The sequence below is a fragment of the Micromonospora sp. NPDC049366 genome, from assembly GCF_044466625.1.
Classification (GTDB): Bacteria; Actinomycetota; Actinomycetes; order Mycobacteriales; family Micromonosporaceae; genus Micromonospora.
Map to the genome: position 1 here is coordinate 1 of NZ_JBITMV010000015.1, position 54968 is coordinate 54968.

60 protein-coding genes (1 of these 60 running past the window's edge) are annotated in these 54968 nt (G+C 71.9%); 30 read left to right on the top strand and 30 right to left on the bottom strand.

The annotated features are described in order from the left end of the window. Nucleotides 1-100 precede the first annotated feature (100 nt). The 5 genes from rfbD to ACIBTV_RS21090 are packed head-to-tail and all read left to right on the top strand — an operon-like array spanning nt 101 to nt 4373. Nucleotides 101-982: a dTDP-4-dehydrorhamnose reductase gene (gene rfbD, locus ACIBTV_RS21070; RefSeq protein ID WP_396707251.1), complete on the top strand. Its 882-nt coding sequence runs from the start codon at nt 101-103 to the stop codon at nt 980-982. Then, on the top strand, nt 979-1350 hold the full coding sequence (locus ACIBTV_RS21075; protein WP_396707253.1) for a DUF2304 domain-containing protein: 372 nt from the start codon (nt 979-981) through the stop codon (nt 1348-1350). Before rfbD ends, ACIBTV_RS21075 begins: the two co-directional genes overlap by 4 nt. Continuing rightward, complete coding sequence (locus ACIBTV_RS21080; protein WP_396707255.1) at nt 1343-2044, top strand: glycosyltransferase family 2 protein; 702 nt, start codon at nt 1343-1345, stop codon at nt 2042-2044. Before ACIBTV_RS21075 ends, ACIBTV_RS21080 begins: the two co-directional genes overlap by 8 nt. After that, entirely contained in the window at nt 2041-3348 is a 1308-nt protein-coding gene (locus ACIBTV_RS21085; RefSeq protein WP_396707257.1) for a polysaccharide biosynthesis protein, read from the top strand. The genes ACIBTV_RS21080 and ACIBTV_RS21085 overlap by 4 nt, the downstream gene beginning before the upstream one ends. Next, nucleotides 3345-4373, top strand: a complete 1029-nt coding sequence (locus ACIBTV_RS21090; protein WP_396707259.1) for a glycosyltransferase family 2 protein — start codon at nt 3345-3347, stop codon at nt 4371-4373. Before ACIBTV_RS21085 ends, ACIBTV_RS21090 begins: the two co-directional genes overlap by 4 nt. Nucleotides 4374-4491: 118 nt before the next feature. Here ACIBTV_RS21090 and prcA read toward each other — a convergent pair whose 3' ends face one another. The 7 genes from prcA to arc all read right to left on the bottom strand — a co-directional run bounded on the left by prcA (nt 4492) and on the right by arc (nt 12478). Next, nucleotides 4492-5322, bottom strand: a complete 831-nt coding sequence (gene prcA / locus ACIBTV_RS21095; protein WP_396707261.1) for a proteasome subunit alpha — start codon at nt 5320-5322, stop codon at nt 4492-4494. 51 nt (nt 5323-5373) lie between these two features. Next, nucleotides 5374-6213 carry a proteasome subunit beta gene (prcB, locus tag ACIBTV_RS21100; RefSeq protein ID WP_396707263.1) on the bottom strand — a complete coding sequence of 280 codons (840 nt, stop codon included), beginning with the start codon at nt 6211-6213 and terminating at the stop codon, nt 5374-5376. Further along, complete coding sequence (locus tag ACIBTV_RS21105) at nt 6132-6371, bottom strand: endonuclease VII domain-containing protein (protein WP_396707265.1); 240 nt, start codon at nt 6369-6371, stop codon at nt 6132-6134. The genes prcB and ACIBTV_RS21105 overlap by 82 nt, the downstream gene beginning before the upstream one ends. 204 nt (nt 6372-6575) lie before the next feature. Beyond that, nucleotides 6576-6791 (bottom strand): ubiquitin-like protein Pup, encoded by a 216-nt coding sequence (locus ACIBTV_RS21110; RefSeq protein WP_067366797.1) that lies wholly within the window; start codon nt 6789-6791, stop codon nt 6576-6578. Between the two features lie 104 nt (nt 6792-6895). Further along, nucleotides 6896-8413: a depupylase/deamidase Dop gene (gene dop, locus ACIBTV_RS21115; protein ID WP_396707267.1), complete on the bottom strand. Its 1518-nt coding sequence runs from the start codon at nt 8411-8413 to the stop codon at nt 6896-6898. Nucleotides 8414-8519: 106 nt separating this feature from the next. Beyond that, on the bottom strand, nt 8520-10487 hold the full coding sequence (locus ACIBTV_RS21120; protein WP_396707269.1) for a hypothetical protein: 1968 nt from the start codon (nt 10485-10487) through the stop codon (nt 8520-8522). A gap of 209 nt (nt 10488-10696) precedes the next feature. Next, nucleotides 10697-12478 (bottom strand): proteasome ATPase, encoded by a 1782-nt coding sequence (gene arc / locus ACIBTV_RS21125; protein WP_396707271.1) that lies wholly within the window; start codon nt 12476-12478, stop codon nt 10697-10699. Between the two features lie 178 nt (nt 12479-12656). Between arc and ACIBTV_RS21130 the strand changes: the two genes are divergently transcribed. Continuing rightward, nucleotides 12657-12953 carry a ferredoxin gene (locus ACIBTV_RS21130; protein WP_396707610.1) on the top strand — a complete coding sequence of 99 codons (297 nt, stop codon included), beginning with the start codon at nt 12657-12659 and terminating at the stop codon, nt 12951-12953. 136 nt (nt 12954-13089) lie between these two features. On the opposite strand, the gene ACIBTV_RS21135 is transcribed toward ACIBTV_RS21130, so the two are convergent. The 3 genes from ACIBTV_RS21135 to ACIBTV_RS21145 all read right to left on the bottom strand — a co-directional run bounded on the left by ACIBTV_RS21135 (nt 13090) and on the right by ACIBTV_RS21145 (nt 15803). Then, nucleotides 13090-13662, bottom strand: a complete 573-nt coding sequence (locus tag ACIBTV_RS21135) for a hypothetical protein (protein WP_396707273.1) — start codon at nt 13660-13662, stop codon at nt 13090-13092. An 81-nt stretch (nt 13663-13743) separates the two neighbouring features. Further along, nucleotides 13744-14748 (bottom strand): tRNA (adenine-N1)-methyltransferase, encoded by a 1005-nt coding sequence (locus ACIBTV_RS21140; RefSeq protein WP_396707275.1) that lies wholly within the window; start codon nt 14746-14748, stop codon nt 13744-13746. Further along, complete coding sequence (locus tag ACIBTV_RS21145; protein ID WP_396707612.1) at nt 14745-15803, bottom strand: site-2 protease family protein; 1059 nt, start codon at nt 15801-15803, stop codon at nt 14745-14747. The genes ACIBTV_RS21140 and ACIBTV_RS21145 overlap by 4 nt, the downstream gene beginning before the upstream one ends. Nucleotides 15804-15984: 181 nt before the next feature. On the opposite strand from ACIBTV_RS21145, the gene ACIBTV_RS21150 reads away from it, so the two are divergent. The 5 genes from ACIBTV_RS21150 (at nt 15985) to ACIBTV_RS21170 (ending at nt 22558) form a co-directional block, all read left to right on the top strand. Next, nucleotides 15985-16911, top strand: a complete 927-nt coding sequence (locus ACIBTV_RS21150) for a RecB family exonuclease (protein ID WP_396707277.1) — start codon at nt 15985-15987, stop codon at nt 16909-16911. A gap of 78 nt (nt 16912-16989) precedes the next feature. Next, a complete protein-coding gene (locus ACIBTV_RS21155; protein ID WP_396707279.1) occupies nt 16990-18210 on the top strand; it encodes a sensor histidine kinase in 1221 nt (406 codons plus the stop codon). Next, nucleotides 18207-18887, top strand: coding sequence for a response regulator (locus ACIBTV_RS21160; protein ID WP_396707281.1), 681 nt, complete (start codon nt 18207-18209; stop codon nt 18885-18887). The genes ACIBTV_RS21155 and ACIBTV_RS21160 overlap by 4 nt, the downstream gene beginning before the upstream one ends. Before the next feature lie 351 nt (nt 18888-19238). Then, nucleotides 19239-20006, top strand: a complete 768-nt coding sequence (locus tag ACIBTV_RS21165; protein WP_396707283.1) for an ABC transporter ATP-binding protein — start codon at nt 19239-19241, stop codon at nt 20004-20006. Further along, complete coding sequence (locus ACIBTV_RS21170; RefSeq protein ID WP_396707285.1) at nt 20006-22558, top strand: ABC transporter permease; 2553 nt, start codon at nt 20006-20008, stop codon at nt 22556-22558. Before ACIBTV_RS21165 ends, ACIBTV_RS21170 begins: the two co-directional genes overlap by 1 nt. 54 nt (nt 22559-22612) lie before the next feature. On the opposite strand, the gene ACIBTV_RS21175 is transcribed toward ACIBTV_RS21170, so the two are convergent. The 3 genes from ACIBTV_RS21175 to ACIBTV_RS21185 all read right to left on the bottom strand — a co-directional run bounded on the left by ACIBTV_RS21175 (nt 22613) and on the right by ACIBTV_RS21185 (nt 24449). Further along, nucleotides 22613-23266 (bottom strand): HAD family hydrolase, encoded by a 654-nt coding sequence (locus tag ACIBTV_RS21175; RefSeq protein ID WP_396707614.1) that lies wholly within the window; start codon nt 23264-23266, stop codon nt 22613-22615. A gap of 119 nt (nt 23267-23385) precedes the next feature. Beyond that, entirely contained in the window at nt 23386-24120 is a 735-nt protein-coding gene (locus ACIBTV_RS21180; RefSeq protein WP_396707287.1) for a neutral zinc metallopeptidase, read from the bottom strand. Nucleotides 24121-24239: 119 nt separating this feature from the next. Next, entirely contained in the window at nt 24240-24449 is a 210-nt protein-coding gene (locus tag ACIBTV_RS21185; protein WP_396707289.1) for a hypothetical protein, read from the bottom strand. Between the two features lie 58 nt (nt 24450-24507). Between ACIBTV_RS21185 and ACIBTV_RS21190 the strand changes: the two genes are divergently transcribed. After that, nucleotides 24508-25317, top strand: coding sequence for a class I SAM-dependent methyltransferase (locus ACIBTV_RS21190; protein ID WP_396707290.1), 810 nt, complete (start codon nt 24508-24510; stop codon nt 25315-25317). A 13-nt stretch (nt 25318-25330) separates the two neighbouring features. On the opposite strand, the gene ACIBTV_RS21195 is transcribed toward ACIBTV_RS21190, so the two are convergent. Further along, on the bottom strand, nt 25331-25570 hold the full coding sequence (locus ACIBTV_RS21195) for a winged helix-turn-helix domain-containing protein (protein WP_396707292.1): 240 nt from the start codon (nt 25568-25570) through the stop codon (nt 25331-25333). A gap of 212 nt (nt 25571-25782) precedes the next feature. On the opposite strand from ACIBTV_RS21195, the gene ACIBTV_RS21200 reads away from it, so the two are divergent. From ACIBTV_RS21200 to ACIBTV_RS21210, 3 genes are all read left to right on the top strand, one after another. Continuing rightward, the gene (locus ACIBTV_RS21200) at nt 25783-26052 is read left to right on the top strand and encodes a DivIVA domain-containing protein (RefSeq protein WP_396707294.1); all 270 of its coding nucleotides are present in this window, start codon (nt 25783-25785) and stop codon (nt 26050-26052) included. A gap of 93 nt (nt 26053-26145) precedes the next feature. Next, nucleotides 26146-26586, top strand: coding sequence for a YciI family protein (locus ACIBTV_RS21205; RefSeq protein WP_396707296.1), 441 nt, complete (start codon nt 26146-26148; stop codon nt 26584-26586). 2 nt (nt 26587-26588) lie between these two features. Further along, complete coding sequence (locus tag ACIBTV_RS21210) at nt 26589-27827, top strand: RNA polymerase sigma factor (protein WP_396707298.1); 1239 nt, start codon at nt 26589-26591, stop codon at nt 27825-27827. A 65-nt stretch (nt 27828-27892) separates the two neighbouring features. Here ACIBTV_RS21210 and ACIBTV_RS21215 read toward each other — a convergent pair whose 3' ends face one another. From ACIBTV_RS21215 to ACIBTV_RS21225, 3 genes are all read right to left on the bottom strand, one after another. Then, the gene (locus tag ACIBTV_RS21215; protein ID WP_396707299.1) at nt 27893-28993 is read right to left on the bottom strand and encodes a calcium:proton antiporter; all 1101 of its coding nucleotides are present in this window, start codon (nt 28991-28993) and stop codon (nt 27893-27895) included. A gap of 130 nt (nt 28994-29123) precedes the next feature. Next, entirely contained in the window at nt 29124-31979 is a 2856-nt protein-coding gene (locus ACIBTV_RS21220) for a glycosyl hydrolase (RefSeq protein WP_396707301.1), read from the bottom strand. A gap of 437 nt (nt 31980-32416) precedes the next feature. After that, nucleotides 32417-32719, bottom strand: a complete 303-nt coding sequence (locus tag ACIBTV_RS21225) for a tetratricopeptide repeat protein (protein ID WP_396707303.1) — start codon at nt 32717-32719, stop codon at nt 32417-32419. A gap of 19 nt (nt 32720-32738) precedes the next feature. Between ACIBTV_RS21225 and ACIBTV_RS21230 the strand changes: the two genes are divergently transcribed. The 4 genes from ACIBTV_RS21230 (at nt 32739) to ACIBTV_RS21245 (ending at nt 35441) form a co-directional block, all read left to right on the top strand. Continuing rightward, complete coding sequence (locus ACIBTV_RS21230; protein WP_396707305.1) at nt 32739-33041, top strand: hypothetical protein; 303 nt, start codon at nt 32739-32741, stop codon at nt 33039-33041. Beyond that, nucleotides 33038-33586, top strand: a complete 549-nt coding sequence (locus ACIBTV_RS21235) for a hypothetical protein (RefSeq protein ID WP_396707307.1) — start codon at nt 33038-33040, stop codon at nt 33584-33586. Before ACIBTV_RS21230 ends, ACIBTV_RS21235 begins: the two co-directional genes overlap by 4 nt. Nucleotides 33587-33832: 246 nt before the next feature. Continuing rightward, nucleotides 33833-34537: a DUF4386 domain-containing protein gene (locus tag ACIBTV_RS21240; RefSeq protein WP_396707309.1), complete on the top strand. Its 705-nt coding sequence runs from the start codon at nt 33833-33835 to the stop codon at nt 34535-34537. A gap of 121 nt (nt 34538-34658) precedes the next feature. Continuing rightward, the gene (locus tag ACIBTV_RS21245) at nt 34659-35441 is read left to right on the top strand and encodes a methyltransferase domain-containing protein (protein ID WP_396707311.1); all 783 of its coding nucleotides are present in this window, start codon (nt 34659-34661) and stop codon (nt 35439-35441) included. Nucleotides 35442-35489: 48 nt separating this feature from the next. Here the strand turns inward: ACIBTV_RS21245 and ACIBTV_RS21250 are convergent, their stop codons facing one another. After that, a complete protein-coding gene (locus ACIBTV_RS21250; RefSeq protein ID WP_396707313.1) occupies nt 35490-36038 on the bottom strand; it encodes a nucleotidyltransferase family protein in 549 nt (182 codons plus the stop codon). Between the two features lie 559 nt (nt 36039-36597). On the opposite strand from ACIBTV_RS21250, the gene ACIBTV_RS21255 reads away from it, so the two are divergent. The 7 genes from ACIBTV_RS21255 (at nt 36598) to ACIBTV_RS21285 (ending at nt 41004) form a co-directional block, all read left to right on the top strand. Beyond that, nucleotides 36598-37089 (top strand): DUF6907 domain-containing protein, encoded by a 492-nt coding sequence (locus ACIBTV_RS21255; protein WP_396707315.1) that lies wholly within the window; start codon nt 36598-36600, stop codon nt 37087-37089. Next, nucleotides 37086-37271: a hypothetical protein gene (locus ACIBTV_RS21260; RefSeq protein WP_396707316.1), complete on the top strand. Its 186-nt coding sequence runs from the start codon at nt 37086-37088 to the stop codon at nt 37269-37271. The genes ACIBTV_RS21255 and ACIBTV_RS21260 overlap by 4 nt, the downstream gene beginning before the upstream one ends. After that, nucleotides 37271-38221, top strand: a complete 951-nt coding sequence (locus tag ACIBTV_RS21265; RefSeq protein WP_396707318.1) for a hypothetical protein — start codon at nt 37271-37273, stop codon at nt 38219-38221. Before ACIBTV_RS21260 ends, ACIBTV_RS21265 begins: the two co-directional genes overlap by 1 nt. Before the next feature lie 3 nt (nt 38222-38224). Beyond that, a complete protein-coding gene (locus ACIBTV_RS21270) occupies nt 38225-38404 on the top strand; it encodes a hypothetical protein (protein ID WP_396707320.1) in 180 nt (59 codons plus the stop codon). Next, the gene (locus tag ACIBTV_RS21275; RefSeq protein ID WP_396707321.1) at nt 38404-38595 is read left to right on the top strand and encodes a hypothetical protein; all 192 of its coding nucleotides are present in this window, start codon (nt 38404-38406) and stop codon (nt 38593-38595) included. Before ACIBTV_RS21270 ends, ACIBTV_RS21275 begins: the two co-directional genes overlap by 1 nt. Before the next feature lie 2 nt (nt 38596-38597). Then, nucleotides 38598-40622 carry a cell division protein FtsK gene (locus tag ACIBTV_RS21280; RefSeq protein ID WP_396707323.1) on the top strand — a complete coding sequence of 675 codons (2025 nt, stop codon included), beginning with the start codon at nt 38598-38600 and terminating at the stop codon, nt 40620-40622. 145 nt (nt 40623-40767) lie between these two features. Beyond that, the gene (locus tag ACIBTV_RS21285) at nt 40768-41004 is read left to right on the top strand and encodes a hypothetical protein (protein WP_396707325.1); all 237 of its coding nucleotides are present in this window, start codon (nt 40768-40770) and stop codon (nt 41002-41004) included. 154 nt (nt 41005-41158) lie between these two features. On the opposite strand, the gene ACIBTV_RS21290 is transcribed toward ACIBTV_RS21285, so the two are convergent. The 8 genes from ACIBTV_RS21290 to ACIBTV_RS21325 form a co-directional block, all read right to left on the bottom strand. Further along, nucleotides 41159-41437, bottom strand: a complete 279-nt coding sequence (locus ACIBTV_RS21290; RefSeq protein WP_396707327.1) for an HNH endonuclease — start codon at nt 41435-41437, stop codon at nt 41159-41161. Between the two features lie 110 nt (nt 41438-41547). Then, entirely contained in the window at nt 41548-42333 is a 786-nt protein-coding gene (locus tag ACIBTV_RS21295; RefSeq protein WP_396707329.1) for a hypothetical protein, read from the bottom strand. A gap of 31 nt (nt 42334-42364) precedes the next feature. Next, nucleotides 42365-42601, bottom strand: a complete 237-nt coding sequence (locus ACIBTV_RS21300) for a hypothetical protein (protein ID WP_396707331.1) — start codon at nt 42599-42601, stop codon at nt 42365-42367. A 145-nt stretch (nt 42602-42746) separates the two neighbouring features. Beyond that, complete coding sequence (locus tag ACIBTV_RS21305) at nt 42747-42953, bottom strand: hypothetical protein (RefSeq protein ID WP_396707332.1); 207 nt, start codon at nt 42951-42953, stop codon at nt 42747-42749. Continuing rightward, on the bottom strand, nt 42953-43159 hold the full coding sequence (locus tag ACIBTV_RS21310; RefSeq protein WP_396707334.1) for a hypothetical protein: 207 nt from the start codon (nt 43157-43159) through the stop codon (nt 42953-42955). Before ACIBTV_RS21310 ends, ACIBTV_RS21305 begins: the two co-directional genes overlap by 1 nt. Further along, the gene (locus ACIBTV_RS21315; protein ID WP_396707336.1) at nt 43156-44694 is read right to left on the bottom strand and encodes a YfjI family protein; all 1539 of its coding nucleotides are present in this window, start codon (nt 44692-44694) and stop codon (nt 43156-43158) included. Before ACIBTV_RS21315 ends, ACIBTV_RS21310 begins: the two co-directional genes overlap by 4 nt. Further along, on the bottom strand, nt 44691-44978 hold the full coding sequence (locus ACIBTV_RS21320) for a hypothetical protein (protein WP_396707338.1): 288 nt from the start codon (nt 44976-44978) through the stop codon (nt 44691-44693). The genes ACIBTV_RS21315 and ACIBTV_RS21320 overlap by 4 nt, the downstream gene beginning before the upstream one ends. A gap of 1 nt (nt 44979) precedes the next feature. Next, nucleotides 44980-45168, bottom strand: coding sequence for a helix-turn-helix transcriptional regulator (locus tag ACIBTV_RS21325; protein ID WP_396707340.1), 189 nt, complete (start codon nt 45166-45168; stop codon nt 44980-44982). An 89-nt stretch (nt 45169-45257) separates the two neighbouring features. Between ACIBTV_RS21325 and ACIBTV_RS21330 the strand changes: the two genes are divergently transcribed. After that, the gene (locus ACIBTV_RS21330) at nt 45258-45707 is read left to right on the top strand and encodes a helix-turn-helix domain-containing protein (RefSeq protein WP_396707342.1); all 450 of its coding nucleotides are present in this window, start codon (nt 45258-45260) and stop codon (nt 45705-45707) included. Further along, on the top strand, nt 45694-46806 hold the full coding sequence (locus ACIBTV_RS21335) for a tyrosine-type recombinase/integrase (protein ID WP_396707344.1): 1113 nt from the start codon (nt 45694-45696) through the stop codon (nt 46804-46806). Before ACIBTV_RS21330 ends, ACIBTV_RS21335 begins: the two co-directional genes overlap by 14 nt. A 43-nt stretch (nt 46807-46849) precedes the next feature. Here the strand turns inward: ACIBTV_RS21335 and metH are convergent, their stop codons facing one another. Further along, nucleotides 46850-50365 (bottom strand): methionine synthase, encoded by a 3516-nt coding sequence (metH, locus tag ACIBTV_RS21340; RefSeq protein WP_396707346.1) that lies wholly within the window; start codon nt 50363-50365, stop codon nt 46850-46852. Nucleotides 50366-50626: 261 nt separating this feature from the next. Between metH and ACIBTV_RS21345 the strand changes: the two genes are divergently transcribed. Together ACIBTV_RS21345 and ACIBTV_RS21350 are read left to right on the top strand one after the other, a co-directional pair. Next, the gene (locus ACIBTV_RS21345; protein WP_396707348.1) at nt 50627-51496 is read left to right on the top strand and encodes a PAC2 family protein; all 870 of its coding nucleotides are present in this window, start codon (nt 50627-50629) and stop codon (nt 51494-51496) included. A 134-nt stretch (nt 51497-51630) separates the two neighbouring features. Beyond that, entirely contained in the window at nt 51631-52422 is a 792-nt protein-coding gene (locus ACIBTV_RS21350; protein WP_396707350.1) for a GntR family transcriptional regulator, read from the top strand. Nucleotides 52423-52456: 34 nt separating this feature from the next. Here the strand turns inward: ACIBTV_RS21350 and ACIBTV_RS21355 are convergent, their stop codons facing one another. The 3 genes from ACIBTV_RS21355 to ACIBTV_RS21365 form a co-directional block, all read right to left on the bottom strand. Then, entirely contained in the window at nt 52457-53383 is a 927-nt protein-coding gene (locus ACIBTV_RS21355) for a 2-hydroxyacid dehydrogenase (RefSeq protein WP_396707352.1), read from the bottom strand. Nucleotides 53384-53492: 109 nt separating this feature from the next. Then, nucleotides 53493-54731, bottom strand: coding sequence for a cysteine--1-D-myo-inosityl 2-amino-2-deoxy-alpha-D-glucopyranoside ligase (gene mshC, locus ACIBTV_RS21360; protein WP_396707354.1), 1239 nt, complete (start codon nt 54729-54731; stop codon nt 53493-53495). A gap of 91 nt (nt 54732-54822) precedes the next feature. Further along, a protein-coding gene (locus tag ACIBTV_RS21365; RefSeq protein ID WP_396707356.1) for an SCO1664 family protein crosses the window boundary here: on the bottom strand, nt 54823-54968 show its end. The gene runs 673 nt beyond the window's last position; the window shows 146 of its 819 coding nt (coding positions 674-819); the start codon falls outside the window, past its right edge — the gene reads right to left on this strand; it ends in the stop codon at nt 54823-54825.

Sequence of the window (54968 nt, forward strand, 5' to 3'; positions counted from 1 at the left end):
ACACCCCCAGCATCGACCTCGACCACGGCCTGGCCGAGACCGTCGCCTGGTACCGCGACAACCGGACCTGGTGGGAGCCCCTCAAGCCCAACGCGACCGCATGACGCGGCTGCTCGTCACCGGCGCCGCCGGCATGCTCGGGCGTGACCTGCTCGACGTGCTCGGCGGACGGCCCGACCTGAAGGTGACCGCGGCCACCCGCGCCGACCTCGACATCACCGACGCCACCGCCGTCCAGGCCGCCGTGGCGGGACACGACGTGGTGATCAACTGCGCGGCGTGGACCGACGTCGACGGCGCCGAGACCCACGAGGACGCCGCCACCGCCGTCAACGGACACGCCGTGGCGCACCTCGCCCGGGCCTGCGCCGACACCGGCGCCCGGCTCATCCAGGTCTCCACCGACTACGTCTTCCCCGGCGACGCCGACCACCCGTACCCGGAGGAGGCGCCGACCGCGCCGATCAACGCGTACGGCCGCGGCAAGCTCGTCGGCGAGCAGGCCGTCACCCGGCTGCTCCCCGACACCGGCTACGTCGTCCGTACCGCATGGCTCTACGGCGCGCACGGGCCGAACTTCGTCGCGACCATGCTCCGGCTCGCCGAGCAGCGTGATCACCTCGACGTCGTCGACGACCAGCAGGGGCAGCCCACCTGGTCGTACGCCCTGGCCACCCGCCTGGTCGAGCTCGCCGACGCGGCTCTCGCCGGCCGCGCCCCGGCCGGCGTCTACCACGGCACCTGCGCCGGCCGCACCACCTGGTACGGCCTGGCCCGCGCGGCCTTCGCGCTGCGCGGTCTCGACCCGGACCGGATCCGACCCACGACCAGTGACCGGTTTCCGCGTCCCGCACCACGACCGGCGTACAGTGTGCTAGGGCACCACCGTTGGACCGCTGCGGGCCTGACACCGTTGCCGGACTGGCACGACACCCTCCGTGCCGCGTTCGCATCCTCCGCTCCCCCGTGGAAGGTCTCATGAAGCTCACCCTCGTCACCGGTCTGACCGGTCTGATACTGCTCGGCACGATCATCGAGCTGCTGCGTCGCCGGCAGCTCCGCGAGAAGTACGGCATGCTGTGGCTCGGCGTGCTGGTGATCGTCATCCCGCTGTCGCTGTTCCCCCGACTGCTCGACAGCGTCGCCGGCCTCCTGGGCGTCGCCTCCGGCGTCAGCCTCGTCCTCTTCCTCGGCATCGTCTTCCTGCTGCTGGTGTGCGTGCACCTGAGCTGGGAGGTCAGCGCCCTGGAGGAGGAGACCCGCACCCTCGCCGAAGACTTCGCCCTGCTCCGCGCCGAGATCGACGCCGAGCGTGCCGCCCGGAACGAACTGGTGTCTCACGATGGTTAACGGCAAGCGTGTCCTGATCATCATCCCGGCCCTCAACGAGTCGGGATCCATCGGCGACGTGGTCAACGAGGTCCGCGGCGAGCTGCCCGGCGTCACCGTGCTCGTGGTCGACGACGGCTCCAGCGACCGCACCGCCGACGTCGCGGCCGCCGCCGGAGCCCGGGTCGCCAAGCTGCCCTACAACCTCGGCGTGGGCGGCGCCATGCGGCTCGGCTACCGGTACGCCTGGGAGCACGACTTCGACGTCGCCATCCAGATCGACGCCGACGGTCAGCACGACCCCCGCTACGTGCCCAAGCTCGTCGACCTGCTCGACGACAACGACCTGGTGATCGGCGCCCGGTTCGCCGGCGAGGGTGACTACAGCGTCCGCGGCCCCCGCCGCTGGGCCATGGTGATGCTCTCCGCGGTGCTCTCCCGGGTCGCCCGCACCAAGCTCACCGACACCACCTCCGGCTTCCGGGCCGCCAACCGCCGCGTCATCGAGATGTTCGCCCGGTGGTACCCGGTGGAGTACCTCGGCGACACGGTCGAGACCCTCGTGCACACCGCCCGCCGCGGCTACCGGATCCGGCAGGTCCCGGTCGCGATGCGTAAGCGCATGGCCGGCACGCCGAGCCACTCCCCTGCCAAGGCGATGATCTACCTGGGCCGGGCCTTCGCCGTCCTCACCCTCGCGCTCATCCGCCGGTGATCCGCCGTCTGCTGAACCTGGTCCCGCCCGGCACCATCGCCATCGGTGCCGGGCTGGGCCTGCTCGGGCTCGCCTCCTACGTCCACCTCGCGGTGGCCGGGCACAGCCTCGACAAGGCCGACTACTCGTCGCTCTCCGTGCTCTGGTCGATCGTCTTCACCCTCGGCATCGGCGTGTTCATGCCGGTCGAGCAGGAGGTCGCCCGGATCGTGGCCGGTCGGCGCACCCAGGGGCTACCGCCGGGTCCCGTGCTCGCCCGCGGCGCCGCCGTCGCCGCCGGGGTCCTCGTCGTCATGGTGGTCATCGTCCTCGCCGGCTACCGGGTCCTGGCCGACCGGCTCTTCGACGGCGACGGCGCGATGGTCTGGGTGCTCGTCGGGTCCCTCGCCGCCATGGCCGTCGCCTACACCACCCGCGGCGTCCTCTCCGGCCTCCAACTCTTCCCCTGGTACGGCGGCCAGCTCGGCGTCGACGGCGGACTGCGCATCGCGTTCGTCGCCCTCCTCGGCCTGGCCGGTGTCACCGAACCCGTCTGGTACGGCGCCGTGCTCGTCGCCGCGCCCCTGATCGGCGTCCTGGCGACCCTGCCGCCGGTGCTCCGCGCGATCGGCGGCGGCCTGCCCGTCGCCTGGCCGGCCCTGCTGCGCGGGCTGGGCCTGCTCACCGCCTCCAGCCTGCTCTCCCAGGTCGTCGTGAACGTCGGCGTGATCAACGCGCGGGTCCTCGCCCCGTCGGACGTGGCCACCGCCGGCGCGCTGCTCTCCGCGCTCGTCCTGGTCCGGATCCCGCTGTTCGTGTTCGCCTCGCTCCAGGCGTCGCTGCTGCCCGGGCTCGCCACCTCCGCCACCACCGGCAACCACGCCGCCTTCCACGGCCTGCTGCGCCGGGCCCTGGGTGTGGTCAGCGCCCTCGGTCTGCTCGGCGCGGTCGGCGCCGTCCTGCTCGGCCCCTGGCTCGTCGGCGCGCTCTTCGACGCGCCCGGCGTGCTCGACCGCGGCGACTTCGCCTGGCTCTCCGTCGCCACCCTCGCCTACTTGTGGGCGATGGTGCTCGGCCAGGCCCTGCTCGCGCTCGACCGGCACCGCGCCCAGGCCGTCGCGTGGACCCTCGGCGTGGCCGCGCTGGTCATCGCCACCCTCGCCCCGCTCTCCGTCGCGCTGCGGGTGGAGCTCGGCTACACCGTCGGCTCCGTCGTGGTCGCCGCCGTCATGGCCCTGTTCCTGCGCGGCGCCACCCGCACCACGCCCCCCGCCGCGCCGGCCCCCGCGGCCGCCACGACCCCCGTATCCGGAGGCGTCCGATGAACCGACCCCAGGTCAGCGCGGTGATGCTCGCGTACGGCGCCGAGCCGTACCTGGTCGACGCCGCCCGAGCCGTCCTGGACAGCACCGACGTCGACATCGAGCTGATCGTCGTCGACAACGGCTGCACCAGCGACAGCATCGACGTCGTCAAGGGCCTCGACGGCGTACGGGTCGTGCGGCCCGAGGAGAACACCGGCTACTCCGGCGGCTGCCGCGTCGGCGCCGCCGAGGCCGGCGGCGAATGGCTCGCCTTCGTCAACTCGGACGCCATCGTCGCGCCGGACGCGCTCGCGAAGACCGTCGAGGTGGCCGCCGAGCCGGGCGTCGGGGCCGCGATGGCCTCCATCCGGCTCGCCGACACCCCCGAGCTCATCAACACCTCCGGCAACCCGCTGCACTTCACCGGCCTGTCCTGGGCCGGCGGCAACGGTGAACCGGCGACCGCGCACGCCCGACGCACCACCGTCCCGTCGCTGAGCGGATGCTGCTTCGTCATCAGCCGCCGACGCTGGCAGGAGCTCGACGGTTTCGCCGCCGAGTACTTCGCCTACCACGAGGACACCGAGCTGAGCCTGCGGCTCTGGCAGCGCGGGCTGCGCCTGGAGTACGTCCCCGACGCCGTCGTCCGGCACCACTACGAGTTCTCCCGCAACGACCTGAAGCTCTACCTCGTCGAACGGAACCGGCTGGTCACCCTGCTCACCGCGTACGAGACGCGCACCCTCGTCGTCCTCGCGCCGGTCCTGCTGCTGACCGAGGCCGCCATGGTCGCGGCGGCGCTCGCCGGCGGCTGGCCGAAGCAGAAGGTGCGCGGCTGGGGCTGGATCTGGCGCAACCGGGCCTGGCTGCGCAGCCGCCGGCGCCAGTTGCAGGCCGAGCGCACCGTCCCCGACGGTGTCGTCGCCGAGCTGATGACCGCCCGGGTCGCCCCGTCGAACGTCGACGCGCCGCCCGGCATGGGCGTGTTCAACGCGATCGCCGCCGCCTACTGGGCCCTGGCCAAGCCGCTGCTGCGCCGCCGCTGACGGCGCCCGGGTAGCCACGGCGCTCGGGGAAGCCAACGCCGGGCCGTCGCGCTGCCCCACGAACGCGACGGCCGGGGCCTGGTGTCACCACCGGGCCCCGGCCGAGCGCCACAGCCACCTACTGCTCGGGCGTGTTCCCCGGCTTGTCCTCGAGGTCGGCCGAGCCCGCCGAGGTGGTGGGCTTCTGCGCCTCCTCCGTCGGCGTCGCCGGCGTCTCCGGGGTGGCCGCGGCGGACTCCGCCTTCGCGCCGTCCCCGTCGAGCAGCGCGGTCAACGCCGCGCCGGTGATCCGGCGGAACGTCCGACCGACCCGACGGCGGTCGAGGACCGCCACCTCCAGCTGGTTGGCGGCGATGGTGCGGGCGGCGCCGCCCTCCCCGCCGACGCTGCCCAGCGCCCGTACGGCCACCTTCACCGCCTCGGCCAGCGTCATGTCCGCCCGGTGCTCCGACTTGAGCACGCCGGTGATCGCCTCGGCCTGACCGCCCATGGCCATCCGGCCCGGCTCGTCGTTCACCGAGCCGTCGTACGTGAGCCGGTAGAGCTCGTCGGCGTCGGCCGTCGCACCGACCTCGGCCACGCAGATCTCCACCTCGAACGGCTTCGACTGCTCCGTGAAGATGGCGCCCAGGGTCTGCGCGAACGCGTTCGCGAGCGCCCGACCGGTCACATCCCGCCGGTCGTAGCTCAACCCGTTCAGGTCGGCCATCCGGACGCCGGCCCGGCGCAGGTTTTCGAACTCGTTGTAGCGGCCGACGGCGGCGAAGCCGATCCGGTCGTAGATCTCACTGACCTTGTGCAGGGCGCTGGAGAGGTTCTCGGCGACGAAGAGCACCCCGTCGGCGTAGCTCAGGACCACCGCGCTGCGCCCCCGGGCGATGCCCTTGCGGGCCAGCTCGGAGCGGTCGCGCATGATCTGCTCGGGCGAGGCGTAGAACTGCATAGCCACGGCGGCTGGTTCTCCTTAGCGCTGTGCGGACGACTGCTGACTGTGGACGGCTCAGCCGCCCGGGTTCTCCATGCGGCCGGAGACCACGCTCTCGGCGATCGCCGCGGTCTCGGCGTCGCTGAGCCGGTGGGTGCCCTCCGCGGTCGCCGTCATCACGACCGGGTAGATGCGGCGGGTCAGGTCGGGCCCGCCGGTGGCCGTGTCGTCGTCAGCGGCGTCGTAGAGGGCCTCGACCGCGAGCCGGACCGCGTCGTCGAGCGACAGCCCCGCCCGGAACCGCTTCTTGAGCGCCGACTTCGCGAAGAGCGAACCGGAGCCGATGGCGTCGTAGCCGGTCTCCTCGTAGGGGCCGCCCGTGACGTCGAAGCTGAAGATCCGGCCGGCCCGGGCCGGGTCGTTCGCCGCGAGGTCGAACCCGGCGAAGAGGGGGATGACCGCGAGACCCTGCATCGCCGCGCCCAGGTTGCCCCGGATCATCGCGGCGAGCCGGTTGGCCTTGCCGTCGAGCGAGAGCATCGCGCCCTCGATCTTCTCGTAGTGCTCCAGCTCCACCTGGAACAGTCGCATCAGCTCGATGCCGATGCCGGCGGTGCCCGCGATGCCGACCAGCGAATAGGCGTCGGCCGGGTGCACCTTCTCGATGTCGCGCTGCGCGATCAGGTTGCCCATGGTGGCCCGCCGGTCGCCCGCCATCACCACACCGCCCGCGGCGGAGATGGCCACGATGGTCGTGGCGTGCGGCGCCAGGTCGGCGGCCATGCCCGGCGGCAGCGGCCGACGGCCGGGCAGCATCTCGGGGGCCACCTTGCTCAGGAACGAGGTGAAGGAGGACGTCCCCGCGTTGGTGAACACATCTGGTAGACGCCCGGATGGATCAAAACCCGCTGCCACGTGGTTCCTCTCAGATACGTGATCGCCCTGGCCAGCCTCGCGGGACTGTCACGGAACCGGCCAAGACCACCGTTGCAGTTGAAGCAGAGTATCCCGCGCACCCATCCGGTGCGATGATCGTGGTCCACATGTTCCGGATCGGGGCCCCCGCAGACCACGCGGACCCCACCATGCTCGGCCGGGAGCGCATCGAAGCCCCACTGCCCGAGCGGTTACGCGGAAACCGATCGAGCGCTCGACCTCACCGCAGCCCGGACGACGGCGATGCCCTTCGGGCAGGCAACTCGTCGTGGTCGCGGCACCGGTGCGTGCCATCTCGATCATCCAAAGGCACGGGCGTGCCCGAACTGCCCCTCTATGTGCTACTGGCCCCCCTTTTGCACATAGCCCCGCACAAACTCTTCGGCGTTCTCCTCGAGGACGGAGTCGATCTCGTCGAGCAGGTCGTCGACGTCCTCGGTGATCTCGGCGTGCCGCTCGGCGACCTCCGGGTTCGCCTCGGTGGTGACGTCCTCGATCTCCTCGCCCTGGCGGGACTTGCCCGACTGCGACTGACCGCCGCTGTCACGAGTGGCCATGACTGCCTCCTCCACGATCTCCTGCGAGAAACTTACCTCGCGGGGGCGACGAAAGACCCCCCGCACGCCGTTGTCGGCGTGCGGGGAACGACCTTGGTGGGCGGTCAGCCTCCGGTCAGCACCTCGAGCAGGTCCTTGGCGCTCTCACAACGGTCGAACAGCGCCCCGACATGCTTGCGGGTGCCCCGCTCCGGCTCCATCATCGGCACCCGGACCAGCGACTCACGGCCCACGTCGAAGATGACCGAATCCCAGCTGGCGGCGACCACCTCGGAGGCGTACTGGGCGAGGCAACGGCCACGGAAGTAGGCCCGGGTGTCCTCCGGTGGCTCGGTCATCGCCGTGGCGGTCTGCTCGTCGGTGAGCAGCGTCTTCATGGCACCCCGGGAGACCAGACGGTGGTAGAGGCCCTTCTCCGGCCGGACGTCGGAGTATTGCAGGTCGACCAGTTGGAGCTTGTGCGAGCCCCAACCGAGCTGCTCCCGCTCCCGGTAGCCCTCCAACAGCCGCAGCTTGGCCACCCAGTCCAGCTCGTCGGCGCAGAGGAAGGCGTCGCGGCCGAGCCGGTCCAGGACGCTCTCCCAGCGGGCCAGCACGTCGGCGGTCTGATCGTCCACGTCGTTGCCGTAGCGGTCGTCGACAAAGGACCGGGCCCGTTCGAGGTACGCCCACTGCACGTCCAGCGCGGTGAGCCGGCGGCCGTCGCGCAGCCGCATGAGGTGGGTCAGGGACGGGTCGTGGCTGACCGCCCGCAGCTCGCTGACCGGGTCGGCGATCCCGAGGTCGGAACCGAGCGCCTTCTCCTCGATCATGGTGAGGATCAGCGCGGTGGTGCCCACCTTCAGGTAGGTGGAGATCTCGGAGAGGTTGGCGTCGCCGATGATGACGTGCAGGCGCCGGTACTTGTCGGCGTCGGCGTGCGGCTCGTCGCGGGTGTTGATGATCGGCCGCTTGAGGGTCGTCTCCAGGCCGACCTCGACCTCGAAGAAGTCGGCGCGCTGCGAGATCTGGAAGCCGTTCTGGCCGCCGTCCTGACCGATGCCGACCCGGCCGGCGCCGCAGACGATCTGCCGGGTGACGAAGAACGGGGTCAGGTAGGCGACGATGTCGGCGAACGGGGTCTGCCGCCGCATCAGGTAGTTCTCGTGGGCGCCGTAGCTGGCGCCCTTGTTGTCGGTGTTGTTCTTGTAGAGGTGGATCGGCTGGGTGCCGGGGATGGTGGCGGCCCGCCGCGAGGCCTCGGCCATCACCCGCTCACCGGCCTTGTCCCAGCGCACCACGTCCATCGGGTTGGTGACCTCGGGGGTGGAGTATTCCGGGTGCGCGTGGTCGACGTAGAGCCGGGCGCCGTTGGTGAGTATCACGTTGGCGAGCCCGAGGTCCTCGTCGGCCAGCGCCTCCGCCGGGTCGTACGCCGCGCCGGAGTAGGTGAAACCGCGCGCGTCGCGCAGCGGTGACTCCTCCTCGTAGTCCCAGCGGGCCCGGCCCCCGCGGTTGAGTTCCGGGCGCGCCCCGTAGGCGTTGACCACCTGCGATGAGGTGACCATCGGGTTGGCACCGGCCTGGCCGGGCACGGAGATGCCGTACTCGACCTCGGTGCCCATGATCCGCCGTACAGTCATACACCACTCGCTTCGCTCAGCCACGCGGCCGGCAGCCGCCGCACACCATCGAGACTAGTCTGCGCGGCGGGCCACCGGGCAGCGTGACCACGCGGGGAAACTCGGCCTACCGTGGTTTGGCGGGCTTGAGCGGCACGACGGTGAGCCCCTCGGCCAGGGAGGGGTCCTTCTTGAGCTCCGCGTCGATGGCGTTCTGCGCGGCCGGGTCGGCCACGATGAGGCGCAGCGGACGGGCGACGCGGCGCAGGATCTCCCCGGTGCGGGCGGGCTCCTCGTAGACCGGGAAGTAAATGCCGGTCTCGGTCTTTCCGCTGGTGCCCTGCAGGGCGGAGAGGAAGATCGACTCTCGGTAGCCGTGCAGGCCCTGCTTGTCCACCACGAGGGTGGTCGTGCCGGGGATCGCCGGGTAGTTGCGGAACGCGGCGGAGGTGACGGACGCCGGGCGGGACATCTTGCCCACGTCCCGCCGCGCCCAGTCCTTGGCCCAGGTGCCGTTGCTGCCGCTGCGGTGGAAGAAGCCGCCGGTCCAGCCGACCAGGCCGGTGCCGGCGAGCAGCGCGACCGTCACGAGGGCCGCCGTCGCGACCGCCGGGAGGCTCGCCGCCCAACCGCGGGCGTCCCGCGTCTCCGCCCGCGACGGCGGCACGGGGAGCAGGCTCAGCGGGGCGGCGACGCCGATGATCAGCAGCGCGAGGACCAGGTGGGCGGTCTTGCCGAAGTAGTAGGCCGGTTGCGTCCCGTTCAGGATGTTGGCCGCGGCGATGGCCGCCGCGAAGAGCGCGGCGATGGCGGCGACCAGCAGGAAGCGGCGCCAGACGCGCTCGGCGAGGTTGGCGCGGGCGAACACCGCGGCGAGCACGATCACGCCGAGGCCGAGCAGAGCGTTGTAGGTCTCCACCGGTGGCGTGCCGCCGGGCGCGGCCAGCGCCTCGCTCTGCCCGGCGACGAAGACGCCGAGCAGGGCCGTCAACGGCGCCAGCCCGGCGGTGAGCAGCGCGACGACCGCGACCGTGCCGGGGCGGGTGCGCAGCCGGCGGCGCTCGACCACGAGCCACCAGAGCACCATGGCTCCGGCGGGGAAGAGGAACAGGTAGTAGCTGAAGCCGATGCCGATCAGCAGCGCCCCGAGCAGGACGAGCTGTTCGCGGAAGCCGTCGACGGGCCGGACGACGAGGGCCGCCAGGACGACCGCGAGGCTGAGCCCGAACATCTCGCTGGGGTAGCCGGCGACCAGCAGCCGGGGCAGCTCGGTGCCGAGGACCAGGGCGGCGACCGCGACGACGAGCACGATCCGGCGCAGCGGGTGGAGCGGGCCGGCGACGTGCTGCGCGGCCCAGACCAGGGTGAGGATCAGCAGGCCGAGGCTGGCCAGGGTCCAGAACGCGTAGTGGTCGAAGAGGGCCTGCCCGTTGGTGGGGCCGGAGGTGTCGCGGAGGAAACCGTCCAGCAGCGCCACGTTGAGGTGCCAGCCCTGCGGGTAGTGGACGAGCTGGGTGAAGATCTCGCCCCGGGAGGCGGAGGTGTCGACGAACACGTAACCGCCGAGGCGCCCGATGGCGTCGATCAGGGCGGGGTGACGGCCGTTGTCCTCCCCGACCATCGCGAGGTTCAGCCGCTGGCCGAACCCGGAGGCCCGCAGGTAGGGCGTGGCGAGGTAGCCGATGGCGACGGCCGCGACGCCCGCGGAGAAGAGGTCGGACCAGCGGGGCATCGGCAGGGTGGGCATCCGCCGGTACGCCACGGCGAGCAGCGTCAGGACGGTGAACGCGAGCCCGGCGACGGGCACGGGGTCGAGGTGCCAGGGCCAGACGGTGAAGAGCAGACCGACGGCGCAGGTGAGCCCGCCCAGCAGGACGAGGGCCAGCAGGACCCGGTCGAGCAGGGTGCGGCCGCCGCGCAGCAGGCTCGCGGTGGCGAGCAGGACGAGTGGGGGCAGCAGCCAGGCCGCGTGGGCGAGGGACGCGGCGAGCGGGACGAGCCAGGCGGCGAGGAGGGCGGGCACGACGAAGCGGAGGCCCGGGCGGCGGCGTGCCGGCGGGGACGCCGGTGGGGTGGCGACCGGTCCGCGAGCCACCGGCCCGAGCGGCTCTGTTGGCTGATCGATGGCGGTGTCGACGCCCACGGTTGTCCCTTTTCTCGTGCTGACGGTCGCCGAAGTCTAGCGGGGAACCGTGGGGCCCTCGGTCCCCCACGGTGGCCGGGGGCGACGGTGCGCACGGCCGGTCGACGCGTGAAGCGGCGGCACCGGAAGGTTCCCGATGCCGCCGCTTCGCGGTCGTCCGGTCAGAGGTACTGGCCGGTGTTGCTGGCGGTCTCGATGGACCGGCCGGCCTCGGCGCCCTTGCCGCCGGAGACGAGCGTACGGATGTAGACGATCCGCTCGCCCTTCTTGCCGGAGATCCGGGCCCAGTCGTCCGGGTTGGTGGTGTTGGGCAGGTCCTCGTTCTCCCGGAACTCGTCGACGCAGGCGTCGAGCAGGTGCTGCAGGCGCAGCCCCTTACGGCCGGAGGTGAGGAACTCCTTGATGGCCATCTTCTTGCCCCGGTCGACGATGTTCTGGATCATCGCGCCGGAGTTGAAGTCCTTGAAGTAGAGGACTTCCTTGTCGCCGTTGGCGTAGGTGACCTCGAGGAAGCGGTTCTCCTCGGTCTCCGAGTACATCCGCAGCACGACCGCGTCGATCATGGCGGCGACGGTGGCCTGCGGGTCGCCGCCGTGCTCGGCCAGGTCGTCGGGGTGCAGCGGCAGGCCGGAGAGGATGTACTTGGAGAAGATGTCCTTGGCCGCCTCGGCGTCCGGACGCTCGATCTTGATCTTCACGTCGAGCCGGCCGGGGCGCAGGATGGCCGGATCGATCATGTCCTCCCGGTTGGAGGCGCCGATCACGATGACGTTCTCCAGCCCCTCGACGCCGTCGATCTCGCTGAGCAGCTGGGGGACGATCGTGTTCTCCACGTCCGAGGAGACACCGGACCCGCGGGTGCGGAAGACCGAGTCCATCTCGTCGAAGAACACGATCACCGGCGTGCCCTCGCCGGCCTTCTCCCGGGCGCGCTGGAAGATCAGCCGGATGTGCCGCTCGGTCTCGCCGACGTACTTGTTGAGCAGCTCGGGGCCCTTGATGTTGAGGAAGAAGCTGGTGTGCTTCTCCTCGCCCCGCCGCTCGGCGATCTTCTTCGCCAGCGAGTTGGCGACGGCCTTCGCGATCAGCGTCTTGCCGCAGCCGGGCGGGCCGTAGAGCAGGATGCCCTTCGGCGGACGGAGCTGGTGTTCGCGGAACAGGTCGGCGTGCAGGAAGGGCAGTTCCACGGCGTCGCGGATCTGCTCGATCTGCGCGTGGAGGCCACCGATGTCGGTGTAGTCGACGTCGGGCACCTCCTCCAGGACCAGCTCCTCGACCTCGCTCTTCGGGATCCGCTCGTAGGCGTAGGCCGAGCGGGGCTCGATCATGAGCGAGTCGCCGGCCCGGATCGCGCTGCCGATCAGGGTCTCGGCGAGGTGCACGATGCGCTCCTCGTCGGAGTGGGAGACCACCAGCGCCCGGTCACCCGACGCGCCGTCGGGCCCGGCCAGCACCTCCTTGAGCATGACCACCTCGCCGACCCGCTCGTAGCCGAAGGCGTCGACGATGTTGAGTGCGTCGTTGAGCAGGACCTCCTGCCCCCGCCGCAGCTCGCCGACGTCGAGCGACGGCGACACGGCGACCCGCAGCTTGCGGCCACCGGTGAAGACGTCGACAGTGCCGTCGTCGTGCCGGGCGAGGAAGACGCCGTAGCCACTCGGTGGCTGGGCGAGGCGGTCGATCTCCTCCTTGAGCGTCACGATCTGCGCGCGAGCCTCCTTGAGGGTGCTCACGAGCCGGTCGTTGTTCTCGGTCAGCCGCGCCAACTGCGCCTGGGTGGCTGCCAGCCGCTCTTCGAGCTGCCGGACGTGTCGGGGGCTTTCGGTCAACTTGCGCCGCACCAGAGCGAGTTCCTCTTGCAGGAACGCGACCTGCGTGGAGAGATCGTGGGCCTCCTTCTCCCACCGTGCGGCGCGCGAGTCCGCGTCGTCGCTGCGTGCCACGTCCCACCTCCCCGGGGGGCTTGAACGTTCTGCCCTAACACTAGCCGCTATGAGCGCGATTCGGTCCCACGCAACGCCCTCGTCACCGAACCTTGATCGCCAAGGGTGGCTCGCGGGACCGGTCTGGGCGTTCGGGTACCGTCGGGGCGTGGGACGGGAGAACATGGGGGGTGCTCCGGTGGCGGAGGTCGCGACGGACCAGCTCGAGGTCTGGGTCGACCAGGACCTGTGCACGGGCGACGGGCTCTGCGTGCAGTACGCCCCGGAGGTCTTCGAGTTCGACATCGACGGTCTGGCCTACGTCAAGGGCACCGACGGTGAGCTGCGGTTGGCCCCGGGCAGCCGGGTCGACGTGCCCGCCCACCTGCGGCTCGAGGTGATCGACTCCGCGAAGGAGTGCCCGGGCGAGTGCATCCACGTGGTGCGCGCCGACGACGGCCGCGAGGTGGCCGGCCCGGCCGCCGAGGACGCCTGACGCCGACCGCACCACCACGACCGCCGGGCAGACGACACCACCGCACGCCCGGGTCGGGCGGCCGCTCGACTGAGCCGGGTCGGGCCGCCGGGCCACGGAATCGACCCGGCCGGCCCGCGGATCCGGCCGGTACGACTCAGAGCACCGGACGGCCGACGACCGAGGCGACCAGCCGGGCGAACTCCTCCAGCCGCGCGATCTGCCCGGCGCCCCCGTCGTCGAGCGTCTTGCCGAAGCGCAGCGCGTCGTGCCGGGGCGCGCCCGCCGCCTCCTCCGGCGGCGGCGCCTCGTCCAGCGAGGTGAGCAGCAGGTAGACGTCGATGCTGTCGACCCGGATCGCGCCGCTGTCGCTGCGGGTGAGCCGGCGACGGCAGCCGACCTCGGTGACCGTGGAGACCGGCACGACCCGCAGCGACGAGGTCATCGCGCCGGGCGGCCCCTCCCCCGGCGGCACGTCCTCCCCGTGCCAGAGGATCAGCCGGCTGCCGTCGCAGACCACGACCTCCTGCCACACCCCGTTGACCTCGTTGACGAACCGTTCCAGGGTGAAGCCGAGCACGGACGCGCCCCGCAGCACCCCGCCGAGCGCCTCCAGGGCGACGTCCGGGTCCCGCAGGTAGGCCCGCGCGGCCGACTCGAGGTCCTGGTACGGCGACCAGTCCGGGAAGACCGCGGGCAGGTCGCCTCCGCCGTAGCCCGGGCTGCTCATGCCGTCGGTTCCTCCCGCTCGACGTCGTGCGTCTGGTCCGCGCCGCCGGTGCGTGCGCTCATGCCGGGCCGCCCGTTGCCGTCACGGCGTGTCCGTCTCCGTCGGCTCGGCCGGCGCCGCGGCGGCCTGCGCGGCCGCGGCCTGGCGGGCCTCCGCCTCGCGCAGCACCTGGCGACGCTGCACGTACGCCTCGGTGCCCTTGCTGGGCTTACGCCGCCGCGGCGGGGCGGTGACCCCGGGGGCGAGCTTGCGGGCCGAGACGAGGAACGCGGTGTGCGCGATCATCCGGTGGTCCGGGCGGACGGCGAGGCCCTCGGCGTGCCAGTCGCGCACCAGCGACTCCCAGGCGCGCGGCTCGGTCCAGCCGCCCCGCTCGCGCAGCGCCTCGACCAGTTCGGACAGCTGGGGGGTGGTGGCGACGTAGCCGATGAACACACCGCCGGGCACCAGCGCCCGCTCGACCATGTCGAGGTTCTCCCACGGGGTGAGCATGTCGAGGATGATCCGGTCGAACCCGGTCTCCGTGCACTGGCCCACGTCGCCGACGTGCAGGTGCCAGGCCGGGTGGGGCCCGTTGAAGAAGGCCTCGACGTTGCGCTTGGCGATGTGCGCGAAGTCCTCGCGCAGCTCGTACGAGTGCAGTTCCCCCTCGGTGCCGACGGCGCGCAGCAGCGAGCAGCTCAGCGCGCCGGAGCCGGCGCCGGCCTCGAGGACCTTCGCGCCGGGGAAGATGTCACCCATGGCGACGATCTGCGCGGAGTCCTTCGGGTAGATCACCTGCGCGCCGCGCGGCATGGAGAGCACGTAGTCGGAGAGCAGCGGCCGCAGCGCGAGGAACGCGGTGCCGCCCCCGGTGGTGGTGACGACGCTGCCGTCGGGCTGGCCGATCAGCGCGTCGTGCTCCAGGATGCCGCGGTGGGTGTGGAACGCCTTGCCGGGCTCCAGGGTGACCGTGTGCATGCGCCCCTTCGGGTCGGTCAGCTGCACCCGGTCGCCGACGCGGAACGGGCCCCGGTGCACCGGTGTCAGACCGGGTCGATCGGAGGGGGCGGCGTCGGCCGGCACGGCGTTGGGAGTTGCGGTCACGTGTTCATCTTCCGGTCGGGTTCGAGGAGCTGGGCGAGATCCGCTATGTGCAGAACGCCGACGACATCTTCGCCTGCCGTCACGACGTACTGCGCGCCCGGGTGGGTCTGCACGCTGTCCATGACCCGCTCCCCGTCCAGCTCCACCGGCAGGGTCGGCAGGGCGGTCAGGGGCCGGGACACCGCGTCGACCGGCAGCCAGGGCCGACGCTCGGCGGGCACCGCGGCCGCGGCGGTCGGGTCGACCAGCGCGACCGGTCGGCCGGCGCCGTCGGTGACGAGCAGCGCCGCGCCGGGTGGGCCGTCCTCGGCGCCGCGGCGCTGCGCCTCGGCGAGGGGGATGCCGGTCGGCACCGGCCAGACCGGTCGGGCCAGCCGGGTCAGGTCGATCAGCGGGAAGCGGCGGCTGATCCGGGCGTACCGGATCGACTGGCCGGCGCCGCGCCACAGGGTGAACGCGACCAGCAGCATCAGCGGCAGCGCGGGAAGGGCCAGCCGGTGGGTGAGGGTGAGCGCGGCGACCAGCAGGGTGGTGCCGACGGCGACGGCCCGGCCGACCCAGCCGGCGACCTCGGTGCCGCGGTGCCGGTCCCGGGTCAGCGCCCAGACGGCGGCGCGCAGCGCCCGGCCCCCGTCCAGCGGGAGCCCGGGCAGGATGTTGAACACCGCGACGATGACGTTGCTGACCGCGAGCTGGAAGGCGAGCTGGTTGGCGACGGTGCCGTCGGGCAGGGCCAGGGTCGCGGCGACCGCGAGGACGCCCAGCACCGCCGACACCGCCGGCCCGGCCAGCGACACGAGCAGGTCGACGCGGGGTGACGGCGCGTCGCGGTCCATCTCGGTGTAGCCGCCGAGCAGCTCCAGGGTGATCCCGCGCACACCGATGCCGAACCGGCGGGCGGTCAGGGCGTGGCCGAGCTCGTGCAGCAGCACCGACCCGAGCAGGGACACCACGAACCCGACGCCGATGACGTAGCCGCTGAGCTGCGACAGGGCGAGCTGGTTGCGGGCGAACTCGGCGTAGAGCACGGTCACCAGCACGGTGAGCAGGAGCATCGACGCGTTCAGGTGCAGCGGTACGCCGAACACCCGACCGATGGTCAGGGCGGGTCTGCGGCCGGGCCGGCGTTTCGGCCGGGACGTCTGCTCCATCGGGTCGATGCTACGGACTGATCGTCATGCGGCGCGCGGGCGGCGGGCGCCGATGCTGTCACAGGGGTCGCCTAGTGTTCCGGACATGACGGCGGAACCGGTGACGACCCAGCAGCCCGCGGCCCCGGCGGACGGGCCGCCGGCGGTCCCGCCGACGGTGCGGGCGTCGCTCTCGCCGTCGCGGGCGGCGGATTTCAAGACCTGCCCGCTGCTCTACCGGTTCCGCAGCATCGACCGGCTGCCCGAGCGCCCCACGGTCGAGCAGGCCCGGGGCACGCTGGTGCACGCCGTGCTGGAGCGGCTGTTCGATCTGCCGGCCGACGGGCGCACCCCGTCGGCGGCCGGTGACCTCGTCGCCCCGCAGTGGGACCGGCTGGTCACCGAGCAACCGGAGCTGGCCGGGATCTTCCCCGACGGCGATCCGGCCGGCGCGGCCGAGTTCCTCCGCTCCGCCGCGGCGCTGCTGGAGGGCTACTTCACGGTGGAGGATCCGCGCCGGTTGGAGCCGGCCGAGCGGGAGAGCCTGATCTCCGCGGTGGTCGACGACGAGCTGCTCATCCGGGGCTACCTCGACCGTCTCGACGTGGCGCCGGACGGCGCGCTGCGCGTCGTCGACTACAAGACCGGCGGCGCGCCGCGTGAGGCGTTCGAGGCGCGGGCGCTGTTCCAGCTGAAGTTCTACGCGCTGGTGCTGTGGCGCACCCGCGGGGTGGTGCCCCGGGTGCTGCGGCTGCTCTACCTGCGCGACGCCGAGGTCCTCGACTACGCCCCCGACGCCGACGAGCTGCTGCGCTTCGAACGGACGGTCGTGGCCTTGTGGCGGGCGATCGAGCAGGCCACGGAGCGGCAGGATTTCCGGCCCCGGCCGAGTCGTCTCTGCGACTGGTGCAGCCACCAGGCGCTGTGCCCGAGCTTCGGGGGCACCCCGCCGCCGTTCCCGGTCGGTGTCACCGGCGCCGACCCGCTGCGTGATGCCCGCACCCGGCCGGCCGCGCCCGGCGCCGACGAGTAACCCTCCTCCTCGGGGAGGAGACCGGGCTCCCCCTCGGCGACGATCATCACAGGGCGCCACGGCGACTAGCGTCGCGGTATGACCGAGGGCCCGATCGGGGTGCTGCGCCGGCACCCGCTGGCCGCCGACGCGTTGCTCGCCGCCGGCCTGGTGGCTCTGGAGCTGGTGTTCGTCCTGCTCACCCCGCGTGAACTGTGGCCGCGTGGGTTGCCGGCGATGCTGGGGTGGAGCGCGCTCAGCGCGCTGCCGGTGGCGCTGCGCCGGGTGGCGCCCTGGCCGGCGGTCGGCGTGGCGGTGGCGACGTTGGCGGTGCCGGTGCTGACGGGCACCGGCACGACGGCGCAGGGGCTGGCGTTCGCCGTCCTGACGTACACGGTCGCGGCACGCCGGCCGGCCCGGTCGGCGGCGCTGGCCGCGGCGCTGCTCTGGCTGCCGGTCGTGGTGGCCAGCCTGCTCGCCCCGCCGGACGGGGCGGTCGCGGTCGCCCCCGGCTACCTGGTGCTGAACAACCTGCTGGTCGGCCTCCTGTCGTACGCGGTGGGCCGGATCGCGCACGCCCGGCGGGCGGCCACCCGGGCGCTGCGGGAGCGGGCCCGGGTGGCGGAGGAGCGGCAGCGCGCGCTGGCCGCGCAGGCGGTCGCGGACGAGCGTCGCCGCATCGCCCGGGAGCTGCACGACGTGGTGGCGCACCACGTGAGCGTGATGGGGGTGCTGGCCACCGGGGCACGTCGGGTGCTGCGTCGTGACCCGGACGCCGCGGAGGAGGTGATCGGCACCGTCGAGGAGACCGGCCGGGCGGCGCTGCGGGAGCTGCGCCGGCTGCTGGACGTGCTGCGTACCGACACCGAGCCGGTCGACGACCTCGCGCCGCAGCCGGGGCTCGCCGGCATCGACGCCCTGACCGAGCAGGTACGCGAGGCGGGTCTGCCGGTGACGCTGCACGTCGAGGGCACCCCCGGCGTGCTGGAGGAGGGCGTGGCGCTCGCGGTCTACCGGATCGTGCAGGAGGCGCTGACCAACGCGCTCAAGCACGCGGGGACGGCGACGGCCGAGGTGCGGCTGACGCACGGGCCGACGGCGCTGGAGGTGGAGGTGACCGACACCGGGCGGGGGCCACGGCCGGACGGGGAGCGGGTGGGCCACGGCCTGGTGGGCATGCGGGAGCGGGTCGCGCTCTACGGTGGTGTCCTGCGGACCGGCGCGCGGGCCGGCGGCGGCTTCCGGGTGTACGCGAGGATCCCGGTGGAGGTGCAGCCGGGGCCGGTCCCGGCGGGACCGGTGGAACGGGGGACGAGATGACCGATCGGGCGGCGCGGCCGGTGCGCATCCTGCTCGCCGACGACCAGCCGCTGCTGCGCACCGGTTTCCGGATGGTCCTCGGCGCGGAGGAGGACCTGGACATCGTGGCGGAGGCCGGTGATGGGGTGGAGGCGGTGGAGCTGTCCCGCCGACTGCTGCCCGACGTGGTGCTCATGGACATCCGGATGCCACGGATGGACGGGGTGGCGGCGACGCGGGCGATCGTCGACGCCCGGCTGCCGGTGCGGGTGCTGATCCTGACCACCTTCGACCTCGACGAGTACGTGGTGGGGGCGCTGCGGGCCGGGGCGAGCGGGTTCCTGGCGAAGGACGTGCCGGCGGAGGACCTGGTGACCGCGATCCGGACCGTCGCCGCCGGGGAGGCGGTGGTGGCCCCGCGCATCCTGAAGCGCCTGCTGGACCGCTTCGCCGACGTGCTGCCCGACCCGTCGGCGGCACCGCCGAGATCGCTCGGTGTGCTCACCGAGCGGGAGCGGGAGGTGCTGGTGCAGGTGGCCCGTGGGCTGTCCAACGCGGAGATCGCCGCCGCCCTGTCGGTGAGTGAGACCACCATCAAGACCCACGTCGGGCATGTGCTCACCAAGCTCGGGCTGCGCGACCGGGTGCAGGCGGTCGTGCTCGCGTACGAGACGGGTCTGGTCCGCCCCGGGGCGTAGCGGGCCGGCTCGGCTAGCGCCCCGGGCGTACGCGCGAATCCCTCCCTGGTCCGACGGCGCTGTTGCCGTCGTCACCTACCGTGACCGCAAACGGTCTGGCGCGGTTGACCCTCACGTGGCGTCAGCTCCTAGCGTCGGGCACGGGGTGTCTGTCCGGCGGCCGGAGGTCGGTCGACGGGGCATGGGTCAGGGTCAACCCTGAGCCGGGATGGGGGGCACCCGCAGCGCGGAAATCCGCGCCGGTTCCACCCGAAGTCGGAGGGAACCGGGCCGGGGAGCACAGACGATGGGTGAGGTCGCGCCGGACCAGCGGGGGCGGTGCGGAATCGGACAGACGAAAAGGGAGACGACGTGACCGCGACGGTAGGCCAGCAGGCGCAGGCCGCGGCCCGGGCGAGCGACGTGTGGAAGGTGTACGGCAGCGGCGAGGCGCAGGTCGTCGCGCTGCGGGGGGTGACCGCGGAGTTCGAGCGGGGCCGGTTCACCGCGATCATGGGCCCGTCCGGGTCCGGCAAGTCGACGCTCATGCACTGCCTGGCGGGTCTGGACACGGTGACGCGGGGGACGGTGTCGATCGGCGAGACCGCGGTCACCGGTCTCGGCGACGCCGGGTTGACCAAGCTGCGCCGGGACAAGGTGGGCTTCATCTTCCAGCAGTTCAACCTGCTGCCCACGTTGACGGCGAAGGAGAACATCCTGCTGCCCCTGTCGATCGCCGGGCGCAGGCCGGACCCGGCGTGGTACGACACGGTGATCGACACGGTCGGCCTGCGGGACCGGCTGGACCACCGGCCGGCGCAGCTCTCCGGCGGGCAGCAGCAGCGCGTCGCCTGCGCGCGGGCGCTGGTGTCCCGCCCCGAGGTGATCTTCGCCGATGAGCCGACCGGCAACCTGGACTCCCGCTCCGGTGCGGAGGTGCTCAACTTCCTGCGCAACTCGGTCCGGGAGCACGGCCAGACGATCGTCATGGTCACCCACGACCCGACCGCCGCAGCGTACGCCGACCGGGTGGTCTTCCTCGCCGACGGGCAGATCGTGTCGGAGCTGATCGAGCCGACGGCCGAGACGGTGCTGGACACGATGAAGAAGCTGGACGCCCCGGCCGAGGTGAACGGCTGATGTTCCGGGCGACCCTGAAGAGCCTGCTGGCCCGTAAGCTGCGGCTCGTCCTCTCCGGCCTGGCGGTCGTGCTGGGGGTCATGTTCGTCTCCGGCGCGTTCGTGCTCACCGACACGCTGGGCCGCTCGTTCGACGCGATCTTCGCCGACGCGTACGAGGGCGTGGACGTGAACGTCGCGGCCAAGCCGAAGATCGCGCTGTCGGAGATGGAGGGCGAGCAGACCGCGCCCCCGTTCGCGGCGGCCACGGTGGAGAAGGTCCGGGCGGTGCCCGGGGTGGCCGAGGCCACCGGTGTGGTCGCCGCCGACGGCGCGCGGCTGATCGGCAGCAACGGCAAGGCCGTCGCCTCGTTCGGTCCGCCGCAGCTGGGCGAGAACTGGACCGGCGAGTCGGAGCTGGTGCGGCTGCGCGAGGGGCGGGAGCCGCGCGCCGACAACGAGATCGTGATCAACAAGGGTTTGGCGACCGCCGGGAAGGTGACCCTCGGCGAGCGCGTGGGCGTGCTGACGCCGATGTCGCCGAAGCAGGACTTCACGATCGTCGGGATCTTCGGCTACAGCGGCGACCGGGACTCGATCGGCGGCGCCAACGAGATCATGTTCACCACGCCGGTGGCGCAGCGGCTGATGCTGGGCGAGCCGGAGACGTTCAACAGCGTGTCGGTGAAGGCCGCCGACGGGGTGTCGGACGAGTCGCTGCGGGACGCGGTGGCCGGGGCGGTGGGCGACGGGTTCGTGGTGAAGACCGGCGAGCAGCTCTCCACGGAGGCCGCCGCGGGCTTCAAGGAGGCGCTGTCCTTCTTCAACCGGATCCTGCTGGGCTTCGCCGCGGTCGCGCTGCTGGTCGGCACGTTCCTGATCCTCAACACCTTCTCGATCGTCGTGGCGCAGCGCACCCGTGAGCTGGCGCTGATGCGGTCGATCGGCGCCAGCCGCCGGCAGATCATCGGTTCGGTGGTGCTGGAGGCCATCGCGGTCGGCCTGATCGCCTCGGTGCTCGGCCTCGCCGCCGGCATCGGCATCGGCGCGCTGCTGGCGTGGCTGTTCGGCAAGTTCGCCGGCGGGCTCAGCCTGGCCGGTCTCGGCGTACCGGCCGCCGCGGTCATCGGCGCGTTCGCCGTCGGCCTGATCATCACGGTGGTGGCGGCGCTGCTGCCGGCGCTGCGGGCGTCGCGCATCCCGCCGATCGCGGCGATGCAGGACGTGGCCACCCCGGACCGACCGCTCACCAAGATCACGGTGGCCGGTGGGCTGGTCACCGCGGTCGGGGCGGTGCTGCTGTTCCTCGGCCTGAGCGGCAACGCCGGGGACAACACCCTCGTGACGATCCTGGCCGGGGTGCTGTTCGCCTTCATCGGGGTGGCGCTGCTGACCCCGCTGATCAGCAAGCCGGTGGTGAGCCTGCTCGGCGCGATCTTCGCCTGGTCGGTGCCGGGCAAGCTGGGCCGGCTGAACTCCGGGCGCAACCCGCGCCGGACGGCGATCACCGCGGCCGCGCTGATGGTCGGCATCGCCCTGGTCACCGGCGTGACGGTGATCCTCGACTCGGCGAAGGGCAGCATCGGCAAGCTCGCCCAGGACACCATCAAGGCGGAGCTGGTCATCTCCGGGGTGCAGAGCGGCCCGCGTCCGCCGAGCTTCGACCCGGCGGTGCTGCAGCGGGCGGCGGCCATCCCCGGCGTCCGCCTGGTCGACGGCGAGTACGGCGACATGGCCGTGGTCGGCGGGGAACGCACCTGGGTGGCGTCCAGCAGCAACGTGGCCGCGCTGCGGCAGATCTTCGGGGCGCGGCCGACGGCCGGCGACATCGACCGGCTCGCCCCGGACCAGATGCTGCTCAGCTCGGACACCGCGAAGGCCCGCGGCCTGTCGGTGGGCTCCGCCGTGCCGGTGCAGCTGTCCCGGGGTGACGCGCGGACCTACACGGTCAGCGGCATCTACGAGAGCACCCAGTTGACCAATCCGGTGGTGCTGCCGCCGGAGGCGGCGCGCGACTTCAGCATCCCGCAGCCGATCCAGGGCTTCATCCAGCTGGCCCCGGGCGCGTCCGTCGCGGCCGTGCAGCCGCAGGTGGAGTCGCTGCTCGCCGACTCCCCCGAGGTGTCGGTGGCCGACCGGGACGCGTTCATCGACCAGCAGACCGGGCAGCTCGACGGGCTGCTCAGAATGATCCAGATCCTGTTGGCGCTGGCCATCGTGATCGCGGTGCTCGGCATCATCAACACGCTGGCGCTGTCGGTGCTGGAACGCACCCGCGAGCTGGGTCTGCTGCGGGCGATCGGCCTGCGTCGGGCGCAGACCATGCGGATGATCACCGTGGAGGCGGTGGTGATCTCGGTGTTCGGCGCGCTGCTCGGCGTCGCCGTCGGCACCGGCCTCGGCGCCGCGGTGGTCGAGGCGCTCAAGGACGAGGGGATCACCGACCTGATCCTGCCCTGGTCGCAGATGGGGATCTTCCTCGGTCTCGCCGCGCTCGTCGGCGTCGTCGCGGCGGTCCTACCGGCGGTCCGGGCCGCCCGGATCAACGTCCTGGGCGCCATCGCCCACGACTGACCGACGAAGCGGTCACGAGGGGTCCCGCCGTCCGGCGGGACCCCTCGCCGCAGGTCAGCGGGCGGCCGCGCGCCGCTCCAGCAGCGCGGCGAGCAGCTCCAGGTCCGCCGCGGTGAGGCTCTCCAACTGGTGTACGCCCTCCGTGATCGGCAGCGGCACCTCGGCCGGTACGGCCAGCACGGCGGCACCGGCCGCGACGGCGCTCGCCACCCCGGTCGCCGAGTCCTCGATCGCCACGCACCGCTCGATCGGCACGCCCAGTAGCCGGGCGGCGGTCAGGTACGGCTCGGGGTGCGGCTTGCCCGCCTCCACCTCGTCGCCGCAGACCACCACGTCGAAGCTGTCCCGGCCCAGCGTGTCCAGGGCGACCTCCACCAGGGGTCGGCCGCTGGACGTGACCAGGGCGGTGGGGATGGCCGCGTCGCGTACCGCCCGCAGCAGCGCCAGCGCGCCGGGGCGCCAGCTCAGCCCGGTGCGGAACAGCTCCAGGATCCGGGCGTTGATCCAGGCCGCGCTCGCCGCCGGGTCCCGCTCCGGCTGGCCGAGGGCGTCGTGGAGGATCCGCATCGAGTCGGCCATGCTGGTCCCGATGATCGCCTTTCGGGTCTCCTCGGACAGCGCGCCGCCGTACCGGGCGGCCAACTCCCGCAGCGCCACCGCCCACAGCTTCTCGCTGTCGACGAGCGTGCCGTCCATGTCGAACAGCACCGCGGCGGGGTGACGGCGCTGCAACTGGTCCGCGAGTGTGGTGGCCTGCATGGGCGGATCCTCTCAGGGCCGGGTCGGGTCGCTGACCCCGGCGTCGGCCGGGGTGACCCACGCCAACGTCAGCCGAGGTCGCAGGCCGCCAGGGACTGCTCGTAGCCGCGGAAGAACGAGTCGGTGCGCTGCTCGGCGGTGCCGTGCGACCCCTCGGCGAACCACGGCTGGTCCGGGTCGTCGCCCACCGCGGCGAGCCCCTCCCGGAACTCCTCCAGGTCGCCGTCCTCCAGCGTCAGGTCACCGGAGCGCACCGAGTCACCCAGGTAGGCGCCGGCCATGCAGTCGGCCTGCAACTCCTGCTGGATGGTGAAGTCGTAGCGGATGCCGAGGCGCACCTGGATGCCGTGGGCGTACTCGTGGCCGAGCAGGTAGAACACGAACGCGTCACCGACCTGCCGGAACGCGGCGACCGACCAGGTGACGTCGTAGGCGATGAAGTCGCCCTGCGAGCAGTAGACGGCGTTGTTGCGCGGCAGTGGCTGCCCGCCGCAGGAGACCTCCCCGGACCGCTGGTAGGGGGTGATTCGCCGGATCGGCTGGAACCGCTGCCCCGACTCCCGGAACCGGGCCGCCCAGTAGCGCTCGGCCACCGCCTGCGCGGCGGCGACGTCGTCGGCGAACTCCGCCACGCTGGTGGTGCCGTCGGCCCGGGTCACCGACGGGTCGGCCGAGCGCGCGGGGCGCTCCGCCCCCGGCTCGGGCCCGGACACCCCGCCGACGAAGCAGCCGGCCGAGACGAGCAGCGCCGCCAGCAGACCGGCGAGCGACGCACGAGAGTGACGTACCGAGCGTGTCCCCACAGTTGCCCTCCCCGGTTCGCGGCGCTGCCCGACGCTCTACCCCGTCGGCGCGTACGCCATGCGATCTTCCCTACGGCCGGACGGACCGGCCGGTTCAGCCGCCGGCCCCGCCGGTCGGCTCAGAAGCCACCCTCGTTGCGGCCGGCCTGCCACGTGTCGGCCTGCGACTGGTGCCGCTGGATCTCGTGCCGCTGCTGGGCGGCCCGGGCGTCGCGGGCGGCGAGGTCGTCGTCGCGGGAGGGCAGCCGGTCGCGGTCGCGCCAGCCGACGTACGCGGCCGCGCCGACCAGAAGCAGGGCCACGATCCCGAGCACCATCCAGGCGGACATGGGCCCACGGTAGAAGGGGCACGCTCGCCGGGGACCCTGACGACTAGGGTCGCGGGGCATGACGAGCTTCGACGAACACGAGCGGCGCCAGTGGGTGGGACGCGCCGAGGCGTACGTGGGCAGCTTCGCGCGGCTGTGCGCGTACCCGGCGGACGCGCTGCTGGACGCGGCGGGCGCCCGGGCCGGCGCGCGGCTGGTGGACGTCGGCACCGGTCCGGGCACGGTCGCCGCGGTGGCGGCGGGGCGCGGCGCGGCGGTGACCGCGGTCGACGCGGAGCCCAGCATGGTCTCGTGGGCGCGCAAGTCGGGCCTGGAGGGCCGGTGTGCGCTGGCCGCGCTGCCGCGGCTGCCGTTCCCGGCCGCAACCTTCGACGCGGCGGTGGCCAACTTCGTGGTGAACCACGTCGGCGATCCGGCCGCCGCGGTGGCCGAGCTGCGCCGGGTCGTCCGGCCGGGCGGGCACGTCGCCGTGACGCTCTGGCCGCACCCGCAGCCGCCGTTGCAGCAGCTCTGGGGCCGGGTCTACGAGGCCGCCGGCGGTCCGCCGCGACCGGACCTGCCGCGGGTGGCCGAGGCGAAGAACATGGCCCGGACGCCGGACGGGATCGTCGGGCTGCTGCGTGGCGCGGGACTGGACGCCGTGCGGTGCGAAACGTTGTCCTGGGTGCACCGCGCCGACCCGGAGGACTGGTGGGCCGGGCCGGCCAACGGCATCGGTCAGCTCGGCCACCTGCTGACGGACGCGCCGGACGCGCTGCGTCGGCGGGTCCGTGAGCAGTACGACCGGCTGACCGCCGACCACCTCGACGCCGACGGGTGGCTGGCGCTGCCCACCGCCGCCCTGCTCGGGTGGGGCCGGGTGGGGTGACGCGGTTCCGCGTCTACGGTTCCCGCATCCAGGTCTTCGGGTCGGTCACGAAGATGCCTTTGCCCTGGTGCCGCCGGATGACGCGCAGCGCTTCAAGCCGCACGTAGACCATCTGGATGGTGGAGGTGCCGACCCGATAGTCCGTCGCCATCTGAGCGATCGGCGGCAGTTTGTCCTCGGGCTTGAGCCTTCTGGCCCTGACCCCAGCGATGATGTCGTCGGCAATGCGGATGTAGTCAGGTGTTGTCGGCATGGCGCTCCTTGCGTGGCTCGCCAATTCGATCACGAACCGCCCGCACACGACAACAACCAGTGGTTGACTTAAACGACTAAGCCGTTGGTCTTGGTTCCGGGCCGCTCCTCGCGTGGCAACGAGTTCGGCTCATCCCCCAGGTCGGGACGGGTGCGCGTGCCCGTCCCGACCCACCGGACCGCGCCGCCGTCGTACCGCTGGAAGGGGTCGTCGTGGCTCAGGTGTATCGAGGCGGCCAGCCCTACCCGGCCGGTTACCCGGGGCGGTTGACGCCGCACGAAGTGCGGACCCGCGAGTTCGCCGCGCGCCGGCACGGCGTCGACCCCGACGAGGTACGCGAGTTCCAGGCCCGCGTCGCCGACGAACTGACCAGCCTGACCGAGACGGTACGGCTGCTCAGCCAGGAGAACGACCGCATCAAGCGGGCCCTGCGCGACTGGCAGACCATGCACGCGCGGGAGTGCCGGCCACCGGAGCAGTAAGGCCTGGGCGACGTTCTTCTCGACCCGGAGCGGACGGGCGCTGAATTAGGGTCGCGGCATGTCCGGAATCGTCGGGCGGCCTCGACGTCCCCGGTGAGCGGCGCCGCCGGCGCCGGCGAGGAGGGGAAGACCGTGAAGTACATGATCCTGCTGTACGGCTCGCAACGGGACTACGACGCGCTGTCCGGGCAGCCCGGTGACCAGCCGGCCATGACACCCGAGCAGGTCGCGGCGATGCACGCGCACATGGAGAAGACCCACCAGGCGTTGGTGGAGTCCGGTGAGCTGGTCGACGCGCAGGGCCTGGCGGCGCCCGCGCACGCCCGGCGGGTGCGGCTGACCGGCGGCGCTCCGGTGGTGACCGACGGACCCTACCCGGAGACCCAGGAGGTCCTCGCCGGTTACACGGTCGTGGAGTGCGCCAGCTTCGACCGGGCCACCGAGATCGCCGCCGGGTTCGTCAACCCCGACGCGCCCGGTGAGTACGTCGACGTGCGGCCGGTCCTCGACGGCATCGAGGACCTGGCCGGCTGAGGGTGACCGGGGACAGCGTCGAGGACCTGCTGCGCGGTCTCGCGCCGCGGGTTCTCGGCGCCCTCGTCCGCCGCTACGGGCACTTCGACACCGCCGAGGACGCCACCCAGGAGGCGCTGATCGCCGCCGCGTCGGCCTGGCCGCGCGAGGGCGTACCGGACGACCCCCGGGCCTGGCTGGTGGCGGTCGCGGCCCGGCGGATGACCGACCTGCTCCGCCGGGAGCAGGCGCGGGCCCGGCGGGAGGACCGGGTCGCCGGGTGGGTGCTGCCGGCCGACCGGGTGGCGCCCGGCGCCGACGCGCCGCCGACCGACGGCGACGACAGCCTCATCCTGCTCTTCCTCTGCTGCCATCCGGCGCTCTCCCCCGCCTCGCAGATCGCGCTGACCCTGCGCGCGGTGGGCGGGCTGAGCACGGCCGAGGTGGCCCGGGCGTTCCTGGTGCCGGAGGCCACCATGACCCGGCGGATCAGCCGCGGCAAGCAGCGCATCCGGGACAGCGGTCTGCCGTTTCGGATGCCGGCCCCGCCGGAACTCCCGGCGCGGCTGGCGGCCGTGCTGCACGTGCTCTACCTGATCTTCAACGAGGGGTACGCGCGGACGACCGGCCCGGGTCTGCTCCGCGCCGACCTGGCGGCCGAGGCGATCCGGTTGGCGCGGCTGCTGCACCGGCTGCTGCCCGACGATCCGGAGGTCAGCGGGTTGCTGGCGCTCATGCTGCTCACCGACGCGCGGGCGCCGGCCCGGCTCGGCTCACACGGTGAGCTGGTGCCGATGGCCGAGCAGGACCGCCGCCGGTGGAAGGCCGACCAGATCGCCGAGGGGGTGGCGCTGGTGACCGCCGCGCTGCCCGAGGGGCCGGTCGGGCCGTACCAGGTGCAGGCGGCCATCGCCGCCGTCCACGACGAGGCGCCCAGCGCCGCCGAGACGGACTGGGCCCAGATCACCGCCCTCTACGAGGTGCTGCGCGAGATCGCCGACAGCCCGGTGGTCGCGCTGAACCACGCCGTCGCGGTGGCCATGAGCCGGGGCGCGCCGGCCGGGTTGGCGCTGCTCGACGGGTTGGCCGCCGACGGCCGGCTCGCCGACGACCCGCGGCTGCCCGCCGCCCGGGCGCACCTGCTGGAGCTGGTCGGTGACCACGCCGCCGCGCGGGACGCGTACCGGATGGCGGCCGGTCGGTCGACGAACCTGGCGCAGCAGCGCTACCTGCACGCCCGCGCGGACCGGCTGGCCGACTGACCGGCGCGCGGTCGGTCGGATCCGAGCGCGTCCGTCGCGCGCCCGGAGCCGCGCCGCCTGCCGCGTCAGGGGCTGGCCGCGAGGAACACGAACGAGGCGAGCAGCACCAGGTGCGCGCCGGCCTGCAACAGGGTGGCCCGCCCGGGCACCACCGTGAGCACACCCGTTATGGCGGTGAGCGCCAGCAGCACCAGCTGGGTGCCGCCGAGGCCGAGCATCAGCGGGCCGTCCAGCCAGATCGAGGCCAGCGCGATGGCCGGGATGGTCAGACCGATGCTGGCCATCGCCGAGCCGAGGGCCAGGTTCAGGCTGATCTGCACCCGGTCGCGGCGGGCCGCCCGACCGGCGGCGAGGGTCTCGGGCAGCAGCACCAGCAGCGCGATGACCACACCGACGAACGACTGCGGCAGGTTCGCCGCGGCGACGCCCGCCTCGATCGTCGGGGAGACGGTCTTGGCGTCGCCGACCACGGCCACCAGCGCGACCAGCAGCAGGCCGAGGCTGAGCAGGGCGGCCTTGCCCGACGGGGGCTTGGCGTGCTCCTCGTGTTCGATGACCCGACCCTGGCTGTCGACGGGCAGGAAGTAGTCGCGGTGCCGGCCGGTCTGCACGAGGACGAACAGCCCGTAGAGGGCGAGCGACGCCACCGCGGCGAAGCCCAGCTGGGCGGGGCTGAACTCCGGGCCGGGCCGGCTGGTGGTGAAGGTCGGCAGGACGAGGCTGAGCGCGGCGAGCGTGATCACCGTGGCCAGCGCGCCGCCGGTGCCCTCCGGGTTGAAGCTCGCCACCTGGCGGCGCAGCGTGCCGATGAGCAGGGACAACCCGAGGATGCCGTTACAGGTGATCATGACGGCGGCGAAGACGGTGTCCCGGGCCAGCGCCTGGGTCTTGTCCCCGCCGCTGATCATGAGCGTGACGATCAAGGCCACCTCGATGACGGTGACCGCGACGGCCAGCACCAGGGATCCGAACGGCTCTCCCACCCGGTGGGCCACGACCTCCGCGTGGTGCACGGCGGCGAGCACCGCGCCGGCCAGGAAGGCGGCCACCACGAACGTGCCGATCGCCGGAAGTTCGCGCCCCCAGGTGAAGGCCAGGATCAGCACGGCCACCAGGGGTACGGAGACGGTCCAGTCGGTCAGTCGGGATCGGAGCAGCGCGGCCATCTACCAACCCTGCCAGAAAATTCGATCATGTGACCAGTGCCCGCCGGAGTCAGTTCCATACCGATCGTTACCGGTGAGGGCCGCCGCGCCGCCGCCGGCCCGAGCGGGGACCGACGGCGGCGCGGACCGGTCAGGAGTACGGCAGGCGGAGCACCGACTGGTTGCCGACGCCCAGCGTGCTGGGGTTGTTGCCGATCGCCGACCACACCTCGACCCGGACCGTGCCGTTGCTGAGCGTACCGAGCGTGCCGGTGGCCGAGGCCAGGCCGGCGCTCTGCGTGTAGTGCTCATAGCCGGGGACCGGGTCGGTGGCGAAGTAACGCCACGTCTCGACCCGTTCCCAGCTGCCGTTGCCGGTCAGGTCGTAGGAGACGCGCAGCTGCACGCCGTTGCCGACCGCCCGGTCGGCGTCGAGGAACAGGTCGAACGCGGTCTGTCCGCCGGCGTACGCCAGGTTCAGGCCGGTCGCCGTGAAGACCTGGGCGTTGGTGGGCGTACCGTCGTGGTTTCCGTTGGCCGCCGCGACGGTGACCGTGGCGGCGCTGCCGGCGGCGCCCAGCCCACCACCGGGCAGCAGGTACCGGGTCGGGTTGCCCGGGGTCGGCGGCGGGGTGGTGGGCGGGGTCGTGGTCGGCGGCGTGCCGCCCGTCGCGTTGCCGCCGCTCCAGGTGTACGCCCCGGTGGTGGCCGTCCGGCCGGCCCCGACGGTGAGCGTGGTGCCGTTGGAGAACGTCACCGTCACCGGCGCGGCGGTCGGGTTCGACGCCACGTACGTGCGCGCCCCGTTGCGCGAGAAGACCGCCGACAGCGGGTGGTTGCCGGTCACCGACGTGTCGACGGTGCCCAGCGCGGCCAGGTTGCGGATCCAGTGGAAGGTGTGCGCCCGGCTCTCGCCCTCCTCCGGGGTGTAGCCGGGGTTGGCGCGCAGGTTCGCCAACGCCGCGTCCCCGTCGCCGAGCGCCTGGAACTGCCACAGGATGTCCTGCCACACCGTAGGCGGGCCGCCGTTGTTGCGCACCAGTTCGGCGTAGTTGGTGCGCACGTAGGCCGGGTTGTTGCCCAGGTACAGGTGACCGCCGGTGACGGGCAGCAGGTTGATGCCCTGGATCATCTCCGGCTCGGCGCTGAACCAGGTCGCGTACGCGCCGCCGTCCCCCCAGACCATTCCGACCGTCGAGTGGCCGAACGCGGACGGGAAGTTCTGGTCACCGGCGTCGAACCAGTACTCCTGGATGGCCGCCGCCTGGGTGGTGTAGAGGAAGATGCCGGCGTCACGGACCGCCGTGTCGCCGGTCACCTGCCCCCACTGGATCAGGGCGTTGGCGAAGTTCATCCCCTCCGACGAGGACTCCTGGTTGTTGCCGGCGCCGAACGAGCCGTGCCCGGACGCCCAGTCGTGGCCGGCGTAGATGTCGAAGTCCCGCAGGTAGGGGAAGCGGGTGTCGTCGCGGCGGTAGTTGTTGGCGTCGCGGATCAGCAGGTCCACCATGCCGCCGTAGCGGCTGGCCGAGGCCCACGTCGGGTCGAACTTCGCCAGCGTCGCGGCCGCGGCGATGTAGTAGCCGTAGTGGAAGTGGTGGTCGTTGAGCTCCTGGTCGGAGCCGTAGGACGCCGGGTAGCCGATCAGGGTGCCCCAGTTGGCGTCGTAGTAGAAGACCCGGGACGTCTTGCCGCTGGACGCGGTGAACCAGTCGGTGAGGGTGGTCCGGATCGCGTTCAGCGCGCTGTCCCGCGTCGTGGTGTCGTTGACCAGGTCGGCCACCTCGGCGATCCGGGCGGCCCGGCCGAGGCCCTTGCCCGTCCAGTAGGTGTCGTTGCCGCGCTGGTCCATCGGGTTGCCTCGGGCGGCGGCCAGGTGGCCGGTGAGGGTCGCCAGGTCGGCGCCGCTGCCGTCACCCACCGCCGGCAGCTCCGGGAGCACACCCTGGAACTTCATCGCCGTACGGAACTGGGTGACGCCGGTGAGCACCTTCATCCGCCCCCGGGCCGACGGGTAGGTCGGCGTGATCGGGGTGGAGCCGGTCAGGAACTTCCACTGGTGCGGGTAGAGGCTGACCACGGTCTGCGTCGCGGACCCCTCCCGGGCGGTCGTGGTGAACGCGTACGTCGTGGTCAGGCCGCTGGTCGCCGGGTCGTAGACGTACGAGACCCGGGTGCCGGTGACGTGGGCGTGCGCGTACTGGGCGTAGGTGGCGGCCAGGCTCGCCCGCTCCGCGGCGCTGCCGGTCGGCGGCAGCAGCGCGACGGAGAAGTAGCCCCGCCCGGCCAGCGTGGAGGAGATCCGGCTCCCGCCGACGCTCCAGCCGGCGCCGCTCGGGGCGAACGCGACGTAGTCGTGGCCGTTGACCCGGAACCCGAGGGTGGCCCCGCTGCTCGACCACACCTCGGGGGCGCCGGAGGTGTTGATCACCGCGTCGCCGCCGCTGCTCTGGAAGTACGCGAACGGCAGGCCGTGGCCGATCGTGGCGCGCAGCGTGCGGGCGCCGTCGCTCCAGTACGGGCTGACCGTCCAGTCGGACCAGCCGTCGACCCGGACCACGGGCGCGGCGAGCCCGGCCACGCCGACCCGGATGTCCTGCACGTACGGGAAGTGGAACTCCCCTACGCCGGTGGCTGTACCGCTGATGGCGGGCGTGGAGTTGGCGGAGAAGCCGAGGCCGTCGCCGAAGGTGTCGTACGAGACCGGGTGCGCGTGCAGCGGCTCGCTGTAGGCGCAGTCGAGGCGCTTCCAGAGCAACGACGACCACCAGTCGTTGGTGGGGACGGCGCCGGCGGGCGCGTTGGCCGTGACGAACTGCCGGGGGTTGGTGGACATCTGGCCGCAGCCGCTGGGGAGCGGGCCGACCGGGGTCGTGGTGTAGCTGCCGGCGCCGACGGGCGCGGCCTCGGCGGCGCGGGTGAGGGGGACCGTGAGGCCGCCGACGAGCAGGGCCAGCGCGGTGCCGGCGACCAGGGCCCATCGGCGGTACGGGACGGGAGGTTTCATGCTGCCTCCATCGCGGGCCGGACCGGGGCGGGGGCGGCCCGGCCGGCACTCCAATGTTCGGTATGGACGGGAACGTCGGCTGAGAGAGCGCTCTCTCGCCCGCACGGTAATCGAGCACTGAGAGCATCGTCAATGTTTCCAAGGGGTTCCACGCTGATGTCGCGATTCGAAACCCACCCGTCGCCCGGTGCCCACGGAGTTCGTGGCCGAGCGGCTCCGCGGCCCTTACGCGGCCGTGCGGGCTCCGCGGCCGGGCCGGCTCCGCGGCCGGGCCGGCTCCGCGGCCGGGCCGGCTCCGCGGCCGGGCCGGCTCCGCGGCCGGGCCGGCTCCGCGGCCGGGCGGCTTACCTCGTAAGCCCTATGACTGTCCGTCATAGTTATGACGCACAGTCATGGACCTCATCGGACAACCGGCGGCCGCCGCCGCCCACGCGGTCCTATTCAGCGCTCAACTGCTGCGCGAGCCTCTCCAAGCCACCCTTGATCAGTTGGCCGTAGTCGTCATCGCCGAGCGCGCCGATCCCCGCCTGTGCTCGCTGGAGACATTCCCGCGCCCGTGCGAGATCGCCGAGCTTGCGGTAGCACTCACCCAGGTTGACATGCAACGACGGATACAGGCTGGCCACCGACATCGGCACCCCCGCCTCGGCAACCCGCGCATCGGTGAGCAGGTCGGCCGCCGCCAGCGCCCGCCGGTCCCAGACCAACTCCTGGTGGACGTCGTCCTGCACGTCGGCCATCGAGTGCGAGGACGCACACGTGCAGGGGATCACCCTGCTCCCCGCCGATCCCATCCCAGAGCTGGGCGAACACGTCGCGGGCAGCCGCACGCCGGCCCTGCTGATGATGCAACTGCACACCGTCATTGATACGGGCGAGCGTCGCATCGCTCATCACCGGTTGCTCCCGCACAGTCGTATCGCGACAGTGACGTTGATCGTACTCCGCCGCGCTGTCGGGCTGCCGGCCGCGCCGCCGTCGCGTCGTCTGCCGATTAACTCACGCAACGGCTACCGTGGCCGAAAAGAACAATCACCAGTGACTGTCGGCAAGAGCGGGTGACCATGGACCACATAATTCGATCAACGCTCTCCAACACCATGGCCTGCATCGGCGCCGAGCTCAAGCTGATGCCACTCAGCCGCTGGAACGAGTCGATCTTTCGCTACTTCTTCTGTCGGCAACTCGCAGGCACAAACCCGAGCGTGAATCAGTTCGTAGAGTGCGACCGCATCGACCTTGTGTTGCACAGCGCAGAGGAGAAGGCGTTCGTCGAGTTCAAGTTCTACCTGCACCCGCGCAAGTTCGATCCCTACACGGGTAACTCGCTGGGGTTCAAAGGCGGCCCGAGCCTTCAGAACCTGGCCGAGTTTCGGAAATGCGTCGATCACCTCCACGGGCGAAGCCTGACGCCCGGCCTGTCCAAGTACATCATCCTCGTCTACGCCGATCCGGCCGACGGAGGCAGCACCGGGAGCAGGTACTCGGTTCACTACGACAACTATCTCCATTCCGACGAGAAGGTCATCCTTGACCTCCTGTCGGCTGAAGGGCCCGTCGAGTCGGAAGAGGGCCACGTGCGGGCCAGGCTCTTCGCCGTCCGTTGACCGCACGTTCCGCGGCGGCCCGCACGCTGGTCGACCTCAACGTCTCCGAGCTGGCCGTCCCATGATCTTCACCGGCGAAACCTATCAGCGCCTCGCATCCAGCGGGTGCCCTGACGGCGGGTGCCACGACTTGACACGCATCGACCGTGAGGACTGCCCGAGCGGCCGATTCGCCGCCGCATTGATCCGCAGGAGGGTGGGGGCCTGACCATCATCGGACCGACGGCAGCAACGGAGGTCGCCGTAATGGACTCAACGAGGCGGACGGCACTGGTCGCGGGCGGATTCTACGTCCTCACCTTCGTGTCGATACCGACCGTCGCCCTGTACGGTCCGGTGCACGACGCCGACTACATCGTGGGCACCACCTCAGATAACCCTGTCGTCGTCGGCGGAATCCTTGAGGTGATCGTCGCGCTCGCCTGCATCGGCACGGCCGTCGCGCTGTACCCGGTGCTCAAGCGACACGGCGGAACCCGCGCGCTGGGCTTCGTCAGCGCCCGGATCCTCGAAGCCGCCGGCATCTTCGTCGGCGTCGCGAGCCTCCTGACGGTCGTGGCGCTGCGACGGGCCGACGTGGGAGCGGACGCGCTGGTCACCGGGCAGGCGCTGGTCGCCTTCTACGACTCGATCTTTCTGCTCAGCCAAGGCTTCCTGCCAGCCGTGAACGCCCTGCTGCTGGGCTCCCTGCTCTACCAGGCACGCCTCGTGCCGCGGGTGCTCCCCGTGCTCGGGCTGATCGGAGCTCCCCTGCTCGTCGTATCCGACGTCGGCACACTGTTCGGAGCCTGGGACCGGCTGTCGCCGGTGGCGGCGGTCGCGGCCCTGCCGATCGCGGTGTGGGAGTTCTCGCTCGGCGTATACCTGATCGTCAAAGGCTTCAAGCCCACCGCGCCCACCGCGGGAACGGTCACCGCTGACGCCCGGCCCATCCAGGACGCCGCCGTCTGAGCACCCTCGAACGGCGACCATGACGTCTTCGGTCGGGTCCCTCAGCGGCCCTCTACAAGGGGCGTCGAGCGCGCAACCCCGTCCGACAACTGCCCGCGTCCGCCGCAATACGCTGCACATCATGCATGGGTTCACCGACGTCGACCGCCAGTCGGACCCGGACTCGTGGGTCGACGTACTCGACCGTCTCACGGAGGAGCCTTTCTACCGGGCATACCAGGAGCGGGTTCGCGAGTTGCTTCGTCCGATGCCCGGCCGTCGATACGTCGAAGTCGGCGCCGGCGCAGGGGCGAGCGCGGCCCGCCTGAGAGACGCACACGATGTCAGTGTGACAACCGTGGATCGGTCGCTGACCATGGCTGCTGCCATGCGGGCCCGAGGACTCACCCAATGCGTGGTCGCCGACGCCCATCAACTCCCGTTCCTCAGCAACTCCTTCGACGGGGCATGGGCCGATCGCACGGTGCAACATCTCGCCGACCCGCACACCGCGGTTGAGGAACTTGTCAGGGTCGTACGTCCACATGGCCGCATCGTCCTCGCGGACCCCGACTACGACACTCAGGTGCTCGACATCGCCGATCAGAATCTCGCCCGGCGCGTGCTGAGGTTCCGGGCCGATGTCCTCCTCCGCAACGGCACCCTGGCACACCAACATGCTGGTCTGCTCGCCGCACTCGGCCTGGTCGACATCACCGTCGAGCCCCGGACGCTCCTGGTTCGGGACCCGACCGCGGTCGACAACGTTCTCGGCCTCCGCAGTTGGGCGGCCACGGCGGCTCACCGCGGAACACTCGACCCCACTGAGGCTCGGGCGTTCGAAGAGCAGTTCGACGAGGCCGTCAAAGCACACCGGTTCACCTACGCGGTCACGTTCTTCCTGACCGCCGCCACCGTCGCCTGAGACGGAAAGCGCCCGCTAGGAAAACATCAGACGCGCCCGTACGCCCAGCTAGATCTCCAGCCGCAGTCCAGCCCACCGGTCCAGCCATCCCTTGGCCTCGACGCGACGCCGCACCTTCGCGCGGCCCTCAGCGTTGTTGAAGGCTGGAGACGGGCGAACAACCATTCCCACGAGATCGGCCAGCCCATGGCAGGACACCAGGCGAACAGAGTCACCCCGCAACGTAACCGCGACGCACGTTGCCGTCTCGGGCCAGCGCGATATCGCGTCCACGGCGGACGTGTAGGGCTCATCACCGTTGCGCAGATGCATCCGTGCTTGATTACGAATCTCCCACGGCACCCCGGGCAGGGCCACCGAGGCTCGGGCTTCGGCGCGGGCGTCCTCGCGTAGGTCCCGCTTCTCCGGGTCGAAGTAGGCGACATCAACGTCGCGCTCCGGCGAGACCGGGAGGTTGCTGATCGTGTCCCAGACGCGGTTGCGTACGAAGCCGGCACCGATCCACCAGTCCGGTAACCCAAGGTCGGCCGCAACCCGAAGGACTCTCATCGCTCCCGGGTCTGATTCGATGACGCCCACCACGTCCTGCGCGCTCATGACCATCCCGCACATCAATCCACGGAGGACAGGAGGCAGTCCACGCGGCCGGAAAAGACTACTTGGCGTTGGAATGATGCGCGATCTTCCCTGACCAGCAGAAAGGGCCGCCGTAGCGGCCCTGACCTGCGGTTTTGGCTCTTAGGATCTTCCGCGAACTTCCACCGTCTTCCGGGCGCATGTGCCCCGGATGTGCCCCAACACGGAGGGTGTCACTCCCCCGCCGACGACCCGTCCGGCCTCTTCGGCATCTTCGCCCCGGGCATCCGCAGGTACCAGCGGATGAAGTCGCGGATGAGCGACGACCTGTCGGCGCCCTGCTTCGACGCAGCCGCGCCGAACCGCTCCCAGACATCAGGGTCTACGCGAATCGGCCGCGTCGGAGTGCCTCTCGTCGGTGCCATCTCATCTCCCGGTCATCGAAGTTGACCAGAGGCTATCCCCTTGCGGTGTAGCTACACAAGCCGCTAGGGTGTAGCTACACCCAACCCCATAAAGCGGCCCCCGGCGGTGCGGTCACACCAACCGAGGGCCTTGATCGCCTAGTAGGAGGCGACCCGTGAACATCTTCGCATCCGCACCCGTTCCGCCGGCGAACCGGCTCATCGACGCTCCCACCACCGACCTGGCGGCGCTGCGCCGTAACCGGCCGGCGGACTCCCGCTTCCCGACGAACGGCACCTACGTCAGCCGCGGCGCCCGCCCGACCATCTGCCCCACCTGGTGCAGTGAGGACCACCGCGGGCAGGTCACCGAGGTCGACGGCTTCTCCGTCGGCGTCGGCCACGAGCAGATCGTGCTCGACCTGACCGCGAGCGACCCGGCGTGGACGAGCCGGCCGGCGACCGCCCGGGTCCTGGTCGAGTCCACCACCGAGCGGGGTGAGGTCGTCACCGAGCCGCGCATCGTGCTGACCGTCGCCGAGGACGACCACGGCCACTACGCCGGCGGCGAGGACGTGCAGGGCTGGACGGGCACCCCCGAGCAGGCCGTCGCGCTGGCGTACGCGCTGATCGAGGCCGCGGCGATCCTGCGGGGTGACGCCCGATGAGGTGGCTTCTCCTGATCATCCCCGGCGGCCTGGCCGTGCCGACCGCCGTGTTCCTGATCGCCCGCGCCCTGGTCCACCGCGACACCGCCTCGGTCTACCAGGCCCGGTACGTCGGTGAGGTTCGGGTCGCCAACGCCGAGGCCGCCGCGCGTGCGGCCCGCCGCCAGAAGGAGACGGTGTGATGACCGCACGCAGCAACGGCCTCAACCTCGCCCAGAAGGGCATCCTGTGGGGCCTGCCCATCGCGCTGACGGCGCTCGCCGTCGCGTGGACCCTCGTGGCCGTCGGCGGCCTGCTCGCCACCCAGGCGCCCACCTGGGTTGCCTACAGCGCGGGCGCCCTGTTCGACCTCGTGTGGGTGTCGGCGATGCTGCACGAGCGGGCGCACCGCCGGTCCGCGTCGGTGTCCCGCACGCCCACCCTGCTCGGCTGGCTGCTGCTGGCCGTGTCCGTCGCCGCCGTGCTGGTTCACGGCCTGGCCGCCACCACCGTCCCGATCGCCGTCATCGGCGCGGTCATCCCCGTGCTCGGCAAGCTCACCTTGCAGATGGCCCTGTCGACGGCCGCGGTGCGGATCACCGACGACGCGCAGCGGAAGGTCGACATGGTGCGTTCCCGCGGCCGTGACGCGATCGCCGTGGCGCGTGCCATCGACGAGGTGAAGGCGGCCAGCGAAGCGGTCGGGGCCGAGCACACCGCCCGCGACTACCGCTCCCGGGTTCGGGCGCACGCCCAGGTCGACGACGCCCGCAAGGCGTACGAGTCGGCGTTGCGGGACCGTGCCGACGACGCTGGCACCGTGCCGGCCGGTGAGCTGCCGTCGTTCGGCCTGATCTCCGACGACGACATTCGGGCGCTGCTCGACTCGATGACCGTCGCGGCCGTCACCGCTGGTGGCACGCCCGGCGGCACGGGCGAGGACGGCTACGGCACGCCCGACGACAAGGCCCTGCAGATGCTCGCCGCCGAGGTGTACGCCGCCGCCGAGGTGGACGAGAACCCGCCGAGTCTGCGGGAGTTCCGCCGGCGGATGCGGGAGGCGCTGACCGAGCGCCGGTGGAAGGCGTCGACCGCGCTGGTCGACCAGCTGTACCGCCACGAGAAGGCCCTCCGCACCGGACAGGAGCACTGACTCATGAGCAAGTTCTCGTTCGGCAACGTGTTCGGCGACGGTGGCGTCAACCGTGGCGGTCAGACCATGAAGTGCCCCTGCGGCAACGAGACCGACTGGGTGTGGATGTACAGCGACTCGGAGAAGACCGAGGGACTGTGCGGCAAGTGCGGCCGGACCGTGACCATCCGGGACAAGCGCTGATGCCCGACGGCGACTGCACGCTGTGCCCCGAGCTGCTCACCCGGCTCGGGGCCACGGCCGGCGGCCTTCGGGCCCTGGCCGACCTCATCGAGTCCGAGACGGTCGAGCCCACGATGCCGTGGCGCGACCTGCTCCCCACCATCGCCCTCCGGGCACGCAACCTCGCCGAGCAGGCGGAAGGACGGTACTGACCATGACGACCCTGCCCATGGAGTACGACGACGAGCGGCACGTCATCGAGGCCGACCAGCTCGGCGGCCCGGTCGACGCGCCAGACCGCAAGGCCACGTTCGCCGACGTGGTGTCCCGCACGGACGCCCGCCGGCCGATCGTCCCCGCGGTGCTGCGTTCCCCGGACGGTCGCCGGGCGCTGGCCCGCTGGTCCGCCGGCTACGGCGCCCACACGGCCGCCTATCACCTCACCCGCACGCCGAAGTACATCGCCAAGGTGGCGATGTACGCGCCTCGAGGGGCGTGGCGGGCCACCGCCAAGGTGGTGTGGTGGGGTGCCGGTGGCCGCGAGAACTTCCACCTGCGCCAGGAAGCGGCCAACAAGAACGACCCGCACACCTGGCAGGCGCTCAACCGCACCCGCGCCAAGGAGTCGGGCGCCCGCTGGTGGGTCATCGGTGCTGGTCTGCTGCTCGCCCTGGCGGCCGTCGTCGGCGCCGCGGTCGCCGGTATGCCGCCGGTCGGTTGGTACGCCGCCATCGTCGGCCTGGTCCTGCTCGCCGCGCACTACGGGCGGCCGGCGGACAAGCCGATCCTCGACCGGGTGACCACCAAGGCGGCGTTCACCAAGCTCACCGCCGAGATGGTCCGCAACGCGGTCGTGGCGCTGTCCATCGGCGTCAAGGAGCCGGGACAACTCACCTTCCCGCCGCCCGGCATCCACAAGGACGGTCCGGGCTGGCTCGCCCGGTTCAACCTGCCCGGCGCCATCGTCGCCACCAAGGTGCTGGAGAACCGCGACGGCCTCGCCGCGGCGCTGCGGCTCCCCGTCGACCAGGTGTGGCCCGAGGTCGGCCCCGACCACCCCGGCCAGGTCGACCTCTGGGTTGGGTATCAGCCGTCGTCGAAGATGGGTCAGCCGCGGTGGGCGCTGGCCGCCGAGAACGCCCGCACGTCGGTGTTCGAGCCGCACCCGTTCGGCACTGATGCACGGCAGCGTCCGGTGTCCACGGTGCTGTTCGAGCGGAACTTCCTGGTCGGTGGGCAGCCTGGCAGCGGCAAGACGTACGCCGCCCGCACGCTGGCGACCATCGCGCTGCTCGACCCGACGTGCGAGGTCAAGATTGCCGAGTTCAAGGGCGTCGGCGACTTCCTGGACGTCGCGCCGCTGTGCTCGACGTACGTGGTCGGTGTCGATGATGAGGCGTTCGAGCAGGGGCGGAGCATCATCGCGTGGGCGCTGGCCGAGTGCGAGCGCCGCGGGAAGCGGATCCTGGCCGCCAAGCAGCGCGGCGACGCCCCGCACGGGAAAGTAACCCCGGAGCTTGCTGGCAAGCGCGGGTCGGGCCTGCACCCGGTGGTGATCGTGCTCGACGAGGTACACGAGCTGTTCGCCGCCTGCCCGGACGCCGCCGAGATGGCCGAACGCGCCATCAAGCGCGGCCGCGCGTTGGGCATCATCTTCGTGCTGGCCACGCAGATCCCCGACCGGACCAGCCTGCCGCCGAACATCACCCGCTGCGTCACCGGCCGGTGGTGCCTGTCGGTCGGCGACCAGGTAGCCAACGACATGATCTTGGGTACCGGCGCGTACAAAAGGGGCTTGACCGGCACCGTGTACCGGCCCGGCGTCGATGCCGGGTGGGGCGTGCTCACCGGCATCGACAAGCCGGGGTCGGTGCGGTCGTTCTTCCCCAAGCCGGAAGTCACCGCGGCGATCGTGGCCCGCGCCGCCCAGCTGCGCGGCCAGGCCGTCATCGGTGAGGACGTCGAGCGGGTCGAGGCGCGCGACATGCTCGCCGACGCCCGCGCGGTGCTGCAGCCGGGTGAGTCCGGTCTGCCGTGGGCGGTGCTCGCCGAGCGTCTCGCCGAGCTGGCGCCCGAGTTCTACACGGGACTGACCGCCGAGATGGTCCGCGAGTCGCTCGCCCGCTACGGCGTCGAGTCGCAGGACGTGAAGTTGAAGGGCAGCCGCAGCAACGTCAAGGGTGCTCGCCGGACCGCGCTCGACGCGGCCCAACAGCGCCAGGAAATCACCGCCGAATAGTGGTCGCGGCGCTGGTCGCGGGACGCACCCTGGTCGCGGAAGTGCGACCACACCCGCGACCAGCCCTGGCCAGCGCAAACCCCCGATGGTCGCGTGGTCGCGGCACCCCCGCCGCGGCCCCGAAAACACCCCCAGGAGGCACCCCGTGAGAGGCACCCTGACCGCGACCGGCATCATCCTCGCCGTGCTGGCCGCCTACGCCCTGTCGTGCGCCGTGAGGCCGTTCCGCGACTGCTGGCTGTGCGACGGCAAGGGCCACCACCGCAGCAAGCGCAACGCCAAGCTGAGCCGCCCGTGCCGCTGGTGCAAGAGCAGCGGCAAGCGCCTCCGGTTCGGCCGGCGGGCGTGGAACAAGGCCCGGGACAAGTACCGGGCAGCCTGACCAGACACAGCGAGAGGCCCGCCAGGCGCGATCCTGGCGGGCCTTTCGCTGTGTCTACGGGGCGTGACGTCCCCTTGGGAAAAAACGCCGGAGAAAGATATTCACTAGGCCGGGAAGGGCGCTGCCGGGCCGGAGGGGCGGTGGTCCCCCTGGGTCATCCGGATCGCCTCAGGCTGCCCGAGCGGCGCAGGGCTGGCGGGCCGCCTGCGCGGTCGCCCTTCGTCCTGTTGCACGCCTTGTGGCTGGCGGCGGCGTTGCTGATGTGGTCTGCCCCACCGCGGGCGAGCGGGACGACGTGATCGAGCTCGAAGCTCATCGGGTCGGTGTGGGGCAGGTCGTAGTCGATCGGCTCCCCGCAGAGGTGGCACGGAGGGCGACCGCGGGCGAGGGTCTCGCGGATTCGTCTGCGGATGGTGAGGTTCCGAGCAGGCATGGCGGCCTCCTCTCGTCCTGCCCCCCTGTGGCGTGGGGCTCTGTGTGTGTCAGCGATCTAGGCCGGGAAGTGCAGGGGCGGCCCCCATCACGGGGACCGCCCCCAGGGGGTCACGCCGCGGCCTGCCGCATCGGCTTCATGGCGTTGCGCTGTGCCGTCTCGGCGGCGATGACCGCCTGCTGCCGCTGTCCGTCGACACGCCGGCACCGTCCGACGAACTCGGCGGGGCTGGCGAGGCTGAGCCTGTGCCCGGCGGCGATGACCTGGCTCGGCTTGGGTCGGTAGCCAAGGTCGTCGAGCTGCTCGGCGGTGAGGTTGGCGAGGATGAGCGCCTTCTTGTTGTGGTCGATGTTGACCAGCCCGGCGGACTGGGCGGTGAGGACCCAGCACTGGGCGACCATCTCGACCCGGGCGGCGGCTTCGCGTGCGGTCGCCCAGGGCGTCATCTGGGCGGGCCGGAGCTCGGCCATGGCGTTGGCGTCGTCCAGGTTGAGGCCGTCGCCGATCATCTCTCTGGCGGCGGCGATCACCTTGTCGGCTTCGACGATGACGGGGGTGAGCGCGTCGAGGATCGCGGGCGCCGCCTCGTCGAGGGCGTTGCGTCGTCGCTGCTCGATCTCGTCGCCGAGGATGGTGGCAACGCCGGAGTCGGTGAGTTGCTGCCGGGCCAGTTCGGTCAGCACGGTCTGATCGGTAGCCAGGTCCCTGTCGGCCAGGAGGGCGTCGAGGACGGCCTTGCGGAGGGCGCCGGGGCGGGGGAGCTTCGTGGCGCGGGAAGCTGCCGCCTCCAGCTCGGCGAGGGCGTCGGTGAGGGTGGCCGGCAGGGTGAGTCCGAGGTTGCGGAAGTGCTGCCGGGTGAGGCTCAGTGCCGCGCGGGTGTTGAGGATGGCGCTCACGGTGTGGGTGCTCCTTAGGTGGTCTGGGTGATCAGGGCAGTTGGAGGTTGGCGCGGTGGAACAGCTCGGCGGCCCATTCGCGGGTCTCGGCGTCGCCGGTCAGCGGTCCGGGGCCGACGGTCGCGCCTTCGCGGGGAACCACGTTGCCTGTCTTGGGGTCGGCCGGCGGCTTGGCCGGCTCGGCAGGCCGGGCGGCCCAGTTGTCGTCCTCGTGCTCGGCGAACAGGTTGCGGGTGTACTCGCGCATCTCGCGCTCGTCGTCGGTCATGCCTTGGTTCCTTCCTGTCGTCCCCGGCCGCGGCCTGTGCCGCGTCTCGTGCGGGGTTTGGTGCGTCGGCGGGTGGTGCCCGTACCCCTCGGGAGGGCGTTTTCGGCCATCTCCGTGGCTCTCAGCGGGCCGTTGCTGGTCATGGTCAGTAGCAGCACTTGGAGCAGTGCGGCGCTGGCTCGGCGAGGACGTTGGAGGCGGCGACGGCGAGGGTTGCCCACACCTGCGCCTTGGCGGTTAGGCCCTCGCCGATGTCCTCAAGGGCCTGCGCCTTGAACGCCTCGTACTCCCTGTAGGCGCGGCTCCATCGCTTGTTGAGGGGCGGCAGATCCTGCTGGTCGGGGTTGCTCATCAGGCGGTCACCTTCATCGCGTTGTAGGTGGGGCACCAGTCGTCGTGGTGGACGGTGATGGCGTGCACGTTCGCCCCGTAGGCGTCCGCGCGGATGGTCTGGTAGGCGTTGCAGGTGTCGCACCCGCCGGAGATGCGTGCGCCGTCCTGGGCGCGGATCAGCAGCGAGAGGGCGGGGGTGCGGCGGAGCTTCTTCCGGTTGCTCACGGCGCCTCCTTCAAGGCCTGGGGGTGGACTTCGTAGCGCTCGCTCGGGCGGCCGGGGCCGCGGTGCTCGGGCGGCGCCGCGAGCCGCACCCATCCGAGGTCTTCCAGGTCGGCGATGGCCTGCCGGATGGCCTCGGTGTCGTCCGCCCACCTCTGGCCCGACAGGTCCCGCCATGCCTGCCGCACGGTGAAGCTGGCGGGCTTCTTCTTGTGGATCCAGCGCAGGACGGCGCGGGCCGGCTCCAGCGGGCTCCGCCGCCCGGTCATCAGGTCGAACGCTGCTTGCGCGTGCGAGATCAGGTAGGGGGCGAGGTCCACCGCTTCCCGCATCGCCGTCTCGTCCACCTCGTCGGCGGCCGGGTCGGTGAACAGGGTGAACAGGGCCGCGACGCGCACCAGCTGGCCGGGCAGCTTGTTCGACCAGTCCGCGATGCCGGCGAGGTCGCCATGCTCGGGGTGCAGTCGGGGTTCCAGCTCCTGCCGGAAGGCGTTGAGCACTGCGCGGGCCGGTTCGGTGAGCTTCATGTCGACCGTCTCGGCGGTGGCGTGAACTCGCCGGGCCAGCTCCTGCACGGCGTCCGCGTAGGCCTGGGCGACCGGCTCCGGCAGCGGCGCGGGGTCGACGTTGCGGGTGCCAACTAGGGAGTCAGGCAGCGCGTACAGGAACCGCGCCAGCAGACCGGAGCCGCGGAAGCTCTTGGCCTCGGCGAGGGTGGCGAGGATGTCCGGCTGCACCGCGAGGCCGATGGACAGGACTGGCTCGGTGAGCGTGATGGTTTCCCGCGAGATCCGGTCGACCCGGCAGAAGTCACCGGACCAGGACTTGAGCACCAGATCCAGGTTGGGGATGCCGCTGGAGTACCGGCCGGCGAGGGTGGAGAAGAGACCGCCCTCGGCGGACAGCACGCCGAGCCGGCCGCCCTGCTCGGCCATGAGTCGGGCCATGGCTTCCGGGGTGGAGTCGTCGGCGAGCAACCGCGGCAGGGCCGGGACGACCGTTTCCTCCAGGTCCGCGACCGCGCCCTCCAGCTCGGCGATGCCTGTCGCCGAGGTGTCGCCCTTGCGCTTGAGCTTCTCCACCGCAGCGGCGCGCAAGTCCCGTAGGGCGCGCTGCCTGGCCACCTCCGGCGCCATCTGCTCGGCGAGTTCGCTCTCCACCTCCATGAGGGGGCGGGACAGTGCGGCCATGACGGGCGACTTGCGCTCGCCGGAGGGGACGGCGGCGGCGGTGTAGAGGGCCAGGACCTCGGTCCAGTCGGGGGCAACTCGGACGCGTCTGCGACCCCCGATAGAGGCTGCCAATATTGCCAAAACCAGGAGTAGCGGCAGGGCGCGCGGCACCTGGTACGCCTCGGCGACGGCGTCGACCATGCGCCAGAGCCGGGCAGGCTGGCGGCCGTCGGACGCCGGTAGCGGGGTTTTGGCATTTTTGGCGATGCGTTCCGGGGTTCCCCAACCGACGGCCGCGAGCCAGCCTGCGGGGTCGCAGAACTCGCACTCAGCGGTGCGGCAGGGCTTGGAGGGGGTGCAGCTCATGCCGGCGTCTCCTTCCGGGCGATGCCGACGCCGGCGACCAGCCAGCGGATGACCTTCCGGGGCTCCAGCGGCTTCACGCCGAGTGCCTCGGTGATCTCGTTGGCGATGGCCTGCTCAGCGGCGGCGTAGCCGTCCGCGTAACCCTCGGCGTACTGGTGCCGGCCTTCCCATTCGGCCTGTTCGTGCCAGGCGGCGGGGAGACGCGTAGAGTGACTACCGGTCTCGCCGACCTGCTCCGCCGCCTCGGACTTCGCCGGTCCGGGGCGGTTCTGTGTCTGGGTCATCTCAGGCAGCCACCTTTGACTGCTCATCGAGCCACTTCTCGACGTCGGGCCACCGGTACCGCAGGTGGCGGCCGACCTTTGACGCGCGGGGACCGATGCCGCGGTGCCGCCACTGATAGAGCGTGGCCACCGGAACGGTCAGGTACTCGCTCACCTCTTCCGGGGTTGCGAGTCTGCGACTGTCGCCCACCGTTGTGCTCCTATCGCGCAAGTTCGTGAGTTGACAGCATCTTGTGCCGGTTCTTGCTCTGTGTCAAGTTCACTCGCTAATGTGCTCTCGTGACACAGACATCAGCGACGCCTCACCGCGTCATCGCCGATCGCGTCCGGGAGCTGCGCAAGGGCCGGGGGTGGTCCGCTCAGCGGCTTGCGGAGGAACTGGCTCGGGTGGGTACGCCCTGGGATCGGTCGGTCGTTGCCAACCTCGAGAACGGCCGCCGTGCGAGCGTCAGCGTTGAAGAGCTGTTCGCGCTGGCCTACGTGCTCGACGTGGCGCCGGTCAACCTGATGGTGCCGACGGAGCAGGACCCGCCCCCCTACGCCCCAACGCCCGGCCTGGCCATCTCCGCCGAGGATGCACGGGAGTGGATCCGCGGTCGGAAGCCGGTCGGCGAGCAGGACATGGACACCTACTTCAGCAAGATCGCCGGAAGCGACTTCAGCTCCATCTACGGCGCACTGAAGGCGGCCCACGAGCGGCGCGCTAAGGAGCGAGATGGCGAGCGTTGACAAGCGCGACGACGGGCGCCCGCGGCCATGGCTGGTGCGCTGGCGGGACGAGGCGGGCGCGCAGCGGAAGAAGTCGTTCGCGCGGAAAGTTGACGCCGACAAGTTCCGCGCCGAGGTCGAGCACAGCCTGAACGTGGGGACGTACGTCGACCCGGCCGCCGGTCGGAAGTCGTTCCGCGAGTACGCCGAGGCGTGGCGCCTGGCGCAGCCTCACCGGCCGAACACGGCCGCCCGTACGCTCTCCCAGCTCGGGAAGCACGTCTACCCGGTGCTCGGTTCCCGGCCGATGGCTGCGATCCGCCCCAGCGAGCTACAGGCGTTCGTGACGGGGCTGTCGGCGAACCTCTCCCCCGGCTCGGTCCGGACCGTCTACGCGACGGTGCGGGCCATCTTCAAGACGGCGGTGCATGACCGGGTGATCGGCCGCGACCCGGCCGCCGGTGTGAAGATGCCGGAGCGGCCACGCGAGCAGATCGTGCCGCTGACCGTCGAGCAGGTCGACCAACTGGCGGCGGCGATGCCGGGCCGGCATCGCGCCCTGGTGGTCGTCGCCGCGGCGACCGGGCTGCGGCAGGGTGAGCTGTTCGGCTTGCAGGTGCCCGATGTCGACTTCCTCCGCCGGACGGTCACCGTAGAGCGGCAGGTGCAGCCGACGCCCGGCGGCGGCGTGGTGGTCGGGCCGTTGAAGAACCGGGCGAGCTACCGGACGGTGCCGGTCGGCAGGGTGGTCACCGAGACGCTGGCCGCGCACCTGGCGGCGTACCCGGCGGCCGAGCCGGACCGGTTCGTCTTCACCAGTGCGGCCGGCGTGCCGCTGGCGCGGAGCGGGTTCAACGCCTCGGTCTGGCGGAAGGCCACCGAGGCGGCCGGGCTTTCGGGCGTCGGGATGCACGACCTACGGCACTTCTTCGCGTCGGCACTGATCCGAGCCGGGCTCAACCCGAAGGTGGTTGCCACCCGGCTCGGCCACGCCAACGCCGCGATGACCCTGAATACGTACAGTCACCTCTGGCCGGACGATGAGGACCGGACCCGGCAGGCTATCGACGACCTGCTCGGACCTGATGTGCCCCAGATGCGCCCCACGAAGGAAGCGTGATCTCCGTTGTCGCAGGTAGAGCGGCTGCTGATCTCTCTGGGGCCTATTTGGCGTTGAAGTAGCTCGCCTCCGGGTGGTGGACCACGATCGCGTCGGTGGCCTGCTCCGGGACCAGCTGGAACTCCTCCGACAGCTGCACACCGATGCGCTCCGCGCCGAGCAGGTCGACCATCTTCGCCCGGTCCTCCAGGTCGGGGCAGGCCGGGTAGCCGAACGCGTAGCGGCAGCCCCGGTAGTCGGTGCGCAGCAGGCCGGCCAGGTCGGCCGGGTCGTCGTCGGCCACCGTACGGCCGCCGGGCAGGGCCAGCTCGCTGCGGACCCGCCGGTGCCAGTACTCGGCGAGCGCCTCGGTGAGCTGCACGGACAGCCCGTGCACCTCCAGATAGTCGCGGTACTCGTTGCGGGCGAACAGCTTCGCGGTGTACTCGCTGATCGGCTGACCCACCGTGACCAGCTGCAGGGCCACCACGTCCAGCTCCTCACCGCGGGGGCGGAAGAAGTCGGCCAGGCAGAGCCGGCGCTCCTGCCGCTGGCGGGGGAACGAGAACCGGGCCCGCTCACTCTGCCCGTTCTCGTCCAGCACCACCAGGTCGTTGCCCTCGCTGTACGCGGGGAAGTAGCCGTACACGACGGCCGCTTCGAGCACCTGGTCGGAGATGAGCCGGTCCAGCCAGTACCGCAGCCGCGGCCGCCCCTCGGTCTCCACCAGCTCCTCGTACGACGGGCCCTGCCCACCGCGCGAGCCGCGCAGCCCCCACTGGCCGAGGAACGTGGCCCGCTCGTCGAGCAGCGCGGCATAGTCGGCGAGGGGTACGCCCTTGACGACCCGGGTGCCGAAGAACGGCGGGGCGGGCACCTCCACGTCCCGGGCGACGTCCGAGCGCACCGAGGCGTCGGTGAGCTCCGGCAGCGCCTCGGTGACCATGGCGCGCTGCCGCTCCCGGCGGGCCCGCCGCGCGGCCAGGGCCGCCTCCCGCTCCGGGTCGACGACCGGCGCGCCGCCCCGCTTGGCGGTCATCACCTTGTCCATCAGGGACAGACCCTCGAAGGCGTCCCGCGCGTAGTGGACCTGCCCGGGGAACATCGACCGCAGGTCGTCCTCGACGTACGCCCGGGTGAGCGCGGCGCCACCGAGCAGGACCGGCCAGCGGTCCGCGACCCCGCGACTGGCCATCTCGGCCAGGTTCTCCTTCATGATGACCGTGCTCTTGACCAGCAGGCCGGACATGCCGATCGCGTCGGCGCGGTGCTCCTCGGCGGCGTCGAGGATCGCGTTGATCGGCTGCTTGATGCCGATGTTCACGACCTCGTAGCCGTTGTTGGACAGGATGATGTCCACCAGGTTCTTGCCGATGTCGTGCACGTCGCCGCGCACGGTCGCCAGCACGATGCGGCCCTTGCCGCCGTCCTCGACGGCCTCCATGTGCGGCTCCAGGTACGCCACGGCGCTCTTCATCACCTCGGCGGACTGGAGCACGAACGGCAGCTGCATCTGGCCGGAGCCGAACAGCTCCCCGACGACCTTCATCCCGTCGAGCAGGATGTCGTTGATGATCGACAGCGGGGAGCGGCCGCCGGCCATCGCCGCGTCCAGGTCGGCCTCCAGGCCGGTGCGCTCACCGTCGATGATGCGCCGCTTGAGCCGCTCGTCCAGCGGCAGCGCGGCCAACTCCTCGGCCCGCCCGGCCCGCGCCGACGCCGCGTCGACGCCCTCGAACAGCTCGATGAACCGCTGCACCGGGTCGTAGCCCTCGCGGCGCCGGTCGTAGACCAGGTCCAGCGCCACCTCACGCTGCTCCTGCGGGATCTTCGACATCGGCAGGATCTTGCTGGCGTGCACGATCGCCGACGTCAGACCGGCCTGGACGCACTCGTGCAGGAACACCGAGTTGAGCACCTGCCGGGCGGCCGGGTTGAGGCCGAAGGAGATGTTCGAGATGCCGAGGGTGAAGTTGACCCCCGGGTAGCGCTGGGCGATCTCCCGGATCGCCTCGATGGTCTCGATGCCGTCGCGGCGGGTCTCCTCCTGGCCGGTGGCGATCGGGAAGGTCAGCGCGTCGATGAGGATGTCCGACCGGTCCAGCCCCCACCGCCCGGTCAGGTCCTCGATCAACCGGACCGCGACGCGGACCTTCCAGTCGCGGGTGCGCGCCTGCCCCTCCTCGTCGATGAGCAGCGCCACCACGGCCGCGCCGTGCTCCTTGACGACCGGCATCACCCGCGCGTACCGGGAGTCGGGGCCGTCGCCGTCCTCGAAGTTCACCGAGTTGACCACGCAGCGGCCGCCGAGCATCTCCAACCCGGCCTCGATGACCGCCGGCTCGGTGGAGTCCAACATGATCGGCAGCGTGGACGCGGTGGCGAACCGGCCCGCCAGTTCCCGCATGTCGCGGGTGCCGTCGCGGCCCACGTAGTCCACGCAGAGGTCCAGCAGGTGCGAGCCGTCCCGGGCCTGGCTGCGGGCGATCTCCACGCACGCCCGCCAGTCCTCGGCGAGCATCGCCTCGCGGAACGCCTTGGAACCGTTGGCGTTGGTCCGCTCCCCCACCATCAGCACCGAGGCGTCCTGGGCGAACGGCACCGGGTGGTAGACCGATGAGACACCGGCCTCGTGCCGGGGCGTACGCGGGGCGGGGCCGGTGCCGTGCAGCCGCTCCGCCAGCACCCGGATGTGCTCCGGCGTGGTGCCGCAGCACCCACCGACGAGCCCGACGCCGTACTCGGTGACGAAGCGCTCCAACGCGTCGGCCAACTCCACCGGGGTGAGCGGGAAGTATGCCCCGTCGGCGGTGAGCACGGGCAGGCCGGCGTTCGGCATCACCGACACCGGGATGCGCGAGTGCTGCGCGAGGTAGCGCAGGTGCTCGCCCATCTCGGCCGGGCCGGTCGAGCAGTTCAGCCCGATCAGGTCCACCCCGAGGGGCTCGATCGCCGCGAGGGCCGCCCCGATCTCGCTGCCCACCAGCATCGTGCCGGTGGTCTCCACGGCGACGTGGCAGATGATCGGCACGACCCGGTCGAGCTCGGCCATCGCCCGCTTCGACCCGACGATCGCCGCCTTGACCTGGAGCAGGTCCTGGCAGGTCTCGATGATCAGCGCGTCCGCACCGCCCTCGATCAGGCCGGCCGCGTTCTCCTGGTACGCGTCCCGCAGCTCCGCGTACGGGGCGTGGCCGAGGGTGGGCAGCTTCGTGCCCGGGCCGATCGAGCCGAGCACGAAACGGGGTCGCTCGGGCGTGCTGTAGGCGTCGGCGGCTTCCCGGGCGAGGCGGGCGCCGGCCTCGGACAGCTCCCGGATCCGGTGCGGGATGTCGTATTCGCCGAGGTTCGGCAGGTTGGCGCCGAACGTGTTCGTCTCCACGCAGTCCGCGCCGGCGGCCAGGTAGGCCTCGTGCACCCCCCGCACCACGTCCGGCCGGGTCACGTTGAGGATCTCGTTGCAGCCCTCAAGCCCGTCGAAGTCGTCCAGGCCGAGGTCGGCGGCCTGCAACATCGTGCCCATCGCCCCATCGGCGATGAGGATCCGATCGGCCAGCACGTCGAGCAAGGAAGTCCGCACGGGTTCAGGTTAGTGCGGCGCCGGCCGGTCGTTCGCCGCGCGACGCGCCTTCCCACATTGTGTCAGCGGGATCACCTTGTCCGGTTGGAGCCCCTCTGGCGGGTTGTCCCGGGGGCCGTCCGGCGCGGCCGACGGGCCCCGTCCCGGCCCGGCACGTAGGCTGACGGACGTGAAGGACTACAGGGACGCCACGGTGCACCGGGGGCGGACGGCCGGGCCCCGCCCCGACGGTGTCCGCCACGAGCAGGGCGAGGTGACGGCGTGACCGAGTTCGACGGGCTGCCGGTGCTGCGGTCTCCGGTGGCCATCGCCGCGTTCGAGGGCTGGAACGACGCCGCGGACGCGTCCACCGCCGCGGTGGAGCATCTGGAGCAGGTCTGGCAGGCCCGGCAGGTCGCCGAGCTCGACCCGGAGGACTTCTACGACTTCCAGGTGAGCCGGCCGACGATCACGATGGCCGAGGGCGAGACCCGCCGGGTCGAGTGGCCGACCACGCGGTTCATGGTGGCGAGCCCCGAGGGCACCGAACGCGACGTGGTGCTGATCCGGGGCATCGAGCCGAGCATGCGCTGGCGCACGTTCTGCGAACAGGTGCTGGAGATCTGCCACAGCCTGGAGGTGGAGCGGGTGGTGCTGCTCGGCGCGCTGCTGGCCGACGTGCCCTACACCCGGCCGTTGCCGATCAGCGGCAGCGCCTCCGACGCCAAGGCCGCCGAGCGCTACCAGCTGACCCCCACCCGCTACGACGGTCCGACCGGCATCGTCGGCGTGCTGCACGACGCGTGCGCCCGCGCCGAAGTCGACGCGGTGTCGTTCTGGGTGCACGTGCCGCACTACGCGAACAACCCGCCGTGCCCGAAGGCGACGCTGGCCCTGCTGCACCGGGTCGAGGAGGTGCTCGACCTGCCGGTGCCGATGGCCGACCTCGCCGAGGAGGCCGCCGAGTGGGAGCAGCGGGTGCGCAACGCCGCCGAGCAGGACGCGGAGCTCGGCGAGTACGTGCGTGAGCTGGAGGAACGGGTCGGCGACGCGGGCATCACCCCGCTGACCGGTGACGAGATCGCCCAGGAGTTCGAGAAGTACCTGCGCCGCCGTGGCGGGTCGGCCGGCCCGACCGCCGGCTCCTGGTAGCGCACTCCCGCTGTCACAACGGGCCCCGGGACGGACACTTCGTCCCGGGGCCCGGTCGTCTCTGCGTGTCGGGGTGGCGCGGGACACACCCTCTACGCCATCCTAGGAACCTAGATGTGATCAAGGAGGCGGGTGTGCAGATCAATCCGGGTGCCGCCGAGTTCCCGCACCGGCAGATCGCCGCACAGCTCAAGGCGCAGGTGCGGCGCGGCGACTGGGGGCCGGGCGAGCGGTTGCCGTCCATCCCCGCCATCGCCGAGATGTTCGGCGTGGCGAAGCAGACCGTGCAGCGCGCCGTCGACCAGCTGCGGGTCGAGGGCATCCTCATCACCAAACCCGGCTCCGGCACGTACGTCCGCGGCACCCGGCGCCGACTCAACCGCCTCGCCCGCGGCCGGTACGGCGGTTTCCGCGGCTACCACACCGACCTCGCCGCCCGGTACCGGCAGCAACTCGTCTCCGTCGGCCGCGCCCCCGCCCCGCCGGAGGTGGCCGACGCGTTCGGCGTGCCCGACGGCACCGACCTGCTGTGCCGCCGCCACCTCGTACGCACCGAGGACTCCCCGGTCGAGGTGGGTGCCTCCTGGTTCCTGCCCGCCGACACGGCCGGCACGTCCCTGGAGCGGACCGAGGCGTTCGGCCGGCCGCTCTACCAGGAGGCCGAGGAGGCCACCGGCCGGCGGTACGTCTCGGCGACCGACACGATCAGCGCCCGCCAGCCCAGCCGGGATGAGGCGGAGACCCTGCAGATCCGCCCGGACACGCCGGTGCTGCACCTGCTGCACGTCGCCTACGACGGGTCGCGCAAGCCGATCGAGGTCGCCCAGGCCACCTGGCCCGGCCCCATGACCACCCTCACGGAGGAGTACCAGATCCCCGCCCCCACCGCGGAACCCGACCCCGACCCCGGCCTGGTCCTGGGCTGAGCGAGGCCACCCGGCCGCCGGCTCTCCAGCGCGCTCAGCGCCCATGGGCGACCTGGTTCCGCAGCGGCTCACCCGCCAGGTAACGGCGTAGTTGCGCGGCCACCAGTCGGTACACGCGCGGCAGCAGCCCCTGCACCTGGGCGCCGACATGCGGCGTGATCAGGACGTTCGGCAGGTGCCACAGCGGGTCGCCGGGCGGCAGGGGTTCCGGATCGGTGACGTCGAGCACCGCAGAGATCCGGCCGGTGGACAGCTCGGCGAACAGGGCCACCGAGTCCACGACCGGGCCACGGGCCGCGTTGACCAGCATCGCGCCGTCCCGCATGGCGGTGAGGAATCGGGCGTCCACCAGCCCACGGGTCTCGGCGGTGAGGGGCACCAGCAGGACCACGATGTCCGCGGCCGGCAGCAGGCGCGGCAGCTCGGTGACCGCACGCACCCCCTCGGCCGGCCGCGCGGTACGCGCGAGGAGCGTCAACTCCACCTCAAACGGCGCCAGCCGGGCGGCCACCGCGGACCCGATCGAGCCGGCACCGATGATCAGCACGCGCTTTCCGGCGAGTTCCTCGGTCGGCAGGTACGGCTCGGTCGTCCAGACTCCCCGGTCCTGAGCGCGCAGGAACGATGGGAAGGCGCGCAGCTGCGACAGGATCCCGGTGACCACCCACTCCGCGGTGGATGAGTCGTGCAGCCCGCGGCCGTTGCACAGGGTCACCCCTGCCGGCATCCGGTCGACCCAGGCTTCCGCCCCGGCGCTCGGCAGTTGCACCACCCGAAGGTCCGGCATCGCGCTGAGGAGGTGCCGCGCGTCAGGCTGGCCGAGAAACGTGGGCAGCCAGAACTCGACTCCGTCGGGCGACGACGGGAGCTTCTCCGGGTCGTCCGCGACCTCGACGACGACGCTGTCCGGCAATTCGCCGAGAAGCGGAATGCCGGTCTTATGGGGGATCCACACCTTCACGTCGCGCAACGGTAGCCAATTCAGGCCGCTCGATACCCGTCCCGAAGATCAAATGTGCTGGTCAACACCGTTCGACGGGTGAACCGAGTGTCAGGTGCGGAGCCGGGCCTCAGAGGCGTACGCCGAGCAGGGCGTCCACCGTGTCGGTGAAGAGCGCCGGGGCCGCCGGGTCGTCGCTCCCGTCGGCGAGGGCCGCCTCGGCCCAGTCGTCGAGGATCGCCAGGGCGCCCGGGGTGTCGAGGTCGTCGGCCAGCCGTGCGCGTACGCCGGCCAGCAGCTCCATCCCCGACGGCCCGGCGGGCGCGGCGGCGGCCCGCCGCCACCGGGCCAGCCGCTCCTGCGCCGCGGTCAGCAGCTCGTCGGTCCAGGAGCGGTCGCTGCGGTAGTGCCCGGCCAGCAGGGCGAGCCGGATCGCCATCGGGTCGACCTTGTCGGCGCGCAGCCGGGACACGAAGACGAGGTTGCCCCGGGACTTGGACATCTTCTCGCCGTCCAGGCCGATCATGCCGGCGTGGACGTAGTGCCGCGCGAACGGCGCCTCACCGGTCAGCCGCTCGGCGTGGGCCGCGGAGTCCTCGTGGTGGGGGAAGAGCAGGTCGTTGCCGCCGCCCTGCACGTCGATCGTGTCGCCGAGCAGGTTGAGCGCGATGACCGCGCACTCGATGTGCCAGCCGGGCCGGCCCGTCCCCAGGTCCCCGCCGGGCCAAGACGGCTCGCCCTCGCGGGCGCCCCGCCACAGCAGCGGGTCGAGCGGGTCGCGCTTGCCCGCGCGGTCCGGGTCGCCGCCGCGCTCCGGGAAGATCTTCAGCATCTCCTCGCGGCTCAGGTTGGACTCGTAGCCGAACCGGGGCGCGGTGGAGACGTCGAAGTAGACGTCGCCGGTGCCGTCGTCGAGCTGGTAGGCGGAGCCGTCCTTGAGCATCTGCTGGACCTTGTCGGCGATGTCCGGGATCGACTCGACAGCGCCCACGTAGTGCTGCGGCGGGATGATCCGCAGCGCCTCCATGTCCTCGCGGAACAGCGCCGTCTCCCGCATCGCGAGGACCACCCAGTCCTCGCCGTCGCGCGCCGCCCGCTCCAGCAGCGGGTCGTCGATGTCGGTGACGTTCTGCACGTAGTGGACCGGCCGCCCGGCGTCACGCCACATCCGCTGCACCAGGTCAAACGTGATCATGGTGGCGGCGTGACCGAGGTGGGTCGCGTCGTACGGGGTGATGCCGCAGACGTACATCTTCGCCGCATCCGTCGGATCGCTCGGGTGGACACCCTGTCGCGCCGAGTCGTACAACGCCAGTGGGCTGCCCTTGCCGGGCAGCCGCGGCACCTCGTGTCCCGCCCACGCTTCCATGACCGCCAGCCTAACGAGCCGTACGACGACACGAGGCCGGGCCCACGAGTGATCAACATGACAGCCGGGGCCGCGCCGCCCACCGATCAGGTCACATCGGCGGCCAGGGCACCGCCGGCCACTCCTGCGGCGGCAGCGGGAAGCGGCCGGTCTCCCGCAGCCGGTCGACACGGGCGGCCAGCTCGGCGATCTCGCTGATCGTCAGGTGGTCGGCGAGCTCCGCGCCCAGCGGGCCGG

What these genes read in the sequence shown, in the direction of transcription:
- rfbD (WP_396707251.1), top strand. Translation starts at nt 101, where the DNA reads ATGACGCGGCTGCTCGTCACCGGCGCCGCCGGCATGCTCGGGCGTGAC.
- ACIBTV_RS21075 (WP_396707253.1), top strand. Translation starts at nt 979, where the DNA reads ATGAAGCTCACCCTCGTCACCGGTCTGACCGGTCTGATACTGCTCGGC.
- ACIBTV_RS21080 (WP_396707255.1), top strand. Translation starts at nt 1,343, where the DNA reads ATGGTTAACGGCAAGCGTGTCCTGATCATCATCCCGGCCCTCAACGAG.
- ACIBTV_RS21090 (WP_396707259.1), top strand. Translation starts at nt 3,345, where the DNA reads ATGAACCGACCCCAGGTCAGCGCGGTGATGCTCGCGTACGGCGCCGAG.
- ACIBTV_RS21110 (WP_067366797.1), bottom strand. Translation starts at nt 6,791, where the DNA reads ATGGCCACTCGTGACAGCGGCGGTCAGTCGCAGTCGGGCAAGTCCCGC.
- dop (WP_396707267.1), bottom strand. Translation starts at nt 8,413, where the DNA reads ATGACTGTACGGCGGATCATGGGCACCGAGGTCGAGTACGGCATCTCC.
- ACIBTV_RS21135 (WP_396707273.1), bottom strand. Translation starts at nt 13,662, where the DNA reads ATGAGCAGCCCGGGCTACGGCGGAGGCGACCTGCCCGCGGTCTTCCCG.
- ACIBTV_RS21145 (WP_396707612.1), bottom strand. Translation starts at nt 15,803, where the DNA reads ATGCTCCTGCTCACCGTGCTGGTGACCGTGCTCTACGCCGAGTTCGCC.
- ACIBTV_RS21150 (WP_396707277.1), top strand. Translation starts at nt 15,985, where the DNA reads ATGACGGCGGAACCGGTGACGACCCAGCAGCCCGCGGCCCCGGCGGAC.
- ACIBTV_RS21155 (WP_396707279.1), top strand. Translation starts at nt 16,990, where the DNA reads ATGACCGAGGGCCCGATCGGGGTGCTGCGCCGGCACCCGCTGGCCGCC.
- ACIBTV_RS21160 (WP_396707281.1), top strand. Translation starts at nt 18,207, where the DNA reads ATGACCGATCGGGCGGCGCGGCCGGTGCGCATCCTGCTCGCCGACGAC.
- ACIBTV_RS21170 (WP_396707285.1), top strand. Translation starts at nt 20,006, where the DNA reads ATGTTCCGGGCGACCCTGAAGAGCCTGCTGGCCCGTAAGCTGCGGCTC.
- ACIBTV_RS21185 (WP_396707289.1), bottom strand. Translation starts at nt 24,449, where the DNA reads ATGTCCGCCTGGATGGTGCTCGGGATCGTGGCCCTGCTTCTGGTCGGC.
- ACIBTV_RS21190 (WP_396707290.1), top strand. Translation starts at nt 24,508, where the DNA reads ATGACGAGCTTCGACGAACACGAGCGGCGCCAGTGGGTGGGACGCGCC.
- ACIBTV_RS21195 (WP_396707292.1), bottom strand. Translation starts at nt 25,570, where the DNA reads ATGCCGACAACACCTGACTACATCCGCATTGCCGACGACATCATCGCT.
- ACIBTV_RS21215 (WP_396707299.1), bottom strand. Translation starts at nt 28,993, where the DNA reads ATGGCCGCGCTGCTCCGATCCCGACTGACCGACTGGACCGTCTCCGTA.
- ACIBTV_RS21220 (WP_396707301.1), bottom strand. Translation starts at nt 31,979, where the DNA reads ATGAAACCTCCCGTCCCGTACCGCCGATGGGCCCTGGTCGCCGGCACC.
- ACIBTV_RS21225 (WP_396707303.1), bottom strand. Translation starts at nt 32,719, where the DNA reads ATGGCCGACGTGCAGGACGACGTCCACCAGGAGTTGGTCTGGGACCGG.
- ACIBTV_RS21240 (WP_396707309.1), top strand. Translation starts at nt 33,833, where the DNA reads ATGGACTCAACGAGGCGGACGGCACTGGTCGCGGGCGGATTCTACGTC.
- ACIBTV_RS21245 (WP_396707311.1), top strand. Translation starts at nt 34,659, where the DNA reads ATGCATGGGTTCACCGACGTCGACCGCCAGTCGGACCCGGACTCGTGG.
- ACIBTV_RS21250 (WP_396707313.1), bottom strand. Translation starts at nt 36,038, where the DNA reads ATGAGCGCGCAGGACGTGGTGGGCGTCATCGAATCAGACCCGGGAGCG.
- ACIBTV_RS21260 (WP_396707316.1), top strand. Translation starts at nt 37,086, where the DNA reads ATGAGGTGGCTTCTCCTGATCATCCCCGGCGGCCTGGCCGTGCCGACC.
- ACIBTV_RS21265 (WP_396707318.1), top strand. Translation starts at nt 37,271, where the DNA reads ATGACCGCACGCAGCAACGGCCTCAACCTCGCCCAGAAGGGCATCCTG.
- ACIBTV_RS21270 (WP_396707320.1), top strand. Translation starts at nt 38,225, where the DNA reads ATGAGCAAGTTCTCGTTCGGCAACGTGTTCGGCGACGGTGGCGTCAAC.
- ACIBTV_RS21275 (WP_396707321.1), top strand. Translation starts at nt 38,404, where the DNA reads ATGCCCGACGGCGACTGCACGCTGTGCCCCGAGCTGCTCACCCGGCTC.
- ACIBTV_RS21280 (WP_396707323.1), top strand. Translation starts at nt 38,598, where the DNA reads ATGACGACCCTGCCCATGGAGTACGACGACGAGCGGCACGTCATCGAG.
- ACIBTV_RS21290 (WP_396707327.1), bottom strand. Translation starts at nt 41,437, where the DNA reads ATGCCTGCTCGGAACCTCACCATCCGCAGACGAATCCGCGAGACCCTC.
- ACIBTV_RS21300 (WP_396707331.1), bottom strand. Translation starts at nt 42,601, where the DNA reads ATGACCGACGACGAGCGCGAGATGCGCGAGTACACCCGCAACCTGTTC.
- ACIBTV_RS21305 (WP_396707332.1), bottom strand. Translation starts at nt 42,953, where the DNA reads ATGAGCAACCCCGACCAGCAGGATCTGCCGCCCCTCAACAAGCGATGG.
- ACIBTV_RS21315 (WP_396707336.1), bottom strand. Translation starts at nt 44,694, where the DNA reads ATGAGCTGCACCCCCTCCAAGCCCTGCCGCACCGCTGAGTGCGAGTTC.
- ACIBTV_RS21320 (WP_396707338.1), bottom strand. Translation starts at nt 44,978, where the DNA reads ATGACCCAGACACAGAACCGCCCCGGACCGGCGAAGTCCGAGGCGGCG.
- ACIBTV_RS21335 (WP_396707344.1), top strand. Translation starts at nt 45,694, where the DNA reads ATGGCGAGCGTTGACAAGCGCGACGACGGGCGCCCGCGGCCATGGCTG.
- mshC (WP_396707354.1), bottom strand. Translation starts at nt 54,731, where the DNA reads ATGGAAGCGTGGGCGGGACACGAGGTGCCGCGGCTGCCCGGCAAGGGC.